Consider the following 52,104-nt stretch of genomic DNA (forward strand, 5'->3'; position numbering starts at 1 on the left):
GTGGCGTCCCCCTCCCGGCGGGTGTAAGCGCCCGCGGAACGGAGCGGCCGCCATCGTGCACCGGTCATAACCTCTCCTCGATCATGAGAATGAGCCGCTGTGCCGCGCTCACCGTGCGCCGCGCCCACGCGGCCGGATCGCGCGCGCAGTCCGCCATGAGCAGGACCTCGCGGGCCTCCCCCGCCCCGACCTCGGCGGGGGAGGCCGACAGCAGCCTGCGCAGGAGCCACTTGTGCGAGGACGAGAAGTCCGCGTGGAGGGCCAGGACCATCTCCAGGCCCGCGACATAGCCCTCGCGGGCGGCCAGCGCGGCCGCGTCGGGGTCGCCGGAGATGAGCAGCCCGCTCGCGTCCTCGAGCGCGCCCTCGGCGTGGACCTTCCTGTTCCGCGCGAGCCACTGCCCGTAGCCGGAGGCCAGCACCGCCTGCCGCCGCGCGTCCCACCAGGCGTGCCCGGTGACGGCCACCCCGGTGGTCAGACGGTAGAGCAGGTCGCGCTCCCCGCGCCGCACGGTCACCCTGCCCGGCGGCGGCCGCGGGGTGAACCGCCGGATGAGCTCGTCCACCTGCCCCTCGCCCCACAGCTCGATGTCCGCGCGGAACTGCCCGATCTCGCCGAGCGCGACAGGCGCCACGGCGTCCTCGGCGAACGCCCGGTCCTCCAGGAGGCCCGCGGGCCCGGACGCGGCCGCGCCCCCGTCCGCCGAGACGACGTACAGATCCAGGTCGCTGTGCGCGTGACCCCACCCCAGGGTGAGCGATCCGCTCACGAACACGCAGGTGGAGCCCGCGAACTGCGGGTACGCCGCGAAGATCTCCTCCGCGGACGGCACGTTCCCCGGCAGCATCCGCAGCGCCCGCAGGCGGTCCCGCGAATCGCCGGTCGCCTCCCGCCCGCTGCCGTGGCGCAGGGTCAGGGACGGCGGCTCGTAGGCGCGCCCGCCCGGCGTCGTGTCCTCGGTCATCGGCACCCTGTCACTCCCGGTTCGGCACGGCGGGGTCAGCGCGGCGCATCGTCCGCCGCCCCCGCGGTGAGCGAGGCGTGGTCGACCTTGCCGTTCGGCGTGAGCGGCAGGGCCGATACCGCGCGCCAGCGCTGCGGTACGGCCGCGGGCGGCAGCACCGCGCGCAGATGGGCCTCCAGCTCTCCGGCCGCGACCGGGGCCCGCGCGACGTACCAGGCCACGAGGCCGGGGCGGCCCCCCTCGCCGGGCGCCGTGACCGCGCAGTGGCCGATCGCCGGATGGGTGCTCAGCACCGCCTCGACCTCGTCGAGTTCGAGGCGCACCCCGGAGACCTTGACCTGACGGTCGGCGCGGCCGAGGTAGTGCAGCACGCCCCCTTCCAGACGGCCCAGGTCCCCGGTCCGGTAGAGGCGGCCGTCCGGCGCGGCGGTGCCGAGCGTGTCGCCGAAGAAGGACTCCCGGGTCGTCGTCCCGTCGCCGACGTAGCCCAGCCCGACCGGGACGCCGCCGACGAAGACCTCACCGTCCTCGCCGTCCTCCGCGCAGCGCCAGCGGTCCGACCCGGGGTCGCGGCGCAGGCAGTGGATCTCGGCGTTCGCGATCGGCCGCCCCACCGGGAGCCGGGTCGCGGCCAGGTCGCCGCGGGTCACCACGTGGTGCGTCACGTCGTCCGAGCACTCGGTGGGCCCGTAGGCGTTGAGCAGGGCGGTGCCCGGCAGCGTGTCCAGCGCCCGCCGGGCCAGGCCCGGTCTGAGCTCCTCGCCCGTGGAGACCAGCCAGCGCAGCCGCGGGAGCGCCCCGGCCGGACCGCGCCGCTCCGCCTCGTCCAGCAGACCGGCGATCGCGGTGGGCACCAGCTCCACCACGGTCGCCCCGTGGCGGGTCAGCAGGCGGTGCAGCCGTGGCGGGAAGGTGACGTCGTTGTCGTCGGCGACGACCACCGTGCCCCCCGCCACGAGGGGGGCGAGCATCTGCCAGACCGAGATGTCGAAGGCGAGCGGGGCGGTGAAGGCGACCCTGTCCCGCGCGGTGAGCCCCAGGTCCAGGATCTTCGCGTGCAGGTGGTTGAGCATGCCCGGCTGGGAGACGACCGCACCCTTCGGGCGCCCGGTGGTGCCCGACGTGAAGATGACGTACCGCGGCGGCGGTTCGCCCGGCAGTCCCGGCCCGGCCGCGGCGCCGCCGCCGTCCGGACGCAGCACCGTCAGCGCGACGCCGCCGCCGGTGCAGTCGGCCAGCAGGGCACTGCCGCTGCGCAGCAGGACGTCGTCCCGGCGGGCCCGCGGCCACGACGGGTCGACCGGCAGGTAGACCGCCCCGAGCTGTTCGACCGCCAGGAACAGCACGGGGGTGAGCGCGCTGCGGCGGCCCAGGCAGGCCACCGTCCACCCGGGCCCGCACCCGGCGTCGCGCAGCCGCGCGGCCAGCCGGTCGGCGTCGCGGACCAGCCGGGCGTAGTCCACCACGTCCGTCCCCGACACGATCGCCTCGTGGTCCGGCGCCGCCGCCGCGCGGGCCCGTACGCGTCCGGCCACCGTCCCGCCGAGGTCCACCGCCCGGGGGTTGGTGGCGGCCAGCGCCGCGGCCCGCGCCGCCGTGCCCGGTGCGACCGGGAGCCCGGCCCGCGGCGTTGCGCTCACGCGGCCGTCTCCCCGGCGGGGGAGGGGCGTCCGGCGGGGTCGCGGTGCCGGTCCATGTCGTGGAAGAAGTCCGGGATCGTCGTGATCCTCCCCGACGCGACGGCCTCGCGGTGGACGAAGTCGCCCAGGACCAGGTCGAGGACGCCCAGCCCGAAGGGCGAGAAGTAGACCGGGCGGCCCGGTACGGGCGGCCGGTCGCCGGCGATCACGCCGTCGAGCGTGGCGTGGACGAAGTCCCGCCCGCCGCTCAGCTTCTCCGCGAGATGGACGGAGGTGTCGGCCTTCAGGACGTGGTCGACGTCGTCGACCACGTTCGTCCCGGCCAGGACGAGTTCGGGGGCGAGGTCGCGCAGCGAGAGGTGCAGGACGAGCGGCGCGTGGGCGAACCAGCGCGCGTCGTGGACGTGCGGGACGGCGGCCGTCGTGGCGAAGACGACGACGTCGCTGTCGCGCACCAGCGACTCCGCGGTCGGGTGGACCCGCACCGTGGTCCCCGGCGCCGCCTCCGCCAGGTGCGAGGCGAAGCCGCGCGCGTAGCCCTCGTCGAGGTCGTACAGCCCGGCACCGGCGAGCGGAAGTCCCAGCGCGACGAGGTAGCGGTGGACGTACCGGGCGATGAGCCCGGTCCCCACGAAGCCGACCCGGACGGCGGACGTGCGCCGGGGCAGCAGGTGGCGCACGGCGACGGCGGCCGAGGCGGCCGTCCGCGTCGCGCTGATGATGGAGCTCTCGACGCAGGCGTAGACGTAGCCGTTGTCGGGGTCGTTCAGCAGCAGCGCGGCCGAGGCGCGCGGGATGCCCGTCCGCAGGTTGCCCGGGTAGCTGGAGATCCACTTGATGCCGTCGACACGGCGGTCGCCGCGCACGGACGCCGGCAGCGCGATGATCCGGGCCGTGGGCTTGTCGGGGAAACGCAGGAAGTACGAGGGGGGATTGGTGGTCCGGCCGGACCCGTGCAGCAGGTAGGCCCGCTCGATCAGATCGATGACCTCCGGCTCGCGGCCCGCGAGGATCTCGTCGACCGCGGCGCCTGACACGACGCCGAACGAGGGTGCGGACGCTTCTCCCATGGCTCTCCTACTCGACCGGTTGCTCGGCGGGGACGTGTGACGGGGACGTGCGGGACGTGCGACGGGGACGGTTCGGGGTGCGCGCGGGCGGGGACGTGCGGGGGCCTGCGGGGGCGGTCAGCATCGGTCGGCCGCGGCGCGCCCGGCGGACTCACGCGGCAGTACCCCGGGGAAGGCGTCCCGCACCCAGGCGTCGTCGTAGAGGGTGTCGAGATAGCGCTCGCCCAGGTCGGGGGCGATCGCCACCGCCGTCCACCGCTGCCCCGGGTCGTGCGAGCCGAGCCAGCGCCGCGCGGCGCTGACGACCGTCCCCGACGACCCGCCGAGCAGCAGCCCGGCGGCGGCCAGCCGGCGGCACATACGGACCGTGTCCGCCTCCTCGACCAGCACCACGTCGTCGTAGTTGCCCCGGTCGACCAGGGGCATCGGCACCGCGGCGCCGAGCCCCGGGATGCGGCGGGGGCCCGCGTCCGGCGAGAAGTTGACCGAGCCGACCGCGTCGACCGCCACCACGCGCACGTGCGGGGCGTTCTCGGCGAAGTACCGCGCGCACCCCGACGCGGTGCCGCCGGTGCCGACGCCGACGAACAGGACGTCCAGCCCGGGGAAGGCCTTCGCGATGTAGGCGGCCGTCGTCTCGTAGTGGGCGCGGCTGGAGGCGGTGTTGGTGTACTGGTCGAGCCACACGTACCGGGGATCGGCGGCGCACAGCGCCTGCACGCGCGCCTTGCGGGCCGCCAGCAGCCCGCCCGGTGCCCCGGTGTCCCCGACCGTCTCCACCCGCGCGCCCAGGGCGCGCATCATCTTGAGGTTCGCGGGGGTGCAGCGGGAGTCGGTCACGCAGACGAAGCCGAGGCCGTAGCCCGCGGCCACGGTGGCCAGCGCGACGCCCATGTTCCCCGAGGACGACTCGACCAGGACGGAGCCCCTTGTGAGCCGCCCGCCCGCCCGCGCCTCGTCGACCAGCCAGCGGGCGGCCCGCAGCTTGATCGACCCCGCGAAGTTGAAGCCCTCGCACCGCAGGTGCAGGTTCAGCCCGAGGATCTCCCGCAGGTCGAGATGGACGCCGAGGTCGAGCAGGTCGTGCGGGTGCGTCACGGAAAGCACGGTGCGGTCCGCCCCCTAACGGTCGCCGCGGCGCTCGACCAGCATCATCCGCGCCGTGTTCTCGAGGATCCGGTCGTTGCCGATCATGACGACCGACGAGCTGAGGTCGCGGATGATCCGCGCCACCGAGTACGGGCCCTGCTCGGAGTAGCCGGCCATCCCGCAGGCCCGCAGCGCCAGGTGGGCGATCTCCAGGCAGCTCTCGGACGCGCCGACCTTCAGCGAGTTCGCCCGCACGGCCGTGCCGACCGAGGCCTGCGCCTCACCGTCGAGCAGGCGCTGGGCGTGGCCGGCCATGTCGTCGACCATCGCGTCGACGCCCGCCAGCCGCCACCGGGCCTCCGCGAGCGCCGAGGGCGCGTGCGCGGCGGTGGCCCCTACTGCTCCCGCGCCCCCGGCCGCTCCCGCGCCCCCGGCCGCTCCCGCGCCCCCGGCCGCTCCCGCGCCCCCGGCCGCTCCCGAGGAACGGGCCGCGCGGCGCCGGGCCATCCGCACCGCCCGGTCCAGTGCCTCGGCGGCCAGACCCGCCCACGTGGCCGCCCACAGCACCTGCGTCACGGGCACCATGGCGCCCGCCGCGATGTCGGCGAAGGGGACCGGGAAGACGTTCTGCCCGCCGACCTGCGCGGCGATCCGGAAACCCGGGCTGCTCGTCCCGCGCATGCCCAGCGGCTGCCAGCCGCCGGTCTTCTCCAGCGTCGCCTGCCGGGCCGGCACGGCGACCAGCACCTGGTCCGAGGCGGGGGCGTCCGGCGCGCGCCGGGCCGTGACGAACAGCGCCTCGGCGTGCGCTCCGTAGGAGACGGTGGTGGCCTCCTTCGACAGCCGGAAGAGCCCGATGGGTGAGTCCGTGACCGGTTCGAGGGCGGCCCCGCTCCTGCGCAGGTCGCCGCCGATGCCCGCCTCGCTGGTGGCCGAGGCGATGAGCCACTGCTCCTTCGTGGCCTGCCGCGCCAGGTCGTGCAGGAATCCGCCGGGGCCCGCGTACCGCCACAGCGAGGCGAGCTGGCCCTGGTGCATCGACCAGATCATCGCGGTGGCCGCGCAGGCCCGCGCGAGCCCGCGGGCGATCACCGCAAGGCCCCTGACGTCCAGTCCGGCGCCGCCCGCGGCCCGCGGGGCGCACGCCGACACCAGACCGCAGTCGCGCAGCCGGTCGACCGCCTCCTGGGGGAAGCGGGCCTTCTCGTCGACGGTCGCGGCGTGCCGCGCCGCGACCTCCGCCACGGCGGCCACCTCGGCGGACAGTGTGCCGGGCAACGCACTTGGCTGGGTCACGGCAGGGGTCACGGCCGGGGTCACGGCCGGGGTGCCGGTCACTCGGCCACGGCCTTGCCGAGGGCCGCGTACCCCCACGTCGGCGTGCCCAGGCCGCGTTCCTTGCGCCACTTGATGATCGACGCGGACAGCCGCATCGACTGCGCGGGCCCCGAGGGACTGCGCAGGTGCGGCACCTCGACGGGCAGGGCGGCGCGGAAGTCGGCGTCGTGCCGCCGGACGAGGGCGAGCACGCGCGCCGCGTCCTCGGCGGTCGCCCCGACCGCGGGCGGCAGCGACCGCAGGGCCCGCGCGGCGGGTGAATCCGAGGTCGCCATGCGGATCTCCGATTCCGTCCCGGTCGCCCGCGCCGTGATCCCGGCCCCGCGCGCCTCGCACTCGACGAGGGTCTGGAGGGCGAAGGTGCCCGCGGCGGTGCACAGCGGCCAGTCGCCCGCGGCGTGCGCGGCCTCCATGTCCGTCAGGAAGGACTGGGTGTCGAACGCGTAGTGCCAGACCATGTCGGCGCCGCGGGTGAGGACCCAGTCGAAGTCGAGACCGTCGTCGTCGGGCCGCTCGCCCGTCTCCTGCGGTGAGCCGTTCATCGCGTCAGAGCCTCCTTCGTCAGGTCCTGGTCCGCCCGGACGTCGAGTTCGGCACGCCGCAGGGCCCGCAGGACGCGCGCCGCGCCGTGCTCGGCGACGAGGGCGGCGGTGGTGCCCCCGGCGCTCCACGCGTCGACGAGCCGCCCGTGCCGGTTGAGCGCCCGGCGGCGGCCCGCGAAACGGATCGGCTCCAGGCCGTCGGCCGGTTCCAGCCGGGTGAGCAGCCACTCGTCGGCGGCCGGCAGACCGGCCCGCTCCGCCGACCGGCGCAGCCCCGCCTCGTCGCGCGCCTCCCCGGCGTCGGGCAGCTGGAAACGGCGGACGCGCGAGGCGAGCCACTTGCGGTTCACCGTCACGTCCCCGGCCGCCCGGCAGCGCAGCTCCTGCAACTGGCGCGACGCCCGGCGCCAGAGGAACTCCCGCGCCTGCGGTGCGGCGGCGGCCCGGTCCGCGAGACGGGCGACCGCGACCGCCGTGAGCAGCTCGTCGTAGGCCGTCCGCGCGAGGACGGGCAGGATGTCGCGGCCTTCCTCGGGCGTGAACACCTCCCGCCCGCCGTCGTCCACGGGCACCGCGTGCAGCCAGCGCGCGACCGTCGACCAGCCCGCGGCGATCCGCGGAGGCGGGCCGAGCGCCACCGCTCCCATCGGGAGCCGCGCGTGGGGGAGGTCGCGGACGGCCCCGGCGACCTGGCCCACCCATTCCTCGGGGAAGCACTCCACGTCGACGACCACGCCGCCGAGGAAGTGCATGTACGGGCCGACCTGCGCGGACAGGCCCGTCCGCAGGACGTGCACGTCGACGTCGCTCCCGGCGTTGCCCAGACCGGAGGACAGCGACCCGACGAGGTAGGCCCGCCCGCCCCCCAGGTCGGGGCCGACCGCCCCGGCGACCTCCGCCGGGGTGAGCGAGACCACGCCGAGCGCGCTCGCGGCGGTGACCCCGTACCGCGCCACGGAGCCCTGACCGGCGGCGGCGCCCATCAGCCCTCCTGCCCGGCGAGGATCGCGCGCACCGCGGCCGCGATGTGCTCGGCGTCGGAGAACACCTCGCGCGTCAGGTACTCGTCGGGGAACTCGAGGTCGTACTCGTCCTCCACGACGAGCATCACGGACACGCTCGTGAGCGAGTCCATGCCCGAACTCCACAGGTCCGACGACGAGGTCAGGCCCGGGCGGTCGTCCGCGGGCATGTGCGGGGAGATGAGGGCGAGGATGTCGTCGCCGGTGACGGAGCGCGTTCCTGGCACCACGATGGCTGCCTCTCGTGAGGGTCGTGTCCATGTCGGTGAGGCGAAGGCCGGGGCGGCCGGGGGCGTGCGTCCCCGGCCGCCCCGGACGCGCGGGCATCCGGGCGTCCGGGCACCCGGTTGGCACGGCGGTCGCGTCCGCCCGGCCGGGACGGCACGGCGGAGGGGGTGCTGCGGCGGGGAGGGGCTGGTGGGGAGGGGCGCGGTCCGCGCGCCGTGCCCGTGACGGCGGCCGTGCCCGTGACGCCGGACGGGGCGAACGCGGGGGCGGGACCCTGCGTGCGGGCCCGGCGGGGGAGGACGGCACCGATGGCGGGCGGCGCGCCGCGTACCGCGCGGTCAACCGGTCCGACGTGGGACGGCGCCTCCCGGGCCTGCCCGCTCCGGGGTCGTGACACCCGGTACCGCATGACCTGGCTGAGGGCATGGCTTCGCCGTGCCGTTAGTGTGACACCCGATCGCATCGGTGTCAACGCCCTTGGTGCAGAGCCGTGTTCGGCCGGAACCGGGCCGCCGCGGGCATGCGGAAGCCCTCGCCCCGCACCGGGTTCTGCCGGTGCGGGGCGAGGGCTTCCGCATGCGGGGCGCGCCCTACGAGGGGAGGGGCGGGTCGGCGCGGGCGTGCTCGACGAGGCGGCGCAGCTCGTCGATGTCGTACTCGGCCCGCTGCGCGCTCCCGTACCGGGTGAGCTTGCCCCGGCTGGCCCACTTGCGGATCGTGGCCTCGCTGACCCCGGCCGCCAGGGCCGCCAGCGCGGTCGGCACCCGGCGCCGCCCGGGCGGGAACCGCACGCTCACCGCGACGTCTCCGGGGCGCCGGCGGCGAACTGAGAGGCGAGCGCGAGCCACTGGGGCACCGCCCAGGAATGCCCGGCGTCGCAGCGGATGCCGGGAGGCGAGTCACCGGCCCCGCTGAGATGGGCGAAGACCCGGGCGCCGCACCCGGGCTGCAGGCACCCCCCGAGCTCGCGCCGCGAGTCGTCCTTGACCTGCAGGTAGGCGCGCGCCGCCGCCGCGAGATGGCCGATCTCCTCCAGGAAGTCGGACGCGGCCGGATGCCCGGAGAGCCAGTCCACCTGCTCGCCGAGGTAGCTCGCCAGGGACCTCACGTCCCGGCCCCGGGGGCTCGCCCACCGGCGTTCGGCGACGACCAGTTCCGACCAGAGCGTCAGGACCCGCACGATGTCGGAACGCAGCGCCATCGCGTCCTCGTCCAGCGGGATGTCGGCGGTCCGCGACCCTGACACCCGCTCGCGCAGCAGCCGGCTCGGGTCGGCCGGCATGACCTCGCATTTGCTGTAAAGACCGGGGATCTCCGAGAGGTCGCGCCGGATCCGGACGGCGGCGATCTGATCGATTCCGTAGGTGTCCGGAGCCGCTTCGGTTAACAGGACATCGGACGGGTAATCCCGAGAAGAATTCGTGCGTAAGCTCATTGCCGCCGCCCTCCCCTTTTCCTGCCGTAACGCTCCCGGTGAGCAGAACATCGGCATCGCTCATGTACCAACGCCAATTTTTCGATTCCCATCCTGACTCTCTGCTTCTTCAGATCAGAGTAGTGCGCGATCAAAATCGAGCTTCCGCCGAAGCGATCAGCAAGCTCTCCATGAAGCCGGACAGGTGCAGGTGGGTGACGGTATCCTGCTGGTCGCCGCCCCCCGGCCACGTCCTCGGTCTTCATATTGATCCAAGCCGCGCAATGGCGCGCGAATTGATGGGCCAGCCCCCCGGTGCCCACTCAGCGGTGATCGCCAATTAGGCTAGACGAATCATCGCCCGAGTGCAAGCAACTGATGACGGCATTGTGACAAACAGGTGTCCGGATAAAGGTGCCGGGCGGGGGCGGTGTCGGCCTGAGCTGCGTCAATGCGGCGGCATCGTCCGCATTGACGACCTTCGCCGGACGTTCGTGGAAATTAATTTCCCTTACAAATTGAGCGAACCAGGATGTCTGGGTTGCGTACTACTTCCGAAATGCCTCACGTGATGCGGCCGCCGGTACGGGCGGGTGCTCCGGCGTGCGGCCCGCAGGTGCCCCCGCCCGTACCGGGCCCGGAGGAGGCCCGCGCCGAGGGGGCTTCCGGAGGTGCCCGGGCGGGTCCGGCGGCCGGCCGGCGGAATCCGGCGGCGGCCCCGGGAAAAGCGGCGGGCCGGACCGAGAAGTACCCCGGATCCGGCCCGTCACCCGCGTTCACCGCGTCGGCAACTGTGCCCCAGGCAGGATTCGAACCTGCGACACCGGCTTTAGGAGAGCCGGGTTACCTACGGGGCCACCTGTTGCATGGGCTGCGGCTACGCCGCCTGGCGATCCTGCGCCGTCCCCGTTTCGGGGATTTTCCGGAGATCAACTCTGTTCCAGAGGGTCCGGAGTCCGAGGTTGCGCATCGCCCGCTGGAAGATCTCCTCCAGCCCTTCGAGTCTATCCCTCCGCATCTCCGGCGTGGGGTGCTGGTACACGCGCTTGATGCCGGCGCGCCGGTGCCCCATCGCCTCGTATGCGAGCGGCTCCTTCACGCCGAGCTGGGCCTGCCAGGTGTCGTGCGTGTGCCGCAGGGACCGCATGTCCATCCCGGGCGCGATCGGTTCCCACGCGGGCCGGTGGCCGACCCCCTGCCGCTTCTCTCGCTCCGGCCGGCCGTCCGCCGCGGGCCGCAGTGTCCGCCCCCAGTTGCCGCGCCGCCACCAGCCGCCGGACGCCGTGCTGAAGACGAAGTCGTGCTTCACGTCGGCGAGGTGGTAGCGCAGCAGCTCGGCGAGGAACGGCGGCACGTCCACGTCCCGGGTGCTCCCGTCGTTCTTCGTCGGCTCGATGCCGATGAACGTGCCGAGCTTCTCGCCAGCCGGGCCGCGCTGCTCGTACTCGGCGACCTCCTGGTGCACGCGCAGGATCGGGCACTCGAACACGGCGCCGTCCCACGGCTGGCGCCGGACGCGCAAGACGTCGTCGCGGTGCAGCCCGATGCCCTCGCCCCAGCGCAGCCCGGCCCAGGCCGTCGTGATGACGTGCAGCCCTCGCGCCGGCCCGAGACGTTGCGCGACCAGGAGGACGTCCTCCGGCCGGACGTAGCCCTCTACGACCTTTCGCGGCGCTGGCACAGTGCCGGTGGTCGCAGTCGGCTTCGTGCGGCGCCTGCCGAACAAGGGGTTCGCCTCACGGTGCCCGGCGTCGACCGCCGCGGTGATGATGGTGCTCATCAGGGAGACGACGTGCCCGCGGGTCACGTCCTCGCAGCTGAGCTGCTGCTGCCACGCGTCCACGTCGTACCAGGTGATGTCCCGGATCGGCGTGTGCTCCCACCGCGGAAAGATGTACGTCTCCAGGTAAGTCCACCGCTTCGAGGTGGTGTTGCCGCGCTTCTGCCGGTCGGCCATGAACCGCCGGGCGAAGGTGCCGAAGGTGGCCTTCGCCTTCGTCGGGTCGATCCACCGGCCGGTGTCGACAGCGGCTTCCTGCTGCTCCGCCCAGCGCAGGGCGGTCGCCTGGGTGGGGAATCCGGACTTGCCGGGCCAGGCCGGTTTCGAGCCGGGCGGCCCCTTGTACCGGCCGCGCCACGTGTACTGCTTGGTCTTGACGCCGTTGCGGTACTTGTAGACCTTCTCCGCGTAGGCCATCGGCTCACCTCTGGGGTGCGTGTGTGTGGTTGGGGACGGCGGCCAGTAGTCCCCCCTGGCCGCCGATCTCCCCTCGGCAGGGCTCTGCCTCAGCAGCCCTTGGTGAACTACGAGTCTGCCTTCCACGGCGACACTGCGCCGTCGTCGAGCAGCTGCGCGCTCACGTACATCACGTAGCCGGACTTCACCGGCCGACACCACAGCAGCACCCCGTTTGGAATGCTGGACACGCGTAGAACCCGGACCATATCGGCCCCTTTGCCCCGAGCTGGGCGGCCCCCTCGTCGGTCCGATCATGCTGGCACAGATGTGAGCGGCGCGTGAACCACTTCTGGTCATCTGATGACCAGAAAGGTAATTCACTGATTATCTGATGTTTCGTCTGCTACCTCCCCGAGGCGGTCGAGGTGCCCTTCCAGGCGCTCCCATTCGCGCAGGATGGCGCCCAGCTCCTCAGGACTTGCTCCCTCGCGACCCTTCAGCAGCATCACGATCTCGCCGTGGGGGCCGATCGACCTGAAGCGGGTATCCAGCGCGGTGCCATCTGCGAGGGCCTGGGCCATCCGGTACGGCAGGCCCTTGATGCCGGCCTCGCTCGTCTGAGGTGCCTCCAGGAGTTTGGGCTTCCCGCCATCGAGGACGGCTTCGATGGAACCCGGTGCCCAGCTGAGCACGACGGCGTAGAGCCGCATCGAGGCGGTGATGCCCTTGAAGGGGCCGCCCTGGTCGATCGCCTGGATCGTCGATACGGCGACTCCGGTGCGCGCGGCGACGTCGTCTTGGGTCAGATTCTGCGACCTGCGACTCGCCGCGAAGGCGGCACCTAGCTGTGTCCACCGGTTGTCCATGGTCCCCCATGATGCACCACGCCATGCAACACGCACAGCGCAGATCCGGCCTCTTGACCTGGAGGGTAGGCGGATTTTGGGGGCGCACGTGTTGCATGGCGCGCCCCGGCGCACGCCCTGAGTCCTGGAATCTACGACTAGAGGTCGGAGAATCTACGAGTCAAGGGGTTGCCGATTCCATGGTCTGAGTCGTAGATTCCAGGAGTGACACCGAACGGAACCCTCATCAGGGCCATCCGCAGGTCGCAGAATCTGAGCGTCCGCGGACTCGCCCGCGCCACTGAGCGTCAGCCGAGCCACATCAGCCGCCTCGAACGAGGCCTGTGCGGCGGGAGCGACGAGACGGTGGAGCGGATCGCGGGGGCCCTGCGGGTGCCGGTCGAGGCCATCACCGTCAGCCCCCCGACTGAGGAGACGCTGTGACCGCCAAGGCCACGCGCAGCAAGGCCACCCCCCAGGCCGTCCCCACCATCGAGAGCCTGCGGCGCTACACGCCCGAGCAGGTGGTCGAGATGGGCCTCACCACCTACACCGTCGCGACGCTGAAGAAGCTCGCGCAGCGGCACCAGATCCGCCACCACCGCGAGGGCGCGGTGGCCACCGGCCGGATCTACTTCACGCTCGCCGACCTCCAGGCGAACACCGCGGCGGAGGAGTTCACGCCGCTCGCCAGCGCCTGACGCAACGCGGGGCCGCCCGGACTGCCATCCGGAACGACCCCCACGGCTCCACCTCACCACCTACGCAGATCAGAGAGGTATCGCCATGTCCAACCAGAGTATCCCGGAGAGCTTGCTCTCCAGGGTCCGCGCCTTGCTCGCGAAGGCCGAGGACCCCGCCGCCACGGAAGCGGAGGCCGAGTCGTACACCGCCAAGGCCACCGAGCTGATGGCGAAGTACGGCATCGAGCAGGCCCTCCTCGCCGACGCCCAGCCCGGTACCGACAAGCCCGCCGACCGCATCATCACCGTCGCGGCTCCGTGGGCCCGTGAGAAGCAGTCGTTCGTCGCGGGGATCGTCGAGGCGCTTCGCGGCCGCGCGGTCATGAAGACCGGCCCCGCCGGCTACCGAGTCCACATGTTCGGCTTCGAGTCGGACCTGGAGCGCGCCGAGCTGCTGTACACGTCGCTGCTGCTCCAGATGACCAACCAGCTGGTGCACGTGCAGGTGCCGTACTACGACGAGCCGCGCGCCTACCGCCGCTCCTGGGTCCTGGGCTTCCGCGTCGAGGTCGTTGCTCGGCTGCGGGCGGCCGAGCAGCGCGCCTCGGAGCGCGCCACGACCGAGGGCGTCCACCCCGGTCCGGCGGGGCGCAGCACGGAGATCGTCCTCGCCGACCGCGCCGCGATCATCGAGCGCCGGGTGAACGACGAGTACGGGAAGTTGAAGGGGCGCCGCACGACGTACCGCGGTACCGGATTCGCGGCCGGGCAGGCGGCGGGGAGCCGGGCGAACATCGGGCAGCCGGGCCTCGCGGGCTCGCGGCGCGCGATCGGCGGTGCGCGATGACGTCCATCGACGCGCAGCGCACCGCGATCGCCCTGCTCGCGGAGATCGCCGACACCTGGCCGGACCTGCCCGCGCCCGCCGTCGTCCTGCACCAGGAGCCCGAGCTGGGCGTCACGCTGCGGCTGGCGCGCAGCTGCGACCTGGAGGCCTGGCGCGAGGTCCTCGACATCAGCCCCGAGCTGCTGGTGTGGCACGTCTACGACCACGCCGTGTGGATGGAGTGCGCCTCGTACTTCAGCCGTGTTCGGGTGGTGCTGCACAGCGACGTACCGGTGGCGCCGCATCTGGCGAAGGTGTCGCCGCAGCGGGACGCGGAGCGCCGCCGTGCCGCTGCGCTGCTGGTGCAGCGGCACGAGATCGCCGACCCGGCGGTGCCGCCGCTCGCCGTCGCCCCGCTGGCCATGCCGGTCGCCGTCCGTCCGCTGGCCGACGCGCTTGCGCCCGACGCCGACTACCAGGCGTCCGTGGCGGCCGGGTACGTGCAGCAGCCGGACTGGGGCCCCGCCCCGACGTCCACCACGGCCACCGTGGAGACCGGGGGTGCGCTGTGACCCGCATCAGCTGCACGTACTTCCTGGAGCCCCACGCGGGCGCCCGCGGGAACGGTGCCCCGAACCCGACGCTGCGCGTCTACCCGGCGGGTGTCCGGTACGGGAGCGTCACCTTCCAGATCAGCGACGACATGCCGATGGACGACCGGGTCCGGGTCGCGGAGGAGTTGCTGCGCGGTGCTCAGCAGTTCCGTAACGCGGTGGTGGCGGACGCCGAGCGGCACCGCACCGCGCAGGACGAACTGGCGGAGGCCCGCGAGGAGATCACCCGCCTGCGTGCCGAGGCAGGTGAGGACGCGTGAGCGCCCCCGACACCGTCGGCGCCGCGCTCGTGCAGGCACTCGCGCCCGACCAGTACGCGGCCTACGAGCAGCGGATCGCCGACCGGGAAGCCGCGGCGCTGGACGACGACTGCCGGTACCCCGTGCTCGTCTCGACCACCAGCCACTACGTGGTGTGGGTCGAGGGCAACGACCTCAAGGACGCGGCCGCGCGCCTCGCGGGCGACGGTGAGTGGTACGAGGCGCTGACCGGCGAGCACCCGCGCGACTACGACTACGACATCGCTGCGCCCGACGAGGCGTGGGACTGGCACCGCGTCTACGAGCAGCGCCAGGGCCCGGCGGACTACTGCCCCCTGTGCGACCGCTACTCGTACGACGCGCGGCCCCTCCTGCACAAGGACGACTGCCCGAAGGCGCGGCGCGCGACCGAGACGGGCGGTGCCGCTCATGCCTGAGATCACCCCCGACCTGTCCGACCCGAACCGGTGCGTCGTCGTCCACTGGGTGCTGCCGGTGCAGTGCGTCCTGCCGTCCTCGCACCGCGAGGACCACGAGGCGTGGCACCCGCAGAGCAGCAACCGCATCAAGTTCTGCGGCGAGAGCGTCGCGCCGAGCACGCACGAGCTGCACGACGGCGCCTGGCACCTCCTGGACCTGCCGCGGCCCGGCGCCGTGGTGTGCGGGGAGCCGTACTCGCGCAAGCCGGACGTGACGTGCCAGGAGGAGCACGGCGCGGACGGTAGCCGCTGGCAGCACCGGGCGCTGGTCGACGGCTGCCTCTACAGCTGGAGCACGCCGCACGCCCGCCCGGTCACGCCGCAGCAGCTCGACCACGAGGTGCGCGCGCTGCGGGCCCGGGTGGCAGATCTGGAGCAGCAGCGAGCGGCCGTGGCCGAGGCGCGCGCCGCCGCGCTGGCGGTGCTGGGGCGCCCGAACATGCTCATGCCCGAGGTGACGCTCACGTCCCCGGTCCGGTGGCGCGTGATCGTCGGCGACAGCGAGTCGATGGACAGCATCGCGCCTGTCTGCCCGGCCACCGCTGACGTCACCGGACTGCACGTCATCGCCGACTACCCCGGCGGCCCGATCCAGGACGAGACCGGCGTCTACGACTGCTGCCCCACCCCGTGGATCGAGGTCGGTAGCGGCGAGATCGCCGCCTACTTGGTCGCACTGCTCAACGCGGACACCGAGGCCGGTGAGCGCTCGTGATCTGGCTGCTGCTCACCCTCGCGACCGCGGTCGCCGGGTACGTCGCGCTCGGCGCGCAGGACGAGCACACCCGCCGCATCGAGGCGCGCGCCGAGCTGGCCCGCACCCTCGCCGCTGGCCGCATCCCCTGCGCCGCGCTGCTGCGTGACGCCCACCTCCCCAACCACCCCTCGAAGGACCCGCGATGATCCCCTGGTTCCAGCGCCGTCGGGTGACCCCGGCCGACCTCGCGCCGGTGGCCGTGCCGCCGTCCACTGAGCCCACCCCGAAGTCGGTGCTCGCCGCGCGCGCGTTCACCCTGCCGCCCGAGCCCGCCCCCGCCGTACCCGCCCCGCGGTTCGCGCCCGGCAGGTACGTGGTCCGCTACGACGCGTTCCGCCCCCACGGGGTCCCCGAGCCCGGCGTGTTCACCCTCGTCGCCGACAGCGCCGCCGACCTCGCCGAGCAGGTCCGTACGGACATCAGCCCATTCCTCGGCTCGCACCGCGTCGAGGTCACCGTCGACATGGTCGTCTCCGGCGGCATGATCCGCTGCGGGTCCGTGTCCGGCGCCTTCACCTTCACCCGCGGGGGTGCACGGTGACCGCGCAGCAGCTCCAGCTCTCCGCGGTGGTCGAGGGCGTCACCGCCCCGGCCGCCGGGGAGCTCGCGAAGGCGCGCGGCATGCGCCAGGCTGAGCGGGCGACTCCGCCGGGCTGGGCGACTGCCTGCGACGCCGCGATCCGCGTACTGGCCGCCCGCGGCACCGAGTTCCAGGCGGCCGACCTGATCGCCGAGGGCCTCGTCGACGAGCCGGTCAGCCCGTCGCAGTGGGGACCGCGGTTCCAGGCCGCCGCCCGCGAGGGGGTCATCCGGCCTGCTGGCGTGGCCCGCTCGAAGCGCGCCACCGTTCGCGCCTCCCTGTGCCTGACATGGCGGGGTGTGGCGTGACGAGCCTCCGTCCGACCCCCCAGGCGCCCGGCCTGCACGTCGTGTGCCCGCCGCGGCGCGGCGATGGCGTGGCCTCGGCCGATGCCCTGTGCCATTGCGGCTGGCAGCGCTCCGGTATCGGCGCAGCGGACGCAGAGGCCGTCGTCGCCGCCTACACCGAGCACCGCCAGGCGTGCGCAGCCCCCACGACCACACAGGAGGCGGCATGACGATCACCGAGACCGCAGCCACCCACTACGACCGACTCGACGTCGAATTCGCGGCGCTGCGGCACGTCGACCCGAAGGATCGGACTGCCGAGCAGGAGGAACGCCTGCGCGTCCTGCATGGCGAGCTGGTCGAGATCCTGTCCCGCCCTCCGGCCGGCTACGAGCTGCCGCGCATCGCCACCGACCTGATGGCCCACGCCAAGGCGCACGGCTGGCAGGCGAGCTTGCGGTGGACCCCGCCGGGCTACTCCGGCGAGCCGTTCATGACCGTGGAAGTCGGGCGCAAGCTCGCCGGCCTGGAGCGCAACCAGCACCGCGGCGACCGGTGGCACTACCAGCTGACCTGGCACTCGCGCGACTGCGTGCCCGGCAAGGTCAAACTGTTCCGCGCCGGACTGGCCAGTACGCCGGACAATCCCGCCGACCACGACGCGCCGTCGATCAAGGCGATCCGGGCGATCATCGAGGCCAACCCCGGACCGGATGTACACCCGGCCGACGCGCCGATCGTGGCTGGCGACCTGTACCGGCAGGTACTCGCCGCCGCGAAGGGCCAGTGTCAGTGCCAGGGCGCCTGCGGCAAGAAGCACGCCGACGCCGCCCGAAAGCCGGGGCGCTGCGAGAACGGCGACGGCACCTACACCAAGGGCGTCGGCAGCACCCACATCCTGGCGATCCCGCGTGACCCGACGCTGCCCTTCCACGAGGCCGCCGCGCTGCCCGCGCGCCGCCTGATCGCGTTCTGCCGCCCCTGCGCGGACGGCGTGCGGCGGGTGGTGAATCGCGCGGTGAAGGCCCTGCCGCCGCAGGACGCTGGCCTGTTCGACGTCGAGCCGTACCGGGCCTCCGAGGGAGGTGACGTCACGTGATGACCCTTGAAGAGCGCGCCGAGGCGGTCTGGCGGATGCTCGGCCAGGCGCTCGACGGCGACGCCGACGGCGCAGCCCACAGCCTGATGACGATCGGCCAGCAGAGCACCACGGCGGACATGTACGGGGTGTGCTGCGCCATCGCCGAGGGTGGTGCCGCGGTCCTCCGGCGGATCTTCCCGGCGATGATCTGGGAGCCGTCGGAGGCCATGGTCACCCTGCACGAGATGCAGCCCGGCGCCCTGGGCGCGGACCCGATGGAGACCTGGGCCGCCCGCTTCCTGGTCGCCTACGCCAACCGCGACAGCGACCAGACGCGCGCCTTGTTCGACGCCGCGCTCGCCAACGGGAGCGACTTCTACAGCCAGTCGGTGTGCGCCCTGCTCGGCACGTTCGCCGGCCTCGGCCGGGCGCGCCTGCGCGAGCAGGGCATCCCCCTCTGATCCGCACCCGGGGCGGTGGCCAGCAGACCCGCCGCCCCGGGTGCACCGCCACCCCGCACGACCGCACCGACCCGAGAGAGACCTCCGTGACGCTCGACGCCATGCACTGGGTGTGGACCCACTCCCAGGCCAAGGGGAACACCCGGCTCGCGCTGCTGTACGTGGCCGACCAGGTGCGCACCCCGGCGTGCGAAGTGCGGCTCAGCTACCCCGACTTCCTGGGGGCGCTGAACACCGAGTCGCGAGGCACGGTGAAGGGCGTCATCGAGGCGGCGGTCAAATCCGGCGAGCTGGAGATCGTCGAGGCCGGAGCCGGTCGGCGGAAGCCCCTGTACCGGCTGCCAATGGCCGTCGACTACGTCCGCCCGGTCCGTCGTAACGGTCCAGAATCCGGACCACAAGAGGACACGGAGCCCGCTCCTTGCGGTCCAGAATTCGGACCGCAAGGAATTCGTAGCAGTCCAGTTTCTGGACCGCAAAGCGACGGCGACGAATCGGCTAGCGGTCCGGATTCTGGACCGCAAGACGGCCGTTGCGGTCCAGAAATTGACCCCCCTTACCCATCTCTCCCAAGCAAGCACGAGGAGAGCCGACCGGAGGGCTCGACGGGCAGCGACTACGGCATCCCGGACGCCGTCCGCCCGCTCGTCGACAGCATGACCGCCAGCGGTGTCGCCGTCCGCTGGCCCTTCTCCGGCGATCAGTGGTTTCCCGTGCTCGCGCTGATCAAGAAGTGCGGCATCCCCGCCCTCGTCGAGTACGCCCGGCGCACCGCCGACCGGACCCACGTCGACAGCGCCCGGTACTTCATGCGCGGCTGGGCCGAACTGCCGCCGCGCCCCGCCGAGGGCACCCCCGTCTACGCCCCGCGCCCGCACCTGCGCGCCGTGGGCACACCCGAAGAACGAGGCATCTTCTGATGGACTACGAGGAAGACCGCGCCCCCGAGCGCACGCCGCCCCACGACCTCGACGCCGAGCAGTCCCTTCTCGGCGCCTGCATGTACAGCGCCCACGCCCTGGGTGAGGTCATGGAGATCGTCCAGCCCGACGACTTCTACCGACCCTCGCACGGCGTGATCCTCGCCGCCATGGCCGCCATGCACACCGCCGGCCAGCCCGTCGACCCGATCACCCTCGGCAAGTACCTCGCCGACCAGGGGCTCAGCAGCACCACCGGCGGCAGCGCCTACCTGTTCCAGCTCGTCAACGTGGGCCAGATGGTCGCCAACGCCGGGTACCACGCCGAGATCGTCGTCGACCGCGCCCTGCGCCGCGCCCTCGTCGAGCACGGCATCCGGACCGCCCAGGACGGCTATGGCACGAGCGGCGTCACGTTCGACCTCGTCGAGCAGGCCGTCGCCCGCGCCCGGGAGATCCGCGACCGCGGCCAGGCCAACAGCGACCTGCCCACCATGGACATCATCGACTTCGTCCAGGTCGAGGACAGCTACGACTGGCTCGTGCCGGGCCTGCTGGAGCGCGGCGACCGGCTGATCCTCACCGCGTCCGAGGGCGGCGGCAAGTCGACGCTGCTCCGGCAGCTCGCGGTGACCGTTGCCGCCGGTCTGCACCCGTTCGAGACCTGGAAGCACACCGACCCGCATCGCGTGACGATCCTCGACTGCGAGAACGGCGCGCCGGCCAGCCGCCGGAAGTTCCGGCCGCTGCTGAACTCGGCGCTCAGGGTCGACCGGCCCGTGGCCCGCGGGCAGCTGCACATCGAGTGCCGGCCGGAGGGGCTGGACCTGACCCGGCCCGCCGACCGCGCGTGGATGATGCGCCGCGTCGAGCGACTCAAGCCCGAGTTGCTGATCGTCGGCCCGATCTACCGCCTGCACGCCGGCGATCCGAACTCGGAGGAGCTGGCGCGCAAGGTCTCGACGGTCATCGACGAGGCCCGTGCGACCGCCGGGTGCACGGTGATCATGGAGGCGCACGCCCCGCACCACAACGGCCAGTCCGCGCACCGCAACCTGCGCCCGCTCGGGTCGAGCCTGTGGATGCGCTGGCCCGAGTTCGGCTTCGGCCTGCGCCCGGTCGAGGACGAGAAGTCCGCGGCCAACACCGACGGCTGCCGGGCCCGGCGCGTCATCCCCTGGCGCGGCATGCGCGACGAGCGCGCCTGGCCGGCCTTCATCCGCCAGGGCGAGCACTGGCCGTGGATCTCCTACACACCGATCGACGCCGACCCGTACACCGGCTACTCCGCGACGGGGGCGATCGTATGATCCTCGACCTGTTCGCCGGGGCCGGCGGCCTCGACGTCGCCGCGCGCGCCGAGGGCCACGACAGCATCGGCATCGAGCACGACCGCGACGCCTGCGCCACCCGCCGCGCGGCCGGACTGCGCACAGTCGAGGGCGACGTCCGCGCCTACGGGCCCGCGGACTTCCCCGACGCCATCGCCCTCGCGGGTGGCCCGCCGTGCCAGACCTTCACCGTCGCCGGGAGCGGCGCCGGGCGCCGGGCGCTCGACACCGTGCTCGCCCTCGCCAAGCGGCTGGGCGCCCGCGAGGACATCAGCGCCGACCTGGCCGCTCTCGACGACGGGCGCACCGGGCTCGTCCTGGAGCCCCTGCGCTGGGCCCTGGAGGCGCTCGACGCGCGCCGCCCGTACCGGGCGATCGTGCTGGAGCAGGTGCCCGCGGTGCTGCCGATGTGGGAGCTGTACGCCGAGCTGCTGCGCGCCGAGGGCTACCGGGCCGCGTGCGGCATCGTCCGGGCCGAGGAGTACGGCGCCCCGCAGACCCGGCGCCGCGCGGTCCTGCTGGCCCGCCGGGACGGCCTGATCGGGCTCCCCGCGCGGACGCACCGGCCGTGGGGGCGGCGCCTGTCCGAAGCGGAGTACGGCCTCCGGCCGACGGTCGTCATGGGCGACGTCCTGCCGCAGCGCGGCGGCTTCGTCGTCGTGTCGAACTACGGCACCGGCGGCGACCCGCGGCGGCGTGGGCGGCGGCACTCCAGTGAGCCGGCCGCCACCGTCACCGGCCGCATCAACCGCAACCGGCTGGTGGCCGACGACGGCACCGAGCTGCCGCGCCTCACGCCCGGGGAGGCGGGCGCCCTCCAGGGCTTCGCTCTCGACTTCCCGTGGCACGGCGCTGCCCCGTGGCAGCAGATCGGCAACGCCGTCCCCGTCCCGCTCGGCCGCGCGCTCATCCGCGCCGCACTCACCCCCGCCACCCACGGAGGCCCCGCATGACCGCCGCCCCGCCCCCCGGCCACCTGACCCCACAGGAGGCCCGGATCCTCACCGAGACCGCGCGCGGCGGCAGCCATGCCGAGATCGCCGCCCGCCTGTGCCTGTCCACCGACCGCGTCCGCAACGGCCTGTGCAACGCCCGCCGCCGCCTCGGCGCGACGACCACGGTGCACCTGCTCGCGCTCGCAATCACCGCCGGGGACGTGGACCCCGACTGCGCGGACGGAACGGCGGTCGAGCGGTGACCGGCCCGCTGTGCCGCGGCTGGTTCCCGCCCGGCGACCCCGAACCCGACGACGACAAGGACTGACCATGCCCGACACCCTGCGGGACCGCATCGCCGCCGCCCTCCGCAGCGCCGCGCACCGGTGCGGCGAGGACTGCCCCGCCCCAACCGAGACCGCGTGCCACGCCGCGCACCCGGTGCAGGAGGCCGTGGAGCACCACGGCGTCATCACGGACGTGTACGCGCCGATCAGCGCCCTGGCGGACGTGGTGCTGCCGCTGGTGGCCGCCGAGCGGGAGGCCGGGCGCTGCGACGGGCTGCGGGAGGGCGCCAACGACCTCGCTGCGGTCGCCAACCCCCACACCGAGCGCGGCGCGGGAGTCCGCTGGGCCGCCGACCGCCTCCGGGCCCGCGTGGACGCCGAGGAGCCCCGACCGTGACCGAGAAGTCGCCCACTGGACAGCTCAACGAGCTGCTACACGCGCACTTCATCGCGCCGCAGGACCGCCTGGCTCCCGCCGGGGCGGGCGCGATCTACCTGACCGAGGTCACCGCGCCGGGCGGGACCCGGCGGGCCGACGCCGTCCACATCGGCCTGTGGCAGTCCCGCGGCGCCGGCCGGATCGACGTGTGCGAGCTGAAGACCAGCCGCTCGGACTTCCTACGGGAACTCAACGACCCGGCGAAGGCGGAGGCGTGGTGGCCGTACTGCACCGCGTTCTGGCTCGTCGTCCCGCACGTGTCGATCGCCGGGCCAAACGACCTGCCCCCGGGCTGGGGCCTGATGGTCCCCACAGGGCGGGGGCGCCGCTTCAAGACCGTCGTGAAGCCGGCCGAGCGGACCCCGCTCATCGACGTGCCCCTCCTCGTGACCCTGCTGAAGAACACCGAGACCGTCCGCACCAACGCGCTCCAGCGGCTCCGCGGGGAGATGACCCACCAGGCATACCAGCGAGAGCAGGAACTCCTCCGTGACCGCGACGCCCGCGCGATGGGCCCATCCGTGAAGAAGCGCCTGGACCTCCTCGCCCACCTGGAGGCGGTCCTCGGGTCCCGCCTCGACACCGAGACCTGGATGGACCGCCTCAGCGCCCCCGACGCCGCCCACGCCCTCCGGGACTTCGTCGCCGGCCAGAAAGCCCTGACGGAGTCCCGCAAGGAGATGGAGCGCCGCATACGCGAACTCGAACGGATCAAGGAGTCCGTCACGCGCGCCGCCGATGACCTGCGTGCCGCGCTCACCCCCGAGAGGACCACCCTGTCGTGACCACCACCCCACCCGAGCTGTGCGGCAACCGCTACCGCGACGCCGTGGGCGCCGTCCTCGACTGCGACCTCCCCGCCGGGCATCTCGGCGTGCACCACGCCCGCACAGCCCCGAACGAGTACCACACCTGGCCTGACGCACTGTCCGCCCCCGCACCCGGCTCGGACATCAGCCGGATGACCGCCGACTTCGCCGAGGCTGGCAAGAAAATGCCAGCCCCCTACGCCCGTCTCACCAAGGCGCTCGGCTTGCTCCCGTCCGTGTCGTGGGACGACATCGTGCAGGCGGTCGCCGCCGAGCGGGCCGCGCACGAGGAGCACCGGCGCCAACTCGCCGCCGCCCTCGACGCCGAGCCCATCGACACGTGCCGCGTCGTCGAGATCGACGGCGAGCCGATCCGCGTCCACGGCGCCGGCGAGATGACCGACCGGGGCCGCGCCGCGCTCGCCGAGGTGATCGCCGCCGCCCGGCGCCGATACGCCGCCGAGCACCCCGACGAGGCCGGGCAGGGTGACGAGTCCGCGCCGAGCACCCGCCGTTGCTCGTGCGCCTTCGACCCGGCCGCGGAGAAGAACCACCGGCCGTGGTGCGCGATCTGGCCCGCGGCCCAGCGCGCCCGCTGCAAGTGCGCCGGCGTCGGCTTCGGCGGGAAGGGCGACTGCCCGGTGCACGACGGCCCCGACCGGCCGTGAAGCGCGCCCGGTACAACCGCCGCCGCGGGTGCGAGGGCAAGAAGGCGCACCCCGACCGCGACGCCGCCCGCGCTCACATGCTCGACCTCGTCGCCCGCGGCGCCACCGGGCTCAACGTCTACCGCTGCCGCCGATGCTCGCGCTTCCACGTGGGCCACCGCCGCCACAACGCCTGACCAGCACCACCCGGAGGAGAACCACCGTGCACTGCCTGCTCTGCGACCGCCCCGCTGGCACCGCCTACCTCGACGCCCGGTGCGCGGCCGACCTGGCCGACCGGCTGCGCGCGCTGCCGACGCTGTACGCGGAGCTTGGCCAGATGCTCGCGCCGGTGCGGTCGGCGGACGCGGGCGGTCGTACGGCGGCCGCCGTCGAGGCGCCGCTGCCGATCCGGCCGGACGTCGCGGACGCCCGCGGAGACTTCGTGCTCCTGGAGACCTGGGCGCGGGCCCTGGCGGACGATCAGGGCGCCCCGCGCGCCGTCCCCGAGGCCGACACCCTCGGGGCGCGCGTGCGGGCCGCCTGCGCCGCGCTGGGGGCCGCCGTGCCGTGGATCGCGGCGGAGTGGCCGGCCGCCGGGGACTGCGCGCGGGAGGTGCGCGACCTGTACGACGGCGCGCGCAGTGTCGTGGGCTCCGCCGACCTCCCCGCGCGCATGGGCCGCTGCCCGCAGCTCGTGCACGGTGAGCCGTGCGGCGCGGAGCTGCTGCTGCCCGCGGGGCAGCAGGTGCTGCGGTGCGCGTGGTGTGGGAGCCGGTTCCCGCCCGGCACGTGGGCCGCCCTTCGGGTCGCGCAGCGGGCGCTCAGCCCTGCGGGGGCTCCGGCGTGACCGGCGGGCGCTCCGGCAGCCGCGCGCCCGGGCGGCGGAGGTACCAGGCCACCAGCGCCTTGATGACCGCCGCGCGGTCGCCGAGCGGAGCACGCAGCGCGAGATCCGCCCAGTCCTCGTCTGCGACGCGGACCGTACGGCGCGGCGTTCCCTCTACGTTCGGCATGGCCCGAGGATAGCCCTTGCGGTGTCATGACACCAGGGTCTAGGGTGTCATGACACCGGGCCACGCCCGACAACCCAAAACGGCCCACGGCCGGTGCTACCAACACCAACCGCGGGCCTGACCGACCACCTGCTACCAACAGGAGACCGGCTGACATGGATCTTCCCACGCCCTCGCGCGCCCAGGCGCGCCCGCCCCGGCGTCTCGTCGCCGCGGGCATCATCCGCCGCACCGGCGCCCGCACCACCCGCATCACCGCCACCCCCGCCGGGATCACCGGCAGCATCCGCACGGCGGTGACCCGATGACCGCCCATACCTTCGCCGAGCAGCTCCCCGCCGCCGACGCCCTCGCGCAGATCACCGCCACCCTCGGGCACCTCCCGGCCGCCGACATCAACCTCAGCCCGGTCTTCCCCGACCACCTCACCGTGGCGATCCACGACGACCTCGGCGCGTTCGAGCAGTGGCGGCAGGCCCTCGGCGTCCCGGCTACAGCGATCGACTACGCCGCCCACCGCCACCACATGACCCTCCGGGCAGCCACCCCGTTCGCCGGGGCCACCATCGACCTCGTCGCTTACGCCCCGGCCCTGCCCACCCCGGGCGGCGCCCAGTGACCACCACGACCGACCCCCGCACCGCGGCCGCCACCCTCGCTGCGCTGCTCGCCCTCGCTGCGTTGGTGCTGCGCCGGGTACGACGTACCCACGGGCGTACCCCGGCGGCCGTCGTCGTCGCAGCCCTGGGCGCCCTGCTGTGCACGGCGTACTCCGGCGACACGTCCTGGAACTTCGCCCGCGACCACCTCGCCATGCGCGGCGTGACCGAGCGGGCGGTGATGTTCGCCGCCGCCGAGCTGGCCCTGTTCGCCATGGCGCTCATGGCCCGGCAGAACCTCCGCACGATCGGCGCCCCCGGCACACCCGGCACCCTCGTATGGGTCGTCACCGCAGTGCAGGTGATCCCCGCCTACTCCGAGACCGGTGCCGTCGCAGGCACCGTCCGCGCATTCGTCGGCCCCGTCCTCGCCGCCCTGCTCTGGCACCTGGCCATGGGCATCGAACTGCGGCACCGCACCGGCGCCGCAAGCACCGGCCTCCTGGCCGTCCTCGGCCGGGAGGCCCGCGAGCGCCTGCTGTCCTGGCTCGGCCTGTCCCAGCGCGGCCGCGACGCCGCGCAGATCACCCGCGACCGGTGGACCCGCACCGCGACCCGCCGCGCCGCCCACCTCGCCGACCTCACCGCCGCCGGGGCCCGCCCGCGCCGCCTGGCCCGCGCCCGTCGCCGCCTCGCGGCCGCGGTCGACCGCACCGACGCCGGCGTGCTCCCCGAACAGCGCGCACTGCTCCTAGACCGGCTCGCCGCGTACCGCGGGGCCGACGCCCTGGCGTCCATGGACCTGCCCGCGCCGTGGACCGTCACACCCGTCACGCCCACCCGTGACGCCGTGACGGCCACCGTGCCGCCCGCCCTCCCCGCCGGGCCCGAGCCGGACGACGAGGCCGAGACCGGCACGCCCGTGACGGACGACGGCACGCAGGCCACCGCCCACGAGCCCGCCCCCGAGACGCTCACCGACCTCGCCGCCGTCACGGGCGTCACGGTTCCCGTGCCGGGTGAGCCCCTGAGCGCCGATCAGCTCGCCGTCGTCCTGCGGTGGCTGCGCTACCAGGCCGACCCGCCGCTGTCCTACCGCGCGGCGAGAGACCTGTTCCGGACGCTCGGCTTCGTCGGCGCCGAGGACCGCATCCGCCCCGCCTGGGCCGCCCTCGTCGCCGCCGAGACCGGCACCACCCCCTGACGGACCGCCCCGGTCGCCGCCGCCCCCACCGGCGCGGCGTCGGCCGAGGCTGCCCGAGCAGCCCGCAGACCGCGAGCAGACCCGGCGAGCGCACCGCGCAGACCCGGCGAGCAGACCGCGAGCGTCACCGCCACACCATCCCCGGAGACCCGCTATGGGCACCGCACTGTGCCTGGCCTTCTTCCTCACCGCCATGACCGGCTCCGGCCTCTGGCTGCTGCGCACCGAGCGCACCGCCGTCCGGCCGGTCCTCACCACCGCGGCCCTGCTCGTCGCCCTGGGCGGCTACGTGGCGTTCCTCTTCGCGCTCTGAAGGACAACCCATGCCTGACCCGATCGAACCCACCGCGGTGATCCCCGCCGGATGGCCGCTGCCCACCCGCGGCGGTGGGGGAGCGGCCCTACCGCCGCCCCCGCCGCCCGTCCCCCCGGCCCCCTACACCCCGCCGCCCGCTCCCGCGCCCCTACCGCCACGGGACGTGGTCGTCACCGTCGACCCGATCCGCATCGACGTCACCATCACCACCGGGCCGCCGCCCGAGCCCGACCCGCCGACCTGGGCCGACCGCCTCCAGGCACGCCGTAACGGCATCTGCTGCTTCCTGGCGTTCCTGCCCGCCACCGCCTGGGCCGGAGTCCTCCACACCGCATGGCAGCAGGCCGGGCTGTCCGCCGCCTGGGTCATGGCCGCCACCGCGGCCGCCACCGCCGCCGTCTACGACCAGCGCCGCCGGGGCCGCGAACCGTCCACCCCGACCGACCGCGGCCGCGGCAACCTCCTGACCCGCACCGCCCTGTGCGCCGCGCTCCTCGCCCCCGCCCTCGGCCTCCCCGTCGTCGGGTCCGCCGCCTACCTCATGACGGGAGTCACCCCGTGACGAACATGACCAGCAGCGTCCTCACCTCCGCCGGCCTCGCCGTCGGCGTCGGCGTTCTCGTCGTCGAGCACATCCGCTGGTGGCGCAGCGGTGGCGCCGCGGCGCCAGCCGGAGGAGGGAAGAAAGGCGCGCCCGTCGCCCCTGCCGGGAAGTCCCGCGACCCGATGATCCTCGGGCAGATCTGGGCGGGCATCGCCTTCGGCACACTGATGGTCGCCTGCCCGGCCGGGATGCTCGGCACCGCCGCCGGGTTCATCCGCTGGGGCGGCAACGGCATCGGCGGCACCCTCATGCACACCATGACCGGCGCCCAGCCCTCCTCGGTCGCCGACGCCGCCGCACCGCAGCTCGATGACAAGGGCGCGATCGTCGTCACGGCGCTCGTCGTCGTGCTGTTCCTCCTCCGCAAGACCTACGCCAAACAGATCCGCGGCCGGTTCCTGCGCGGGGTGTTCATCGGCACGATCGTCGCGATCGGCACCGGCGTGTTCGCGGTGATCGGGCAGACCGTCGTGCCCGGCGTCAACCAGCTCGGCGCACAGCTCCTCGGCAGTATCGTGCACCACGGGATCACCACGTGAGCGCCCCCACGACCGCGGAGTGGCTGCGGGACGCCGCCCGCCGCATCAGCTGCGGCGTCCCCATCCTCACCGGTCGGATCATCAGGCGCAGCACGAAGGCCACCGCCCGCCGCGCCGCCGGAATCCGAACGGGCGTCAGGGCCTGGCTGGGGGAGTCCAGCGGCCTGCTGGACACCGCCATGCGGTGGGCGATGCTGGCGGCCGCCGGATGGCTCGTCTGGACCGTCGCCAGCATCGCACTCGGAGCGGGCGGCCACGCGGTTGCCGGCGCCCGCTGGCTGATGTGGCCGGGCACCGCGATTCTGGTCGTCGCTACGTACCGCGCTGGCGGGAAGGCCGACGCCGCCGACGCACAAGAGGACCCGGACACGGCGCCCGACGAGTCAGTGCCGCCGGCCGAGCTTGAGCCGGAGGACGACGAGCAGCCGCTCGACGCCGACCTGCTCGCCGACGTCATCCACGCCGTCGCCCGCGGCGGCAACGTCCACCTCACCGCCATCACCCGGCGGCTCCGCGCCGAGACCGGGCAGCACTGGGACGTCCTCGCCGCCTGCCGCGCCCACGGCATCCGCACCCGCCCCGTACGGGTCGCCGGGGCCGACCCCGCCGTCACCACCGGCATCCACCGCGCGGACCTGCCCCCGCTCCCCCAACCCCTCTCGGCACCCCCTGTTGGCGTTGTTTCCGCAGGTCAGCACGGCAACAACAACAGCAACAACGCGACCGTCGAGGAGTTCGGAGAGGGGGGCCTGCTCGTCAAGCACGGTCCCACCGACCGGCAGGAGGCCCGCCGATGATCCGCCGTATTGCACATGCCCTCGGGTACGTCTACTGCGCCACGTGCGGGTGGTGGACCCGGCCACACTGCGGACACACCGACTGATGAATCGGGAGAATCACCTCATGGACGATGTTCTGCAACAGATCATGAACCGCGACGTTCACTCCGAAGTGGCGTGGAAGCCGACCGGCGCGGCTCACCCCGCGGCGCACTGCCTCGTCTTCCAAACCGCGCCCGCCACCGGGCAGTTTCTCGTGCAGTTCGACGCCGCATCTCCCATGCCCATCCCGGCCGTAGGAGACGACGTGGTGCTGCACGACAGGCACGTGCGGGTCCTGGCGGTGATGACCGCCTACACGCGGTCCGAGGAAGACGGCCGCGTCCAGCTGTACACCGACGTGGTCGTTGATGCGACCGGCGTCAACCAGACGCCACTCGTGGAGCGGTAGTCGTACGGCCCGCCGGGCACACCCCGGCGGGCCCCACCCCCAAGGAGCAACCCCGGCATGGACGCCGTCCTCACCAGCCTCATAGCCGTCCTCGGCACCCTAGGCGGCAGCCTCGGCGCCCTCATCCTCCAGCAGCGCGCCACCACCCGCGCCGAACGCCGCCGCGAACTCCACACCGTCGGCGCCACATTCCTCACCGCACTCACCAGCTACCGGCGCGCGGTGTACGTCCTCTCGACCCTCACCCCCGACGCCGACCGCACCGCAGCCATAGCCGACGTCCGGCAAACCCGCGCCGCCCTCACCGCAGCACGAGACGCCCTGCTACTGATCGCCACCGAACCGGACGTCCACCGCGCCGTGCACGCGGCGATCGGAGCCGCCTTCGACCTGGGCGACGACGCTGAACAGCAACGGGTCACCACCGGACGCCAGGCCGCGCTTGACGCGCACAACGAAGTGCTCAACGCACTCGGCATCGCGATCCGCAGCACATAGCCGCCAGGCATCATGGGGGCATGGAGCCCCTGTACGTCCCCGCCGGCCACATGACCGCCCGGCAGGTCGCCACCACCCTCGGCATCGGTCCGTCCGGCGTCCGCCAGCTCGTCGCCCGCGGGCGCCTCGCCCGCGCCGGCGGGTCGCCCCGGCAGCCGTACTACGACGCCGAGCAGGTGCTCGCGATCCTCGCCGACCGGCGAGCCGCTTGACACCAGGTCAGCCACAGTGTGACGATCTCTCCGCAGACGTATGCCCGCAGGCCCCGAGACCACCATGGTCCGGGGCCTGCGGCATGTCCGCCCACAGACCACCGCACCCGCGCGAGGTGCGGCCCTGCGGTGGTTCCAGAAGGCCGAACCGCCGCCGCGCGCCCCGCTGAAGAGCAGGTCGCGCGGCCACTCCCCGCACAGAGCCGGAGGCCACCATGCCCAGGCCCAGCGCGGCACGCCGCATCTCGTTCGCGGCCTGCCCCGAAGTCCGGCACATCGCCCACCCTGGCTACACCTGCGCCGAAGAAGACGCCGTCCGCGCCCGCATCGTCACCTACCGCGGGCGGGTCAACCTCACCAGCATCCCGGCGGCCGCGCTCGCCGGCACCACCTTCGGGTGCGCGGGGTGACCGGCTGGGAAGCGCGGCGCACCGAGCTGTGCGACTGGCTGCGTGCCAACGGCGTCGACCCGAACCAGACGCGCCGCGACGGCGAGCTGTACATCGACACCACCGCGGACGGCCAACGCATCCTCCACGCCGAGCTGTACGAACTCGACGAGAACGGCCGCCGCTTCCTCAACGAGCGGGGTGACGGCGCGGCCATCCGGCAGGTGGCCGTGCCGCTGCTCGCCGAGCCACCGCAGTGGTGGCAGCAGTACCGCCTGCCCACCCGCGAGCAGCTGCTCGACGCCGTCTACGCCGTGCACCGGCTCCACCGTGCAGCCGAGCACCAGGAGCGGACCATCTGCGTGGAATGCTCCGCCTACGACGGCTGGACCACCACCGGCAACGCCCCCGTGACGTGGCCCTGCGCCACCGTCGCCGCCCTTCAGGGCTACGAGAAGACCCGCGAGCGGGAGACCGCCCGCCAGGTCGGCATGCTCACAGATCAGGCCGACGTGGCATAGGCCCGCCCGGCCCCACGGCTCCAACGGTGAGGTGACCGCCGATGGCCAGCACCAGCGATCGCGGGTACGGCGCCGACCACCAGGCGCTGCGGAAGGCCACCATCGACCAGGCCTACGGCCAGGCCTGCCACCACTGCGGTCACCCGATGCTCAAGGGTCAAGCCCTCGACCTCGACCACACCGCCGACCGTGGCGCCTACCGCGGCTTCGCGCACGCTCACTGCAACCGCAGCGAGGGAGCTCGGCGCGGCAACCGGCAACGTCGCAGGTCAACGGCCCTGAAGACGTCCGAATCCTGGTGAGCGGAGCGAATTGGACATAGGGTGTGAATGGGGAGGAGGGGGGCGGGTCGGGCACGGGATGTTGATCATGCCCTGACCCCGCCCCCAGTCAAAAAATCTCTCCCTGCGATTTTTCGTAGCGGCACATGCCAGAAAGCCCCCCGATCGGATATCCGATCGGAGGGCTTTCGATTTGGAATTCGGCGGCTCGTTCGCCTTCGGGCTTCTCTCGCCTGCCTGTATGTTCTCGCAGGTCAGGCCGGACGTCAAGGGCTCCGGAGGTCGATATGAAAAAGAATTGCTCGACCTGCGGGAATTCCTTCGACGCGAAGCGCAGTACGGCGAAATACTGCTCCGACCGGTGCCGCGTGGCGGCACAGCGCCGTGCCGGTAGCGGCAGGGACGAGGGCAAGGTCATCGCCTTCGGTCTCGCGGCCGTACCGCCGCCCTCGGAGCGAGCCCCGGAGCGAGGGCCGCTGGAGGCGGCGGCGCTGTCCGAGCTGGAGGCGGTTGGTCGTGCGGAGACGCTGGCGGGCGGTGTGGTGCTCGCGCTGGCGCGCCGGATCGACCAGGCCGGGCCGGACGACACCGGCAGCGGGTTCGCGGCGCTGACGAAGGAGCTGCGCGCGTCGCTGGCCGCCGCGGTGGCGGGCGCCGAGCAGTCCGACGATATCGACCGGCTGAGGCGGCAGCGGGAGGAGAAGCGGCGTGGCCGGGCTGGTTGAGCCCACGCATCTCTGGGTGCCGGAGCACGTGGACACCTACGGGCCGCAGGTCGCCGACTTGTGCCGCCTGGTGAAGTTCGCGCCGGACCCTGAGCAGCAGCTGATCCTCGATGCGCTCTTCGCGGTCGATGAGGCCGACAAGGCGGTGGCGCTGGAGTCGGCGGTCATCGTGGGTCGGCAGAACATGAAGACCGGCCTGCTGAAGATGGCCGTGCTCGGCTGGTTGTTCCTGACGGATCAGCGCTTGGTCGTGTGGTCAGCTCATGAGTTCCGGACCAGTCAGGAAGCTTTCCGGGACATGGAAGAGCTGATCATGGGGACGCCGCAGTTCGCGAAGCGGGTGAAGGACATCCACCGCGGGAACGGCGACGAGGCGATCGAACTTCATGGGGACCGGCGGCTGATGTTCAAGGCCCGGACGAAATCCGGCGGCCGGGGGCTCACCGGCGACAAGATCATCTTGGATGAAGGGTTCGCGCTCCAGCCCAGCCACATGGGCAGCCTCTTTCCGACGCTGGCGGCCCGCCCGGATCCGCAGGTGGTGTACGCCAGCTCGGCGGGCAAGGTCGAGTCCGGCGTGCTGCGCGGGGTGCGGGACCGTGGCCGTCCCGGCGGAGAGCGGCGGTTGGCGTACTTCGAGTGGTGTGCGCCGCCGCCGAAGGAGGCCTGTGCGGACGGCGAGAGCTGCACGCACGCCCTGGACGTTGAGGGCTGCGGGTGCGACAACCTGCAGCTAGTGAAGGCGGCGAACCCCGCCGTGGGGCGCCGGATCAGCCTGGACTACGTGATGGGCGAGCGGCGGGCCCTGCCGCCGGCGGAGTACGCACGCGAGCGCATGGGCTGGTGGGACGACCCGATCGGCGGCGAGGTACCGATCAAGCCCGGCGACTGGACAGCGTGCCTCGACGAGGAGTCCCGGCGGACCGGCTCGGTCGCCCTGGCCGTCGACATCACCCCGGACCGGGCGGTATCCAGCATCGCGGTCGCCGGGCGGCGGACGGACGGCCTGGTGCACGCCGAGGTGATCGAGCACCGGGCCGGGACCGGCTGGGTGGTCGAGCGCCTGGTCGAGCTGTTCCGGACGATCCAGCCGACGCCCGTGGCGCTGGTGATCGACCCCGCAGGGCCCGCAGGCAGCCTGGAGAAGAAGCTGCTGGAGCGGGGCTTCTCGACGGAGAAGGAGTTGCTGCCGGGTTCGTGGCGGCTGCACTTCGTCGGCTCGAGGGAGTACGCGCAGGCCTGCGGCGCGCTGGCGGACGACGTCGCCAACGGGGAGTTTCGGCACATCAGCCAGGCCCCGCTGGACACGGCCGTGGAGGGCGTAGCCACCCGGCCGCTGGCGGAGGCCTGGGCCTGGTCACGTGGCAAGAGCGGGGCGACGATCGCGCCCCTCGTGGCGGTCACGCTGGCCCGTCACGGTCACGCAACTTTCGGTGTCACTGAGCCTGTGGCGCCCTTCGCATTGTGGGGAAAGGGCAGGTGACGACATGGCTGTCAGCTGGGTTCAGCGCGTGCCGGTGGACCAGATCACCGAGCAGGCGAAGCGGGTGCGGTTCTGGCGCACCGTGGCAACGGTGCTCGCTGGCCTGCTCTGGGGACTGGGCTGGCTCGCGGCGAAGTGCTGCGCGGCGGCCTGGCTGGCGGTCACGTGGGCGGTAGTCGCCGTGAAGGTCGGCTGGAGGGACGCCCGGCGGCCGGCGGCCCGTGAGGGCGGGTCCGGCTGATGGGACTGTTGGAGCGGATCAACGCCCAGCTGGCGCCGCGACCGACGAATCTCGGTCTGGACGAGTATGCGTCGTGGTTCTCCTACGGCGGGAACCAGTACCCGCTCCTGCAGACCACGTACTCGCAGATCGACCAGGAGCGCATCGCGTGGACTGCGGACTGGGCGGCGAAGTCCAGCGGGCCCGTGTTCTCACTGGTGCTGGCCCGCATGCAGGTGTTCTCCCAAGTCCGGTTCCAGTGGACCCGGTTCACCGGTGCGCTGCCGGGCGACCTGTTCGGGACGTCGGAACTCGCGGTGCTCGAAAAGCCCTCTCCGGGCTGGACGACCGCGGATCTGCTGGCGCGCATGGAGTGGGACGTCTCGGCGGCTGGTAACGCCTACATCCGGCGCAAGGCATCGTCGCTGCACCGGCTGAATCCGGCGTGGGTGATCATCGTTCTGGGATCGCAGGAAAACGCGGAGGATCCGTGGGCCGCCGCCGATACGACGGTCGCCGGTTACCTGTACGTACCGCCGGGCGGGAAGCCGCAGTTCTTCCTTCCGTCGCAGGTCGCCCACTACGCGCCGCTGCCCGATCCGGACCGCCACTTCCTCGGTATGTCGTGGATCACGCCGGTCCTGCGCGACTTGCAGGGCGACCAGGCGGCGACTGAGCACAAGTACGCGTTCTTCAACAATGGCGCGACTCCGAACATCGCGATCCGGTTCGACCCTCAGGTGTCGTTGGAGAACGTGAGGGCCTTCAAGGAGCTACTTGAGGAGGAGCACCAGGGCGCCGCGAACGCCTTCAAGACCCTGTACCTGGGTGGTGGCGGCGACCCGGTGCCGATCGGGTCCAGCTTCAAGGACATGGACTACGCGGTGATCCAGGGCCGGGCGGAGTCCCGTCTGGCGAGCGCGGCCGGCGTGCCGCCGTCCTGGGTGTCGTTCTTCGAGGGCATGCAGGGCTCGACGCTGAATGCCGGGAACTACATCAGCGCCCGGCGGCGGTTCTCCGACGGCACGATGGCGCACCTGTGGGGGAACGCCGCGGCGTCCCTGGAGCCGATCCTCACCGCGCCTGCGGGCGCGAGTCTCTGGTACGACGCGCGGATTCCGTTCATGCGCGAGGACGCGAAGGACCTGGCTGCCGTCCAGTCGCAGGAAGCGGCCACGATCGCGGCGCTGATCCGCGACGGGTTCATCCCCGAGTCGGTAGTCGCCGCGGTCCGAAACAACGACTGGAGCCTGCTGCGGCACTCCGGTCTGACCTCGGTCCAGCTGGTCCCGCCGTCCAGCGGCCAGGAGCCGGTACCCGGGTTCTCGCCCGGCACTGACCCAGGGCCAGCACCGGCCCCCGCCAACGGGAAGGAAGTGGCGCGCAGATGACGCGCAAGCAGCGCAAGCGCAAGCAGGGTGACGGCGCGGGCTGGTATCGGATCGCCAACGTGGCCGGCAGCCCGGCACAGATCCTCATCTACGACGAGATCGGCATGTGGGGCATCACCGCCTCCGACTTCATCCGTGACCTCGCGGCGGCAGGAGACGGCCCGATCGAGGTCCACATCAACTCCGGCGGCGGAGATGTCTTCGAGGCGTATGCGATCTACAACGCCCTCATCTCCCGCCCCGGGGTGACGACGGTCGTCGACTCGCTGGCAGCTTCCGCCGCCTCGGTCATCGCCATGGCCGGCGAGCAGCGGCTGATGGCCCGCACCTCGCAGCTCATGATCCATGACGCGTCGGCGGGGCTCTACGGGAATGCCTCCGAGCTACAGCAGATGCTGGAACGGCTGCAGACCGTCTCCGCCCAGATCGCCGGCATCTACGCCGACACCGCGGGCGGCGAACCGGACCACTGGCGCGACCTGATGCGCGCGGAGACCTGGTTCACCCCGCAGGAAGCCCAGGACGCCGGCCTGATCACCGGAGTCCTCGACAACACCCGCGAGCCGACACCGGCCGCCGCGGTATCCCCCGGAATCGGAATCCGCGCGGCCGCCACGGCTGCTCCGGACGACGCCAGCACAGCGGGTGCGCCCGCGACCGACGGAGAGGAACAGACCATGCCTGAGGCTCAGGGCGCGCTGACCATCGAGGCCCGCCGCAGTCGGCTCGGCGACATCGCCGGCCGACTCCAGGAGATCGCCAACCAGTACCCTGCGGCGGTCCTGCCGACCGACACGCAGGCTGAGTGGGACCAGTTGGTCGCCGAGCGGCGCGACCACCAGGCCGCGCTGGACGCGGTCGACGCCCGCAACGCGGTGCTCGCGGACATGCACGCCGGGCGCCCGGCCACCCACGACGCGGCCCCGGGCAGCGGTGCGGGCAACGCCCCGGGCGGCGTCCGGCAGCCGCAGCGCCCCGGCGCGCCCGCGGTGCACATCGGCCGCGACATCTACGACATCGCCGCGATCCGGCAGCAGGCCCGCAGCGCCGAGGAGCTGCCCGCGCTGTACCGGGACAACGCCATGCGGGCGATCGAGACGGCCCGCTTCCCGGGCTCGAACCGGGAGGACGCGCAGACGAACGTCGAGCGGCTGCTGAACACCATCCCCGACGACGTCCACGGCGACCTGGCCCGCCGCATCCTCGCCACCGGCTCCCCGGGCTACAAGCGGGTGTTCGGCCAGGCCCTGGCCGCGGGCAACCCCGGCTCGCTCGGCGCCCACGACGGACAGATCCTCGCGCTGGGGGCGACCGGCGCCGGCGGCGAGTACGCCGTGCCCTTCGAGCTGGACCCGACGGTGCTGCTCACCTCGAACGGGACGGTGAACCCGCTGCGGCAGATCGCCCGCGTACAGCCGATCGTGGGCAAGGAGTACGACCTGGTCACCACCGCGGGCGTGACCGTCTCCCGCGTCGCGGCGAACACCCCGGCCACGGACAACTCGCCGACCCTGGGCCAGCCCACCATCAAGGCCGAACGGGTACAGGGCTTCATCCCCTTCAACATCGAGATCGAGGGCGACTGGACCGGCATGCAGGCCTCCATGATGGAGCTGCTCAGGGACGCCAAGGACGTCGAGGAGGCCAGCGCCTTCACCCTGGGCACCGGTACCTCCCCCGACGCCGGGGGCGTCGTCACCACGCTGAACGTGTCCAGCAAGGTCGACGGGCAGACTGGTGCCGTCCTGGCAGTCGTCGACCCGACGAACCTGGAGAACGCGCTGCCCCCGCGGTTCCGTAACAACGCGTCCTACATGGCGTCGAAGACCACGTATAACGCCTACCGGCAGCTGCTGATCTCGCAGGCCGGTGCGGCCGGCGACCCGTGGAACCGCCCGTCGCAGGGGACGCCGGCGCAGTTCTTCGGCTACGACGCCTACGAGGCCTCGGACATGGCGTCCACCCACGCGGCGGGCGACAAGGTGCTGCTGATGGGTGACTTCAAGCGGGGCTTCATCATCGTCGACAAGGTCGGCATGAACATGGAACTCGTGCCGCACCTGGTCCAGCAGGCCACCGCCGGCAGCGGAGTGGGCATGCCGACCGGCCAGCGCGGCTACTACGCCTGGTGGCGGAACAACTCGCGGGTCCTCATCGACAACGCGTTCCGGCTGCTGGTCATCCACGCCTGACCGGCGCCCCGTACCGGACCCAACGAGAGGTGCAGGGCTGTGACTGACAGGACCATCTACGTGGCCACCGGCAGCGTCCTCGGCGAGTACGACGGCCGACCGCTGTACATCCACCAGGGCGTGACCACCGTGCGGGCCGGCCACCGGCTGCTCGACACCTTCGGCGCCCTCTTCGAGCCGCTGCGGCCGATGTTCGAGGTGGACGACGAGCCGGACGGCGAGGCCCAGGCCGACGCCGAGACGGAGCAGGCGCCCGAGACGACTCCGTCCGCGCCGGCCGCCGCGGACGTGCGCGCGTGGGCGGCCGAGCAGGGCATCGAGGTGTCCGCGAAGGGCAAGATCCCCCAGGACGTCACGGACGCATATGTGGCGGCCCACCAGGGGGCGTGACGTGGGCATCCTGACGCTGGACGAGGCCAAGCGGCAGCTGCGGATCCCCGCCGACGACACCTCGGCTGACGTGGAGATCCAGGCGTACTGCGACGGCATCACCGCCGTCATCGAGGACTACAAGCACGAAGTCATCGTGCAGCGCACAATCAGCGAGGACATCGAGCGGGCGTCGCAGGGCGGACGCCGGTTCCGGCTGTGGTCCGTGCCGGTCATCTCGGTCACCTCGGTGACCGCGGTAGTCGGCGGGCAGACGTGGGACCCGGCCGGGCTGCGGGTGACCCGCGACACGGGCCTGGTGCGGGTCCTGTCCGGGCCGCCGCTGACCTGTCTGGCCGAAGCGGTGTACGAGGCCGGGTACGAGGTGATCCCGGACCACTACAAGAGGGGGGCGGCGGTCGTGTTGCAGCACAACTGGGAGACGCAGCGCGGCGTCGGCGGCCGCCGGGCCGGGGTGGTCGGGCCGGAGGAGACCTACGACCCGCGCTGGTCCTACGCCATCCCCCGCAAGGCCCTGGAATGGCTCGGGGCGCCGCGGCCGGTGGTGGGCTGATGGCCTGGGCATCGACGGTCCCGGACGCCCTGGACGCCCTCGTCGCGGTCTTCCGCAGCGCCCCGGGCCTCGCGGGCGTGACGGTCTTCGACGGGCCGGTGGTGACCGGGTCCGGGCAGATGGAGGCGGTCACGGTCGGTGTGGGCGACGAGGAGGACCCGACTGCGGTCGAGGCGCAGAACGCCCGCGAGGGCCTGGCGCCCTCGCCGGACCGGGAGCAGTACACGATCCGGTGCGCGGTCCTCGTGCTCAACGCGACGGGCGACATGGGCGCCGCCCGCCGCCGCGCCTACCAGATGCTCGGTGAGATCGGCGGTGTCCTCGCCGCCGACCAGCGGCTCGGCGGCGCCGTGATGACGGCCCGGCTCGGCAGCAGCACCCTGGTGCAGGCCCAGGACGAGACCGGGGCCGCAGCCACCGTCACCTTCTCCGTCGAGGTCGACGCCTTCACCCGCCGCTGAGGCCCTTGCGGACCCCGGCCACGAACGTGCGGAGCGCCTTACCCGCGCCGACGATCGCCCATCCGCAGATGAACAGGGTGAGCAAGGCGTAGGCGGCGAACAGCATCGCCTGCCCCACCCAGATCGCGGCGAGCACGAGGTAGCCGATCCAGCTCCCGCCGATCGACCCCAGGCCGATGTGGGTGGCGTGGTACCAGAACCATGCCGGGACCGACGCGAACCACCAGTGCAGAACATCCATGGCCGGATCGTGCCCGCCGAGGGGGCGAGCCGTACCGAGAACGGAGCTTTCATGGCCGCCCTGACCACCCATGTAGTCCCCTTGCAGGGGCTCCAACTGGACGCGCAGATGGTCGCGGCTACGTCCGGCGGCGACACCTGCCAGACCGGCGTCGGCGTGTTCCTCGCCGTGAAGAACGGGGACGCGTCGAGCCACTCGGTGACGCTGGCGACACCGCAGACCATCGACGGGGACCTCGCGGTCTCTGACCGGACCGTGTCCGTGGCCGCAGGCAAGACCGAGCTGATCCCGATCACCGACCGGTACCGGGACCCGGCGACGGGCCGGGCGGCGATCACCTACGACGGTGTGACCTCGGTCAGCGTGGCCGTGGTGCGGGTGGCGGCGTCATGAGGGCCCGCGTGTGGATGAGCCACCCGGACCTGCCGGACAGCCCGCCGATCGAGCTGGACCGGCTCCAGGTCCCGCACTACGCCGCCGCGGGCTGGGACGAGACCACCGCCCCGACCCCGCCGCCGCGCCCCGCTCCCGCGAAGCCTGCCGCTGTGCCGGAACCGGCCGGCGAGGAGGCGCTGGCACCCGAGCCCACCCCCGAGCCCGACTCGCCCAAGAGGCGGCGCTCCACTCCGTCCGAGCCCGAGAAGGAGACGCCGTAATGGCCGCCACCCCCATCAGCCAGTCCACCCGCTACTACCGCCAGGGCATCTCGAAGGTGCTGTGGGTCCCGTCGATCGCGACCCTGTCAGCGCCGACCCGGTCCGAGCTGAATGCGGGCATCGACCTGTCGCCGGAGATCAGCGCGGTCTCCGGCTGGGAGGTCACCGGCAACACCGAGGACACCAACGCCCTCGGCTCCCGCTTCACCGGCAAGGTCCCCAGCAACACCGAGGCCGGCGACAGCTCGCTCACCTTCTACGCGGATGCCACCAGCGTGGACGTGCGCGCCGTGCTGCTGCGCGGGGACTTCGGCAACATCGTCTGGATGGACGAGGGTGACGTCGCCAACTACTTGATGGACATCTTCCCCGTGCAGGTCACCGGCGTGCCGAAGCAGCGCGACATCACCGCGGTCGCCGAGATCATGGTGAACTTCGCGACGCTCCGCGAGCCCGCCGAGAACGTCGCCATCCCGGGCTGACGTGGAACTGCGGCACGGCCGGGACCTGACGCGCATCACCCGCGAGCTGCGGCGCATGGATGACCGCGAACTCCTCAAGCGGTTCCGCCGGGAGCTGCGCGGCGCGGCACGCCCGCTGGTACCGGCGGTGCGGGCGTCGATCCGCTCGATCCCTTCCGGCCGCCGCTACACGGCGGCCGGACTGCGGGGCCAGCTGTCGCGCGCCACCGGCCTGGAGGTCAAGACCACGGGCCGCCAGGCCGCGGTCATCATCCGGGTCGACGGCCGCAAGATGCCGACGAAGGCCAAGTCCCTCCAGGCGTACATGGAGGGACTGAAGCGGTGGCGGCACCCGGTTTACGGCAACCGGAACGTCTACGTGACGCAGTCCCCGCACCCCTACTTCTTCACCGTCATGCGCACTGGCGGCACCCGGGCACGCGTCGCCGTGAACCGGGTCATCGACCAGGTCAGCAAGGACATCACCTGAAAGCGAGAGCACCACATGACCCTGTCCCGTGACGCCATCATCGCCGCGGTCGACGCCGTCACCGAGACGGTGCCGTGCCCCGAGTGGGGCGGCGACGTCAACATCCGCTCGATGACCGGCGCCGAGCGCGACGAGTACGAGGTCAGCCTGCGCAAGAAGGGCCAGCTCGACCTCCGCAACGCCCGCGCCCGGCTGCTCGTGCGGGTCCTCGTCACCGAGAACGGCACCCGGATCTTCGCCGACCAGGACGCCATGGCCCTCGGCAAGAAGAACGCCGCCGTCCTCGAGCGCCTCTACGACGTCGCCGCGCGCCTGTCCGGCATGAGCGACCAGGCCGCCGAGGACGCGGAGGGAAACTCCGAGGAGACGACGGAGCCTTCCGGCGATTCACCTTCACCCTCGCCCGAGACCTCGGAGGCATGACCCGCGCCGAGATGCTCGCCCGGATCAGCTCCCAGGAGCTGACCGACTGGATGGCGCTCTACCGCATCGAGGCCGAAGAGCGCCGGGCCGCAGAAGCCGACGAGTAACACCCCCTCTCCCGGGCCCCGCCCGGCCAGCACGGGCAGGGGGTGGGTGCTATGGCGCTCAGGACCACCGGGGTCCGCTACGACCTCGTCGCCCGCGACTCCGCGAGCAAGACCTTCAGCCGGGTCGGCGGGAGCGCGTCCAAGCTGGAGCGCGGCCTGGGCAAGCTCGCGAAGGCCGGGCTCGCCGCAGGCGCCGCCCTGGCGGCCGGCGTCGCGGTCGGCCTGGCCGACGGCACGAAGAAGGCGGTCGCTTTCGAGGCCGAGATGAAGAAGGTCCAGACGCAGGCCGGGGCCAGCGCGGGTGACGTCGCGGTGCTGTCCAAGCAGGTGCTGGAGCTGGGCAAGTCCACCCAGCAGGGCCCCGAGAAGCTCGCCGAAAGCCTGTACCACCTCAAGTCGGTGGGCATGACCAACGTCGAGGCGATGACGGCCCTCAAGACCGCCTCGGATCTGGCGGCAGTCGGCGGCAGCGACCTGGAAGCCACCACCAACGCGCTCGCCGGCGCGTGGCGGACCGGCATCAAGGGCGCCGACAACTTCGGCAAGACCGCGGCCACCGTCAACGCGATCATCGGCGCGGGCAACATGCGCATGGAGGACATGGTCGCCGCACTCGGCACCGGGATCTTGCCGACGGCCAAGACCTTCGGCTTGACCTTCGCGCAGGTGGGCGGCGCTTTGGCCCTGTTCACCGACGAGGGCATCGACAGCGCGTCCGCGGCGACCCGCCTGCGCATGTCGATCTCCCTGCTGGCTGCCCCGAGCCGGGCGGCGGATAAGCAGCTGAAGACGATCGGTCTGACCGGCAACATGCTGGGTCAGGCGATGCGGTCCAAGGACGGCATCATCGGCGCGATCGAGCTGCTGTCCGAGCACCTGGACCAGTCCGGGCTGGACGCGACCCACCAGGCCGCCCTCCTGTCCAGGGCGTTCGGCGGCGGCAAGTCCTCCAGCGCCATCCTGTCCATGGTCAACAACCTGGACGTGCTGGAGAAGAAGCAGCTCCAGATCAACAACTCGATGGGCAAGTACGGGCCCGCAGTGGAGGCCCAGCGGAAAACCGCGCAAGCCCAGTTCAACCTGATCAAGTCCAACTTCGAGGTCTTCTCGATCAAGGCCGGCAACATGCTGCTGCCGCCAGTCACCCAGTTCACGACCTACGTCAACAAGACCGCCCTGCCGACCGTGCACCGGTACTCGCAGGAGCTGCTCGGCATGGTCCCCGTCGGCAAGATCAAGGCGGGGTTCGGTGCCGCCAGCACGATGGTGTCGGACTTCATCGACGGCCTGATGCCGAAGGCGAAGAAGAAGCCGACGCTCACGGTACCGACCCCGCAGATCAAGGGGCCGACGATCCCGCCGATGCTGCGGAGGCCGTACACCTTCACGGTACCGTCGCCGCAGCTCAAGGGTGCGAAGTCGACGATCCCGGACATGATCGCGGCGCCGAAGCCGAAGGCCTCGGACGCGAAGAAGCTCGGCGCACAGATCCGCTCGCTGATCTCCGGCGGCATCGGCGACGCCGTCAAGGGCATCGACTGGAGCAAGGTCGGGCGGACCATCGGCTCGGGTCTGGCCACCGCCGTCGGGTGGGTCGGCGGGCACCTCGCCGACATCACCAAGAAGATCACGAAGGCGCTCAGCAAGCTCGACTACGTCGGCATCGGCAAGTCCATCGGGCGCATGGCGATCCCGTTGGCGGTCGGGATCGCCGTCACCCTGTTCGAGCCGCTGGCCAGCCCAAGTTTCTGGCGGAAGCACTGGAGCGACGTCATTCTCGCCGCGGTCAGCTTCATCCCCCTGGGGAAGCTGGCTGGGCCGCTGGCGAAGGTCTTCGAGAAGCTCCCGATCCTGAAGTGGGCTGTGCCGCTGCTGAAGGGCGTGGAGAAGGTCGGCGACCTGGTCGGCAAGGGTGCGGGCGGTGTCGCGAAGTTCTTCGGCAAGAGCTTGTGGAAGGGCCTCTCGGAGGTCTTCCCCGAGGCTGCGGCCGTCGTGGAGCGCGAGAGCGGCCTCCTCACCACCCGACTGGGCTCGTGGGCCATCGACCTCCAGCGGGCCGGTCAGCGGGCCATCCGCGGACTCGGTGACGGCATCAAGAGCGGCACCGGCTGGGTCATCGCGAAGATCGGCGAGGGTATCGGCTACATCCTGAAGCCGTTCACCCGGTCCGCGACGTGGCTGCTCGCCGCGGGCGGCGCGCTGGTCAACGGGCTGCTGCAGGGCGTCGGAACCAGCGTGCTCGGTGTCGGCCAGTGGCTCAAGGCCCACCTCGTCGACCCGATCGTCGGCGCCGTCAAGTCCTTGTTCGGGATTCACAGCCCGAGCACCATCTTTGCTGGGATCGGCGGGGACTTGGTGCGCGGCCTGCTGTCCGGCATCACCTCGACGGCTGCTGGTATCGGGAAGTGGCTGTACTCGCACCTTGTCTCCCCGATCCTGCAAGCGGCAAGCGATGCCGGGGGCTGGCTGTACCAGCGCGGCAAGGACGTAGTTTCCGGCTTGCTGGGCGGCGTGTCGTCGGCTGCGAGCGGCCTGGGGGACTGGGTCGGTGACCACCTGATCAGCCCGATCACGGGCGCGTTCAGGGGCGCCTCCGGCTGGCTGTACCAGCGTGGCAAGGACGTCATGTCCGGGCTTCTTTCGGGCATGCAGGCCGGGTTCAAGGGTGTGGCGTCCTTCCTGGGCACCGTGAAGCGGGCGGTCGCCGGCAGCAGTGGCAGCGGCGGCGCCCTCGGCGGAAAGGTCAAGGGGTTCGCCAGCGGCGGCCTGGCGCCGATCGGCCAGACCGCGTGGGTCGGCGAGCGCGGCCCGGAGCTGATGCAGGTCACCCGGCAGGGGACCCGCATCTACAGCCACGCCGACTCGATGGCGCTGGCCCGCGCGAGCGCCACACCGCTGCCCGGGTACGCCAAGGGCACCTCGGCATCCAGCCGGGTGGCTGCGGCCGAGCGGGATCTGGCGTACTGGAGGAAGAGGGCGGCGCAGGCCCACACCAAGGCGCAGCAGCGCGCCGATGCTCTGGAAGTGCAGGCCGCACAGAAGAAGCTGGCCGCGGCGAAGAAGCTGCTCACCGGCACCACGTCGGTGTCCAACAGCCTCGCGAACGGTTTCCTCAAGAGCCTGGAGACCGGTACAGCTGCGGGCATCGCGTCGGCCATCAAGAGCATGAACACCAAGCTCCAGGCGGCCGGGGCCGGTTCGCTGGTCGCGGGCAATCTGAAGACGTCCTCTCAGCTCCAGGCGCTGGCGACGAAGAAGGCGTCGATCGCCGCGTTGATCACCAAAGCGAACCAGTTCGCCACGGACCAGGCGAACGGATTGGGGGACTACCTCAGCATCTCGGGGACGTCCGCCTCATCGGTGGCCGACCTGGTCGCGCAGATGCAGCGGGGGCAGAGCACGGCGGGAGCTTTCGCGTCCGAGGTGTCGGACTTGTCCAAGCGCGGGCTGAGCAAGACGCTGTTGTCGCAACTCGCGGACGCCGGACCGGGTAGCCAGCTCGCGCAGATCCTCGCGGGCGCCTCCCGGGACGACATCGACACCCTCAACCGGCTCGCGACGTCGCAGGACAAGCTCACGGCGAGCTTCGGCAAGTCGATGGCCGATGCCATGTACGACTCCGGGGCGCAGGCCGGGAAGGGGTTCCTTGCCGGGCTCCAGGCCCAGGAGAAAGCGCTCCAGGCGGAGATGGACCGTCTGGCTGCCGGGATGGTCAACACCATCAAGAAGAAACTCGGCATCCACTCCCCGAGCACGGTCGCACGTGACCAGATCGGCAAGCAGTTCGCGCTCGGCGCCGCGGTCGGCGTGCGCCTGCACGCTCCGAAGGCTGCGGCGGAAGCACAGCGGATGGCCGACACCATGACGGCTGTCCGCGCTCGCTCGGCGGCCAGCGGACGGTCGGCTGGCGGGGACGGCGGCCACCTGGCGGCGCTGAAGGCGTTGGCGGCCGCACTGGCGGAGGCGGGAGCTCCCGAGGTGCATGTCCACGTTGCCGACGAGCGGCTTCAGGACCTGATCCGCGTGGAGGTCAAGAAGGCAGACAGCAAAGCCGCGTTCCGGGCGAAGGTGGGGTCCTCGTGAGCATCAGCTACTTCGGCGCGGGGGTGCTGGTGCAGGACGCGGCGAGCATCTCGCCGACGTACCCGGCGTCTACGGTCGCCGGGCAGTTGGCGGTGCTGGTCGTGGTGTCCGGCACCAGCGCGGAGTCCACCCCGAGCACGCCCTCGGGGTGGACCCTCGCAGCCACGCTCTCCGGAGGCGGGGGCACGTGGGGGAGCGGTACGGGCCCGCGGCGCCTGACGATCTTCGTGCGGGTGCTGGCTGGCGGGGATGCGGCGCCGACGACGGCGGTCCCGTCCGGGACCGGGTCGCTGATCGCCGGGCAGATCCATGTCCTGGCGCGGTCGGCGGGCACGGGGTGGCGGTGGACGGCCACTGCTGGCGTCGACGCCAGCTCCGGCACGGGTTTCTCGGCGCCCTGCCCGGACACCCCTACGTGGGCGGTCGGCGACATGACCCTGGTGGGCTACGCGCTGCCCGTGAGCACAGCGTCCCTGACCGTCGAGGCGGTCGCCGCGACGGGCATCACCTTCGGGACGATGACGGAGCGGGCCGATGCTGCCTTGACACCAGGCAACGTGGGCCGGGTCGGGGTCACCACGCAGGCGGTGACCGCCGGGTCCGGCACGCAGGCGCCGACGGTGGCCGCGACCCTCGCCGCGGCCTCCACGGGGGTGGCCGGGGTGCTGCGGGTGAGGGAGGCGGCCGCCGCACTCACCGCGGCCCCGCAGACTGCCTTCCCCCCGCGCACCCTGGTCACCCTGACCGGCATGTCCGCGGGCGACACCGTGACGGCCAGCATCTACCGCACCGTCGGCGACGACCAGGCCCCGGTGCGGGCCGCAACGAGCGTCGACGTCACCGGGCTGTCTGCCCTCCTGCGGGTGGACGCCGAGCAGCCTCTCGGCGTGCCGGTGGGGTACGCCGCAGACCTGACAGACGTCAACGGGGACGTGTGGACCGTGACCGCAGCGGGCACGATCACGTCCACCGCCGACGGCGACGTCATCTCCGACGCCGTCCAGGGCGTCGGAACGATGGTCACCATCGAGTCCGGCTGGGAGAAGAGCAGGTCCCGGGACGCGACGACGATGAACGTGGGCGGCCGCCTCGTGACCGTCAGCCGCCGCCGGGCGACCGCCACAGCGACTGTGACGGTGCGGACGGAGACCGATGCGGCCTCGGACGCGATGCAGCAGGTGCTCACCGGAGCGACCGAGGGCGTCGTGCAGATCCGCAAGCAGGTCACGATGGCGCGCGTCGACGGGCACTACGCCGTCACCGACGACGTGGAGCGGCCGCACTGGTACGACGAGCTGACCTGGTGGGACCTGACGACCGCTGAGGCAGATCCGTGGCCGGACGCCCTGGAGGCCGCCGGGTTCACCCTCGCCGACCTCGCCGCGGTCTACCCCGGCACGCTGGCGGACATCGCGGCCGCGTACACGACGCTGCTGGCCATCGCGCAGGCCGACCTCGGAGCGTAGGGGGGCGCTGTGCTGGACATGTCCGATGCTGCCCTCGCGATCGTCGGTGGCAGCTACACCATGGAGATGCGGGTCTCGTCCTGGCTCGGCGACGAGCTGCTCGCCGACGACATCCCGATCGCGGACGGCTCGGAGACGCGGGACCGGTCCCTGGCGGTGCCGGAGCAGGTCAGTCTCAGCGTGCCCCGCCGCGACCGCGGGGTCTCGTGGGAGCCGCTCCGCCCCACGGACCCGCTCGCCGCGTATGGGCAGACGCTGCACGTGGACTACGGGATCGACGTGGGCGGGGGCTTCGAGTGGATCCGCCGCGGGATCTACCTGATCTCCGAGTCGACCGCCGGTGACGACCAGGTACAGGTCACCTGCGAGGGCCTGTTGAGCTGGATCGTTGAGGCGCAGCTCGTGGCCCCGTTCCAGCCCGCGGGGACCTTGGCATCGACCGTCCGGAGCTTGGTCGAGCCCGCTCTGACCGTCCAGGTCGACACGTCCCTCACCGATCGGGCTGTGCCGCTCGGCCTGGAGTGGGATTCGGACCGGATGGGTGCGCTCCAGGAGGTGCTGACGGCGTGGCCAGCCGCGTGCCGGGTCACCGAGGACGGGCTGCTGCTGGTCGAGCCGGTCCGCGACGACTCACCGGGGCCGCCGGTGCTCGCTCTCACGGACGGAGTGGGCGGCACGGTGATGCGCTGGTCGGGCAGCACCACCCGGGACGGCGCCTACAACTGCGTGGTCGCGTCCGGCGAGGACTCCGCTGGGAACCAGCTCACGGGCACCGCCTACGACAACGACAGCGCGAGCCCGTACTGGATCGGCGGCGCGTTCAGCCCGCTGCCGGTGCCGCTGCTCTACTCCTCCAGCCTGCTGAGCACGGTGGACCAGTGCCGGGCGGCTGCCGCGACGAGGCTGACGACGCTGCGCCGCACCGCGTCACGCCGCCTGTCCGTGACCTGCCTGCCGCACCCGGGCCTGATCACCGGCGACATCGTCAGCATCACCAGCGCGGAATTCGGGCTGACCAACGCGATCGCCAGCATCGAGACCCTCGACCTGCCCTACTCCCCGGGCCAGATGACCCTGGACGTGCGGATCCTGAGCGGAGGCTGACATGGCCGACTGGCGGGACCGCAGGATCAGCCTCGCCGGTCGCGGGGCGCTCATGGGCATGGCGGGTGCACCGGTTACGTCGGGCGCGGTGCCGGTGTACGTCTCCGGCGTGCTGATCACCGCACGGGCCGTGGCCGGGCTCACCGGCGTGGACGTGGGCGTGCCGGTACTCATCCAGCGGGTCGGCTCATCCTGGTGGGCGCTCGCAGTCGCGGGCGCCGCACCGGTCGCGCCCCCGCCAGCGACCACGCCGCCGTCCGGCGGCGGCGACACGGCGCCCGCCCCGAAACCCGTGACGACCACGGGGTCGTTGGTGGTGGCGCCTGTGGCGACCAGCACCTGGCGGGATGGGCACTGGCGCACGGACATCGGCCCGTCCACCAGCGCGGACACCTACCAGGGCCGATACAGCAGCAGCGGGTACGGCTCGTCGTCGGGCTTCGCGTTCTACGGCTCGAAGCCCCACAGCCTGACGGGTGCGACCTGCACGAAGGCCACGGTGAGGCTCCGCCGCCTATCGTCGGGAGACTACGGCAAGCGGGCCCCCACGTTGCGGCTGGTGACCGAGACCGCCAGGCCCAGCGGATTTCCTACGGTCAACGAATCGGTCACGGGGCCCTCGCTCGGCGTCGCTGGTCAGGTGTCCCCGTCCGAGACCGCGTTCGTCCTGCCGACCTCCTGGGGGCAGGCGCTGATGGACGGCGCCCGCGGCGGCCTCGGCATCGTCATCAGCGGCGACTCCCCGTACATCCGTCTGGCCGGACGGGGCTCCTGGTCTGCCGCGTGGGTCCTGACCTTGTACTGGCGCCGCACCAGCTGAGCGCCCCGATCGGAAGGAGCTGCTGTGACCCAGTCGACGACGAAGGGAATCATCTTCCCGGAGTCCACGGACCACACGCGGCTCTGGGAGCACATCCAGACCGCCGCGACGACCGCGGACGCCATCATTCCCGGCACCCCGCAGGTGGACGTCTTCACCGCGAGCGGCACCTGGACCAAACCGGCGGGGGCCCTGTGGGTCGTGGTCGAGGTGGTCGGCGGTGGCGGTGGCTCGGGCGGGTGCGCGGCGACCGGCGCGAGCCAGGCCGCGTGCTCCGGTGCGGGCGGAGGCGGCGAGTACGCCAAGGGCACCTACCCCGCCAGCGGTATCGGCTCCACCGCGGCGATCACGGTCGGCGCAGGCGGTACCGCGGGAGCTTCCACCCCGGGTGCGGGCGGCGACGGTGGCACCACGTCCTTCGGCGCGACGATCACGGCGGCGGGCGGCCGTGGCGGCGCCGCCTGTTCCGCGGTCACCGCGGTCACCGCGTCCTCCGGTGACGGCGGCACGGGCGGCACCGGCGGCGACGTCCGCGTCCAGGGCAGCGCGGGCGGCCACGGCCTGGTCATCAGCGGCCTGCCCGTGAAGACGTGTAGTGGCGGCGGCACGGTCCTCGGCGGTGCCACCCGGCCGTCGCCGTCCGCGTCCGCGGCTGGCAGCAACGGCTATACCTACGGCGCCGGGGCGAGCGGCGCGTCCAACGGCGCCAGCGTGGCGGCCAGGGCGGGCGCCAGCGGCGCCAACGGCGTCGTCATCGTCACCACCTACAAGGCCTGACCCGGCCCTCGACACCTGAACCGCTGTTCCCCTGTGCTGTCTGGCCAGGGGATTTCTCATGCCAGGAGGCACTGTGACCGACCCCGTACCGGCCCCGACCGGGCGGCCCCTGTTCTTCTACGACCCTCACCAGGATGACGAATCCCTCTGGGCGGGCCAGCTCATCGCGCACCACTCCCTGGTCGGGAGGGAGGTGCACATAGTCTCCTGCACGGACGGGTCAATGTCCGGCGTGCTCCAGGAGCTGGCGGGGCTGACGCCGAACTCCTGGTGGGGCGGCTACCACTACCCCGCGCGCGAGGGCATCCCGCCGATGACGACGGCCGATTTCGTGGCGGCCAGGGATCGGGAACTGGTGCAGGCCGCGCGGCAGCTCGGCATCAGCCCGGACCGGGTGCACCTGCGGACGGACGTGCGCGGCGCGGACATCACCGTCGACGAGGCCAAGGCGCTGATCCTCGCCAACGAGGCGCTGAGCCCCGGCGCGGGCCACTACGGCATGCACTGGGCGGACATGGACACCACCCACGCCGCCATCGGCCAGGCACTGCGGCAACTCCTCCTCGCCGGGCAGATCACGGACGTGCGGTGGATGGTCAGGCGCGAGCAGACCACCACGATCGCGGGCGCGGCACCGTATCCGGTCCCGGCCCAGTACGCGGCCACCGCGCGGATGATGGCGCTGAACGCGCTGCGCTGCTACCAGGCCTGGGCACCCCCGCAGGCCTACGCCATCGGCGCACAGTCCGTCGCAGAGGACTTCGTCTGGGCAGCAGCAGCTGGCTCGGCGAACTACATCGTGAAGGCCCCCTGATGGGAGGGACCGTGACGACCGCGATCCCTGGGGTGGACTACGCCTGGTCCCACCCCGGCGGCGCCGCGCTGAAGGAGGCGGGGAAGCGGTTCGCCGCCCGGTACCTCAGCAACGGGGCGACCAAGAACATCTCGCGCGCTGAGGCGGACGACCTGGCCGCGCACGGCCTGTCCGTCGTGGTGGTCTGGGAGAGCACCGAGCGGCGGCCGCTCGACGGCCGGGCGGCGGGTATCGCGGACGCCAAGCTCGCGGCGGTGCAGGCGACCGCCGCCGGGATGCCGGTCGGCCGCCGGCCGATCTACTTCGCCGTCGACTTCGACGCCACCGCCGCCCAGCTGCCCACGGTGATGGCGTACCTGGACGGCGCCGCGTCCGTCCTCGGCCGCGACCGGGTCGGCGTGTACGGCGGGTACGACACCGTGCGCGCCGCCCTAGACGGTGGGCACGCGGCGTGGGCGTGGCAGACCCGGGCCTGGTCCGCGGGCCGGTGGGACCCGCGCGCGCACATCCGGCAGGGCGCGACCGCCACGATCGGCGGCGTCTCCTGCGACCTCAATACCGCGCTGGTCGAGGACTTCGGCCAGTGGACCCCGGGCCACGTGCCCAGCTTGGAGGACGACATGCCGACCGAGGCGCAGATCTGGGCCTACAAGAACACGAAGTCCGGCGACGACCGGGACGCGCACCAGTACGTGAAGGACGCCGCTTCGCAGGCCGCCGCGGCGCTCGCGCAGGCCCGCCAGAACGGGTCCGGCCTCTCCGCGCTGGCCGCGAAGGTCGACAAGCTCGCAGCCACGGCCGCGCCGGAGATCGACTACGCCAAGCTCGCGGCGGCGCTGCTCGCCGCGCTGAAGGAGGGCTGACTCATGGGATCCACCACCGCGAAGCGCTGGCTCATCGAGGCGAAGGTCGCCGCTGCGACTGCGGCGGCCACCGGCTGCGGCATCGCCGTCGCCGTCCTCAACGACATCGAGGCGGACCACAGCATGCTCGGCAGCACGCCGCCCTGGCTCCAGGCGCTGATCCTCGTCCTCGCCCCGCCGCTCGTCACCGGCCTCGCCGGGTGGCAGACCCGGCACACGCCGCGCCCCGACCTGGCCGAGAGTGCCAGCACCACGCCCGTGACCGGGGCCTGATCCCAGGAGCACCACGTGCCGGATGAACCGACCCTCGGTGAGGTCGTGCGCCGCTTCGAGGACCGGTTCACCGACCTGCGCGACGACATCCAGCAGCTCGGCCGCCGCATCGACGGCAAGGTCTCCCAAGACCTCTACGAGCTGCGCCACGAGACGCTAACGGCCAGAGTGAAGGCGCTGGAGGACATCCGCGTGAAGGACGCCGAGCGGCTGGCGGCCACGCGCCGGTGGCTTATCGGCGCCGTCATCGTGCCCCTCGTCGCCGTGCTGCTGCCGATCCTGATGAGCATGGGAGGCAAGGGATGACCCGCGCCGAACAGCGCACGTTGGATCGTCAGCTGCGCCGCGGGGACGCGGCCACGGTCGTGCTCGCGCTCGCCGTGGGCGCCCTGCTGGCGTGGATCATCTACAGCGTCCGCGGGCTCGCCGACGACCTGCACCAGGCCAACGCCGCGCGGGACCAGCTGGCGCACCAGGTGCAGCAGCTCGGCGCGACGCCGGTGGCGGGGCCGCCGGGGAGCCGCGGTGCGCCGGGCACGCCGGGGGGCTCCGGCGCGCAGGGCTCGACCGGTCCGTCCGGCCCACCGGGGCCCGAGGGCCCGTCCGGGCCATCTGGCCCACCGGGGAGCCCCGGGCCGACCGGTCCTGCGGGCGTGTCCGCGACGGGGGCACCGGGCGCTGCCGGTGCCGCGGGTACGGACGGCGCGTCCGGCCCCGCCGGGCCTGCTGGTCCCGCCGGGCCACAGGGCCCGGCGGGACCGGCCGGACCCGCCGGGCCGCAGGGCCCCGCCGGACCTGCGTGCCCGGACGGGTACAGCCTCCAGCCGCCCGCGACCGACCCGGACGCGCTGGTGTGCCGCCGCGACGGCACCCCCGCCCCGACCACACCGACCACGAGCCCGCCGCCAGCGCTGCTCGACCGCCGCCGCACCTGAACCACCGCGCCCCCGCTCTCCGGAGCGGGGGCGCTTTCGC

The 52,104-nt window shown here is 72.7% G+C and carries 74 protein-coding genes (1 of these 74 cut by a window edge); 58 read left to right on the forward strand and 16 right to left on the reverse strand.

The annotated features are described in order from the left end of the window. From ACH4PY_RS07400 to ACH4PY_RS07465, 14 genes are all read right to left on the reverse strand, one after another. Window positions 1-68, reverse strand: partial view of a PqqD family protein gene (locus ACH4PY_RS07400; RefSeq protein ID WP_398176939.1) — the 5' end (the start) only. It extends 196 nt beyond the left edge of the window; only the first 68 of its 264 coding nucleotides appear in the window; it begins with the start codon at window positions 66-68; its stop codon lies off the left edge, out of view. Then, window positions 65-964 carry a hypothetical protein gene (locus tag ACH4PY_RS07405; protein WP_398176941.1) on the reverse strand — a complete coding sequence of 300 codons (900 nt, stop codon included), beginning with the start codon at window positions 962-964 and terminating at the stop codon, window positions 65-67. The genes ACH4PY_RS07400 and ACH4PY_RS07405 overlap by 4 nt, the downstream gene beginning before the upstream one ends. Window positions 965-999: 35 nt before the next feature. Beyond that, complete coding sequence (locus tag ACH4PY_RS07410; protein ID WP_398176943.1) at window positions 1,000-2,604, reverse strand: amino acid adenylation domain-containing protein; 1,605 nt, start codon at window positions 2,602-2,604, stop codon at window positions 1,000-1,002. Next, window positions 2,601-3,674 carry a 2,3-diaminopropionate biosynthesis protein SbnB gene (sbnB, locus tag ACH4PY_RS07415; RefSeq protein ID WP_398176945.1) on the reverse strand — a complete coding sequence of 358 codons (1,074 nt, stop codon included), beginning with the start codon at window positions 3,672-3,674 and terminating at the stop codon, window positions 2,601-2,603. The genes ACH4PY_RS07410 and sbnB overlap by 4 nt, the downstream gene beginning before the upstream one ends. Before the next feature lie 117 nt (window positions 3,675-3,791). Then, entirely contained in the window at window positions 3,792-4,772 is a 981-nt protein-coding gene (locus ACH4PY_RS07420) for a pyridoxal-phosphate dependent enzyme (protein WP_398176947.1), read from the reverse strand. Window positions 4,773-4,796: 24 nt separating this feature from the next. Continuing rightward, the gene (locus ACH4PY_RS07425; protein ID WP_398176950.1) at window positions 4,797-6,041 is read right to left on the reverse strand and encodes an acyl-CoA dehydrogenase family protein; all 1,245 of its coding nucleotides are present in this window, start codon (window positions 6,039-6,041) and stop codon (window positions 4,797-4,799) included. Between the two features lie 56 nt (window positions 6,042-6,097). After that, window positions 6,098-6,643, reverse strand: coding sequence for a hypothetical protein (locus tag ACH4PY_RS07430; RefSeq protein ID WP_398176952.1), 546 nt, complete (start codon window positions 6,641-6,643; stop codon window positions 6,098-6,100). Next, a complete protein-coding gene (locus ACH4PY_RS07435) occupies window positions 6,640-7,626 on the reverse strand; it encodes a hypothetical protein (RefSeq protein WP_398176954.1) in 987 nt (328 codons plus the stop codon). The genes ACH4PY_RS07430 and ACH4PY_RS07435 overlap by 4 nt, the downstream gene beginning before the upstream one ends. Beyond that, the gene (locus ACH4PY_RS07440; protein ID WP_398176956.1) at window positions 7,626-7,895 is read right to left on the reverse strand and encodes an acyl carrier protein; all 270 of its coding nucleotides are present in this window, start codon (window positions 7,893-7,895) and stop codon (window positions 7,626-7,628) included. The genes ACH4PY_RS07435 and ACH4PY_RS07440 overlap by 1 nt, the downstream gene beginning before the upstream one ends. A 588-nt stretch (window positions 7,896-8,483) precedes the next feature. Next, complete coding sequence (locus ACH4PY_RS07445) at window positions 8,484-8,690, reverse strand: hypothetical protein (RefSeq protein WP_398176958.1); 207 nt, start codon at window positions 8,688-8,690, stop codon at window positions 8,484-8,486. Next, window positions 8,687-9,175, reverse strand: coding sequence for a hypothetical protein (locus tag ACH4PY_RS07450; RefSeq protein WP_398176960.1), 489 nt, complete (start codon window positions 9,173-9,175; stop codon window positions 8,687-8,689). The genes ACH4PY_RS07445 and ACH4PY_RS07450 overlap by 4 nt, the downstream gene beginning before the upstream one ends. Before the next feature lie 1,009 nt (window positions 9,176-10,184). Next, window positions 10,185-11,504: a tyrosine-type recombinase/integrase gene (locus ACH4PY_RS07455; RefSeq protein ID WP_398176962.1), complete on the reverse strand. Its 1,320-nt coding sequence runs from the start codon at window positions 11,502-11,504 to the stop codon at window positions 10,185-10,187. A 107-nt stretch (window positions 11,505-11,611) separates the two neighbouring features. Beyond that, window positions 11,612-11,734, reverse strand: coding sequence for a hypothetical protein (locus ACH4PY_RS07460; protein WP_398176964.1), 123 nt, complete (start codon window positions 11,732-11,734; stop codon window positions 11,612-11,614). Window positions 11,735-11,863: 129 nt separating this feature from the next. Continuing rightward, entirely contained in the window at window positions 11,864-12,352 is a 489-nt protein-coding gene (locus tag ACH4PY_RS07465; RefSeq protein WP_398176966.1) for a helix-turn-helix domain-containing protein, read from the reverse strand. 204 nt (window positions 12,353-12,556) lie between these two features. Between ACH4PY_RS07465 and ACH4PY_RS07470 the strand changes: the two genes are divergently transcribed. The 22 genes from ACH4PY_RS07470 (at window position 12,557) to ACH4PY_RS07575 (ending at window position 24,577) form a co-directional block, all read left to right on the forward strand. Beyond that, complete coding sequence (locus ACH4PY_RS07470; RefSeq protein WP_398176968.1) at window positions 12,557-12,775, forward strand: helix-turn-helix domain-containing protein; 219 nt, start codon at window positions 12,557-12,559, stop codon at window positions 12,773-12,775. Then, window positions 12,772-13,032 carry a hypothetical protein gene (locus ACH4PY_RS07475; protein ID WP_398176970.1) on the forward strand — a complete coding sequence of 87 codons (261 nt, stop codon included), beginning with the start codon at window positions 12,772-12,774 and terminating at the stop codon, window positions 13,030-13,032. The genes ACH4PY_RS07470 and ACH4PY_RS07475 overlap by 4 nt, the downstream gene beginning before the upstream one ends. An 85-nt stretch (window positions 13,033-13,117) precedes the next feature. Next, window positions 13,118-13,861 carry a DUF2786 domain-containing protein gene (locus tag ACH4PY_RS07480; protein ID WP_398176972.1) on the forward strand — a complete coding sequence of 248 codons (744 nt, stop codon included), beginning with the start codon at window positions 13,118-13,120 and terminating at the stop codon, window positions 13,859-13,861. Further along, entirely contained in the window at window positions 13,858-14,412 is a 555-nt protein-coding gene (locus ACH4PY_RS07485) for a hypothetical protein (protein ID WP_398176974.1), read from the forward strand. Before ACH4PY_RS07480 ends, ACH4PY_RS07485 begins: the two co-directional genes overlap by 4 nt. Next, window positions 14,409-14,714 carry a hypothetical protein gene (locus tag ACH4PY_RS07490; RefSeq protein ID WP_398176976.1) on the forward strand — a complete coding sequence of 102 codons (306 nt, stop codon included), beginning with the start codon at window positions 14,409-14,411 and terminating at the stop codon, window positions 14,712-14,714. The genes ACH4PY_RS07485 and ACH4PY_RS07490 overlap by 4 nt, the downstream gene beginning before the upstream one ends. Continuing rightward, a complete protein-coding gene (locus ACH4PY_RS07495; RefSeq protein ID WP_398176978.1) occupies window positions 14,711-15,151 on the forward strand; it encodes a hypothetical protein in 441 nt (146 codons plus the stop codon). The genes ACH4PY_RS07490 and ACH4PY_RS07495 overlap by 4 nt, the downstream gene beginning before the upstream one ends. Continuing rightward, window positions 15,144-15,908 carry a hypothetical protein gene (locus ACH4PY_RS07500; protein WP_398176980.1) on the forward strand — a complete coding sequence of 255 codons (765 nt, stop codon included), beginning with the start codon at window positions 15,144-15,146 and terminating at the stop codon, window positions 15,906-15,908. Before ACH4PY_RS07495 ends, ACH4PY_RS07500 begins: the two co-directional genes overlap by 8 nt. Further along, window positions 15,905-16,096 (forward strand): hypothetical protein, encoded by a 192-nt coding sequence (locus ACH4PY_RS07505; RefSeq protein WP_398176982.1) that lies wholly within the window; start codon window positions 15,905-15,907, stop codon window positions 16,094-16,096. The genes ACH4PY_RS07500 and ACH4PY_RS07505 overlap by 4 nt, the downstream gene beginning before the upstream one ends. Further along, complete coding sequence (locus tag ACH4PY_RS07510; protein ID WP_398176984.1) at window positions 16,093-16,491, forward strand: hypothetical protein; 399 nt, start codon at window positions 16,093-16,095, stop codon at window positions 16,489-16,491. Before ACH4PY_RS07505 ends, ACH4PY_RS07510 begins: the two co-directional genes overlap by 4 nt. Next, the gene (locus tag ACH4PY_RS07515; protein ID WP_398176986.1) at window positions 16,488-16,838 is read left to right on the forward strand and encodes a hypothetical protein; all 351 of its coding nucleotides are present in this window, start codon (window positions 16,488-16,490) and stop codon (window positions 16,836-16,838) included. Before ACH4PY_RS07510 ends, ACH4PY_RS07515 begins: the two co-directional genes overlap by 4 nt. Further along, window positions 16,835-17,047: a hypothetical protein gene (locus ACH4PY_RS07520; protein WP_398176988.1), complete on the forward strand. Its 213-nt coding sequence runs from the start codon at window positions 16,835-16,837 to the stop codon at window positions 17,045-17,047. The genes ACH4PY_RS07515 and ACH4PY_RS07520 overlap by 4 nt, the downstream gene beginning before the upstream one ends. Continuing rightward, window positions 17,044-17,916 (forward strand): hypothetical protein, encoded by an 873-nt coding sequence (locus ACH4PY_RS07525; protein ID WP_398176990.1) that lies wholly within the window; start codon window positions 17,044-17,046, stop codon window positions 17,914-17,916. The genes ACH4PY_RS07520 and ACH4PY_RS07525 overlap by 4 nt, the downstream gene beginning before the upstream one ends. Continuing rightward, on the forward strand, window positions 17,913-18,359 hold the full coding sequence (locus ACH4PY_RS07530; protein WP_398176992.1) for a hypothetical protein: 447 nt from the start codon (window positions 17,913-17,915) through the stop codon (window positions 18,357-18,359). The genes ACH4PY_RS07525 and ACH4PY_RS07530 overlap by 4 nt, the downstream gene beginning before the upstream one ends. 86 nt (window positions 18,360-18,445) lie before the next feature. Beyond that, the gene (locus ACH4PY_RS07535) at window positions 18,446-19,279 is read left to right on the forward strand and encodes a hypothetical protein (RefSeq protein WP_398176994.1); all 834 of its coding nucleotides are present in this window, start codon (window positions 18,446-18,448) and stop codon (window positions 19,277-19,279) included. After that, window positions 19,279-20,589, forward strand: coding sequence for a DnaB-like helicase N-terminal domain-containing protein (locus tag ACH4PY_RS07540; protein WP_398176996.1), 1,311 nt, complete (start codon window positions 19,279-19,281; stop codon window positions 20,587-20,589). The genes ACH4PY_RS07535 and ACH4PY_RS07540 overlap by 1 nt, the downstream gene beginning before the upstream one ends. Beyond that, window positions 20,586-21,563: a DNA cytosine methyltransferase gene (locus ACH4PY_RS07545; RefSeq protein ID WP_398176998.1), complete on the forward strand. Its 978-nt coding sequence runs from the start codon at window positions 20,586-20,588 to the stop codon at window positions 21,561-21,563. Before ACH4PY_RS07540 ends, ACH4PY_RS07545 begins: the two co-directional genes overlap by 4 nt. Then, window positions 21,560-21,808, forward strand: coding sequence for a helix-turn-helix transcriptional regulator (locus tag ACH4PY_RS07550; protein ID WP_398177000.1), 249 nt, complete (start codon window positions 21,560-21,562; stop codon window positions 21,806-21,808). The genes ACH4PY_RS07545 and ACH4PY_RS07550 overlap by 4 nt, the downstream gene beginning before the upstream one ends. Window positions 21,809-21,875: 67 nt before the next feature. Further along, complete coding sequence (locus ACH4PY_RS07555; protein ID WP_398177002.1) at window positions 21,876-22,229, forward strand: hypothetical protein; 354 nt, start codon at window positions 21,876-21,878, stop codon at window positions 22,227-22,229. Then, window positions 22,226-23,056, forward strand: a complete 831-nt coding sequence (locus tag ACH4PY_RS07560) for a hypothetical protein (RefSeq protein ID WP_398177004.1) — start codon at window positions 22,226-22,228, stop codon at window positions 23,054-23,056. Before ACH4PY_RS07555 ends, ACH4PY_RS07560 begins: the two co-directional genes overlap by 4 nt. Beyond that, window positions 23,053-23,748: a hypothetical protein gene (locus ACH4PY_RS07565; RefSeq protein WP_398177006.1), complete on the forward strand. Its 696-nt coding sequence runs from the start codon at window positions 23,053-23,055 to the stop codon at window positions 23,746-23,748. Before ACH4PY_RS07560 ends, ACH4PY_RS07565 begins: the two co-directional genes overlap by 4 nt. Further along, window positions 23,745-23,924: a hypothetical protein gene (locus ACH4PY_RS07570; RefSeq protein ID WP_398177008.1), complete on the forward strand. Its 180-nt coding sequence runs from the start codon at window positions 23,745-23,747 to the stop codon at window positions 23,922-23,924. Before ACH4PY_RS07565 ends, ACH4PY_RS07570 begins: the two co-directional genes overlap by 4 nt. A 26-nt stretch (window positions 23,925-23,950) precedes the next feature. Continuing rightward, entirely contained in the window at window positions 23,951-24,577 is a 627-nt protein-coding gene (locus ACH4PY_RS07575) for a hypothetical protein (RefSeq protein ID WP_398177010.1), read from the forward strand. On the opposite strand, the gene ACH4PY_RS07580 is transcribed toward ACH4PY_RS07575, so the two are convergent. Beyond that, window positions 24,552-24,743, reverse strand: coding sequence for a hypothetical protein (locus ACH4PY_RS07580; protein WP_398177012.1), 192 nt, complete (start codon window positions 24,741-24,743; stop codon window positions 24,552-24,554). The genes ACH4PY_RS07575 and ACH4PY_RS07580 overlap by 26 nt on opposite strands. A gap of 155 nt (window positions 24,744-24,898) precedes the next feature. Here ACH4PY_RS07580 and ACH4PY_RS07585 point away from each other — a divergent pair, with 155 nt between their 5' ends. The 21 genes from ACH4PY_RS07585 (at window position 24,899) to ACH4PY_RS07685 (ending at window position 38,551) form a co-directional block, all read left to right on the forward strand. Next, window positions 24,899-25,051 carry a hypothetical protein gene (locus ACH4PY_RS07585; protein ID WP_398177014.1) on the forward strand — a complete coding sequence of 51 codons (153 nt, stop codon included), beginning with the start codon at window positions 24,899-24,901 and terminating at the stop codon, window positions 25,049-25,051. Further along, entirely contained in the window at window positions 25,048-25,362 is a 315-nt protein-coding gene (locus ACH4PY_RS07590; protein WP_398177016.1) for a hypothetical protein, read from the forward strand. The genes ACH4PY_RS07585 and ACH4PY_RS07590 overlap by 4 nt, the downstream gene beginning before the upstream one ends. Continuing rightward, window positions 25,359-26,546 carry a hypothetical protein gene (locus ACH4PY_RS07595; protein ID WP_398177018.1) on the forward strand — a complete coding sequence of 396 codons (1,188 nt, stop codon included), beginning with the start codon at window positions 25,359-25,361 and terminating at the stop codon, window positions 26,544-26,546. Before ACH4PY_RS07590 ends, ACH4PY_RS07595 begins: the two co-directional genes overlap by 4 nt. A gap of 154 nt (window positions 26,547-26,700) precedes the next feature. Then, entirely contained in the window at window positions 26,701-26,859 is a 159-nt protein-coding gene (locus tag ACH4PY_RS07600; protein WP_398177020.1) for a hypothetical protein, read from the forward strand. A gap of 10 nt (window positions 26,860-26,869) precedes the next feature. Further along, the gene (locus ACH4PY_RS07605) at window positions 26,870-27,424 is read left to right on the forward strand and encodes a hypothetical protein (RefSeq protein WP_398177022.1); all 555 of its coding nucleotides are present in this window, start codon (window positions 26,870-26,872) and stop codon (window positions 27,422-27,424) included. Beyond that, window positions 27,421-28,005, forward strand: a complete 585-nt coding sequence (locus ACH4PY_RS07610; RefSeq protein WP_398177024.1) for a hypothetical protein — start codon at window positions 27,421-27,423, stop codon at window positions 28,003-28,005. Before ACH4PY_RS07605 ends, ACH4PY_RS07610 begins: the two co-directional genes overlap by 4 nt. Further along, window positions 28,002-28,802, forward strand: coding sequence for a hypothetical protein (locus ACH4PY_RS07615; protein ID WP_398177026.1), 801 nt, complete (start codon window positions 28,002-28,004; stop codon window positions 28,800-28,802). The genes ACH4PY_RS07610 and ACH4PY_RS07615 overlap by 4 nt, the downstream gene beginning before the upstream one ends. 106 nt (window positions 28,803-28,908) lie before the next feature. Further along, window positions 28,909-29,235: a hypothetical protein gene (locus tag ACH4PY_RS07620; RefSeq protein WP_398177028.1), complete on the forward strand. Its 327-nt coding sequence runs from the start codon at window positions 28,909-28,911 to the stop codon at window positions 29,233-29,235. 57 nt (window positions 29,236-29,292) lie between these two features. Next, window positions 29,293-29,733 carry a hypothetical protein gene (locus ACH4PY_RS07625; RefSeq protein WP_398177030.1) on the forward strand — a complete coding sequence of 147 codons (441 nt, stop codon included), beginning with the start codon at window positions 29,293-29,295 and terminating at the stop codon, window positions 29,731-29,733. Window positions 29,734-29,753: 20 nt separating this feature from the next. After that, window positions 29,754-29,945: a hypothetical protein gene (locus ACH4PY_RS07630; RefSeq protein WP_398177032.1), complete on the forward strand. Its 192-nt coding sequence runs from the start codon at window positions 29,754-29,756 to the stop codon at window positions 29,943-29,945. 215 nt (window positions 29,946-30,160) lie between these two features. Further along, window positions 30,161-30,355 carry a hypothetical protein gene (locus ACH4PY_RS07635; RefSeq protein WP_398177034.1) on the forward strand — a complete coding sequence of 65 codons (195 nt, stop codon included), beginning with the start codon at window positions 30,161-30,163 and terminating at the stop codon, window positions 30,353-30,355. Beyond that, complete coding sequence (locus ACH4PY_RS07640) at window positions 30,352-30,855, forward strand: hypothetical protein (protein ID WP_398177036.1); 504 nt, start codon at window positions 30,352-30,354, stop codon at window positions 30,853-30,855. The genes ACH4PY_RS07635 and ACH4PY_RS07640 overlap by 4 nt, the downstream gene beginning before the upstream one ends. A 41-nt stretch (window positions 30,856-30,896) precedes the next feature. Continuing rightward, complete coding sequence (locus ACH4PY_RS07645; RefSeq protein WP_398177038.1) at window positions 30,897-31,157, forward strand: endonuclease domain-containing protein; 261 nt, start codon at window positions 30,897-30,899, stop codon at window positions 31,155-31,157. A 347-nt stretch (window positions 31,158-31,504) separates the two neighbouring features. Beyond that, window positions 31,505-31,861, forward strand: coding sequence for a hypothetical protein (locus ACH4PY_RS07650; RefSeq protein ID WP_398177040.1), 357 nt, complete (start codon window positions 31,505-31,507; stop codon window positions 31,859-31,861). Then, the gene (locus tag ACH4PY_RS07655; protein ID WP_398177042.1) at window positions 31,845-33,344 is read left to right on the forward strand and encodes a terminase; all 1,500 of its coding nucleotides are present in this window, start codon (window positions 31,845-31,847) and stop codon (window positions 33,342-33,344) included. The genes ACH4PY_RS07650 and ACH4PY_RS07655 overlap by 17 nt, the downstream gene beginning before the upstream one ends. 4 nt (window positions 33,345-33,348) lie before the next feature. Beyond that, window positions 33,349-33,585 carry a hypothetical protein gene (locus tag ACH4PY_RS07660; protein WP_398177044.1) on the forward strand — a complete coding sequence of 79 codons (237 nt, stop codon included), beginning with the start codon at window positions 33,349-33,351 and terminating at the stop codon, window positions 33,583-33,585. Further along, entirely contained in the window at window positions 33,585-34,955 is a 1,371-nt protein-coding gene (locus tag ACH4PY_RS07665; protein WP_398177046.1) for a phage portal protein, read from the forward strand. The genes ACH4PY_RS07660 and ACH4PY_RS07665 overlap by 1 nt, the downstream gene beginning before the upstream one ends. Continuing rightward, a complete protein-coding gene (locus ACH4PY_RS07670; protein WP_398177048.1) occupies window positions 34,952-37,147 on the forward strand; it encodes a head maturation protease, ClpP-related in 2,196 nt (731 codons plus the stop codon). Before ACH4PY_RS07665 ends, ACH4PY_RS07670 begins: the two co-directional genes overlap by 4 nt. A 39-nt stretch (window positions 37,148-37,186) precedes the next feature. After that, on the forward strand, window positions 37,187-37,537 hold the full coding sequence (locus tag ACH4PY_RS07675; RefSeq protein ID WP_398177050.1) for a histone-like nucleoid-structuring protein Lsr2: 351 nt from the start codon (window positions 37,187-37,189) through the stop codon (window positions 37,535-37,537). 1 nt (window position 37,538) lies between these two features. Then, the gene (locus ACH4PY_RS07680; protein ID WP_398177053.1) at window positions 37,539-38,090 is read left to right on the forward strand and encodes a hypothetical protein; all 552 of its coding nucleotides are present in this window, start codon (window positions 37,539-37,541) and stop codon (window positions 38,088-38,090) included. Continuing rightward, a complete protein-coding gene (locus ACH4PY_RS07685) occupies window positions 38,090-38,551 on the forward strand; it encodes a hypothetical protein (protein WP_398177055.1) in 462 nt (153 codons plus the stop codon). Before ACH4PY_RS07680 ends, ACH4PY_RS07685 begins: the two co-directional genes overlap by 1 nt. Here ACH4PY_RS07685 and ACH4PY_RS07690 read toward each other — a convergent pair. Continuing rightward, the gene (locus tag ACH4PY_RS07690) at window positions 38,538-38,792 is read right to left on the reverse strand and encodes a hypothetical protein (protein ID WP_398177057.1); all 255 of its coding nucleotides are present in this window, start codon (window positions 38,790-38,792) and stop codon (window positions 38,538-38,540) included. The genes ACH4PY_RS07685 and ACH4PY_RS07690 overlap by 14 nt on opposite strands. Window positions 38,793-38,843: 51 nt before the next feature. Between ACH4PY_RS07690 and ACH4PY_RS07695 the strand changes: the two genes are divergently transcribed. From ACH4PY_RS07695 to ACH4PY_RS07765, 15 genes are all read left to right on the forward strand, one after another. Then, window positions 38,844-39,185, forward strand: a complete 342-nt coding sequence (locus ACH4PY_RS07695) for a hypothetical protein (protein ID WP_398177059.1) — start codon at window positions 38,844-38,846, stop codon at window positions 39,183-39,185. After that, on the forward strand, window positions 39,182-39,448 hold the full coding sequence (locus ACH4PY_RS07700) for a hypothetical protein (RefSeq protein ID WP_398177061.1): 267 nt from the start codon (window positions 39,182-39,184) through the stop codon (window positions 39,446-39,448). The genes ACH4PY_RS07695 and ACH4PY_RS07700 overlap by 4 nt, the downstream gene beginning before the upstream one ends. Then, window positions 39,448-39,930: a hypothetical protein gene (locus ACH4PY_RS07705; protein ID WP_398177063.1), complete on the forward strand. Its 483-nt coding sequence runs from the start codon at window positions 39,448-39,450 to the stop codon at window positions 39,928-39,930. Before ACH4PY_RS07700 ends, ACH4PY_RS07705 begins: the two co-directional genes overlap by 1 nt. A 1-nt stretch (window position 39,931) precedes the next feature. Next, the gene (locus tag ACH4PY_RS07710) at window positions 39,932-40,399 is read left to right on the forward strand and encodes a hypothetical protein (protein WP_398177065.1); all 468 of its coding nucleotides are present in this window, start codon (window positions 39,932-39,934) and stop codon (window positions 40,397-40,399) included. Between the two features lie 15 nt (window positions 40,400-40,414). After that, entirely contained in the window at window positions 40,415-40,822 is a 408-nt protein-coding gene (locus ACH4PY_RS07715; RefSeq protein WP_398177067.1) for a hypothetical protein, read from the forward strand. Window positions 40,823-40,980: 158 nt separating this feature from the next. Beyond that, window positions 40,981-45,012: a phage tail tape measure protein gene (locus ACH4PY_RS07720; protein WP_398177069.1), complete on the forward strand. Its 4,032-nt coding sequence runs from the start codon at window positions 40,981-40,983 to the stop codon at window positions 45,010-45,012. After that, window positions 45,009-46,478: a hypothetical protein gene (locus ACH4PY_RS07725; protein WP_398177071.1), complete on the forward strand. Its 1,470-nt coding sequence runs from the start codon at window positions 45,009-45,011 to the stop codon at window positions 46,476-46,478. Before ACH4PY_RS07720 ends, ACH4PY_RS07725 begins: the two co-directional genes overlap by 4 nt. 18 nt (window positions 46,479-46,496) lie before the next feature. Beyond that, on the forward strand, window positions 46,497-47,582 hold the full coding sequence (locus tag ACH4PY_RS07730; protein ID WP_398177073.1) for a DUF5047 domain-containing protein: 1,086 nt from the start codon (window positions 46,497-46,499) through the stop codon (window positions 47,580-47,582). A 1-nt stretch (window position 47,583) separates the two neighbouring features. Further along, entirely contained in the window at window positions 47,584-48,402 is an 819-nt protein-coding gene (locus ACH4PY_RS07735) for a hypothetical protein (RefSeq protein ID WP_398177075.1), read from the forward strand. Between the two features lie 24 nt (window positions 48,403-48,426). Continuing rightward, a complete protein-coding gene (locus ACH4PY_RS07740; RefSeq protein ID WP_398177077.1) occupies window positions 48,427-49,179 on the forward strand; it encodes a hypothetical protein in 753 nt (250 codons plus the stop codon). A gap of 73 nt (window positions 49,180-49,252) precedes the next feature. Then, window positions 49,253-49,993 (forward strand): PIG-L family deacetylase, encoded by a 741-nt coding sequence (locus ACH4PY_RS07745; protein WP_398177079.1) that lies wholly within the window; start codon window positions 49,253-49,255, stop codon window positions 49,991-49,993. An 11-nt stretch (window positions 49,994-50,004) separates the two neighbouring features. Continuing rightward, window positions 50,005-50,856: a DUF1906 domain-containing protein gene (locus ACH4PY_RS07750; RefSeq protein ID WP_398177081.1), complete on the forward strand. Its 852-nt coding sequence runs from the start codon at window positions 50,005-50,007 to the stop codon at window positions 50,854-50,856. A gap of 3 nt (window positions 50,857-50,859) precedes the next feature. Continuing rightward, the gene (locus ACH4PY_RS07755) at window positions 50,860-51,129 is read left to right on the forward strand and encodes a holin (protein ID WP_398177083.1); all 270 of its coding nucleotides are present in this window, start codon (window positions 50,860-50,862) and stop codon (window positions 51,127-51,129) included. A 15-nt stretch (window positions 51,130-51,144) separates the two neighbouring features. Further along, window positions 51,145-51,435 (forward strand): hypothetical protein, encoded by a 291-nt coding sequence (locus tag ACH4PY_RS07760; protein WP_398177085.1) that lies wholly within the window; start codon window positions 51,145-51,147, stop codon window positions 51,433-51,435. After that, window positions 51,432-52,064: a collagen-like protein gene (locus ACH4PY_RS07765; protein WP_398177087.1), complete on the forward strand. Its 633-nt coding sequence runs from the start codon at window positions 51,432-51,434 to the stop codon at window positions 52,062-52,064. The genes ACH4PY_RS07760 and ACH4PY_RS07765 overlap by 4 nt, the downstream gene beginning before the upstream one ends. Window positions 52,065-52,104: the final 40 nt, after the last annotated feature.

It is taken from the genome of Streptomyces sp. NPDC021224 (genome assembly GCF_044332905.1).
Taxonomy (GTDB): domain Bacteria; phylum Actinomycetota; class Actinomycetes; order Streptomycetales; family Streptomycetaceae; genus Actinacidiphila.

Bases quoted from the DNA above. Each gene is read 5' to 3' on its own strand.
- ACH4PY_RS07755 (WP_398177083.1), top strand. From the start codon at position 50,860: ATGGGATCCACCACCGCGAAGCGCTGGCTCATCGAGGCGAAGGTCGCC.
- ACH4PY_RS07730 (WP_398177073.1), top strand. From the start codon at position 46,497: ATGTCCGATGCTGCCCTCGCGATCGTCGGTGGCAGCTACACCATGGAG.
- ACH4PY_RS07545 (WP_398176998.1), top strand. From the start codon at position 20,586: ATGATCCTCGACCTGTTCGCCGGGGCCGGCGGCCTCGACGTCGCCGCG.
- ACH4PY_RS07540 (WP_398176996.1), top strand. From the start codon at position 19,279: ATGGACTACGAGGAAGACCGCGCCCCCGAGCGCACGCCGCCCCACGAC.
- ACH4PY_RS07620 (WP_398177028.1), top strand. From the start codon at position 28,909: ATGGACGATGTTCTGCAACAGATCATGAACCGCGACGTTCACTCCGAA.
- sbnB (WP_398176945.1), bottom strand. From the start codon at position 3,674: ATGGGAGAAGCGTCCGCACCCTCGTTCGGCGTCGTGTCAGGCGCCGCG.
- ACH4PY_RS07590 (WP_398177016.1), top strand. From the start codon at position 25,048: ATGACCGCCCATACCTTCGCCGAGCAGCTCCCCGCCGCCGACGCCCTC.
- ACH4PY_RS07700 (WP_398177061.1), top strand. From the start codon at position 39,182: ATGAGGGCCCGCGTGTGGATGAGCCACCCGGACCTGCCGGACAGCCCG.
- ACH4PY_RS07485 (WP_398176974.1), top strand. From the start codon at position 13,858: ATGACGTCCATCGACGCGCAGCGCACCGCGATCGCCCTGCTCGCGGAG.
- ACH4PY_RS07690 (WP_398177057.1), bottom strand. From the start codon at position 38,792: ATGGATGTTCTGCACTGGTGGTTCGCGTCGGTCCCGGCATGGTTCTGG.
- ACH4PY_RS07435 (WP_398176954.1), bottom strand. From the start codon at position 7,626: ATGGGCGCCGCCGCCGGTCAGGGCTCCGTGGCGCGGTACGGGGTCACC.
- ACH4PY_RS07695 (WP_398177059.1), top strand. From the start codon at position 38,844: ATGGCCGCCCTGACCACCCATGTAGTCCCCTTGCAGGGGCTCCAACTG.
- ACH4PY_RS07765 (WP_398177087.1), top strand. From the start codon at position 51,432: ATGACCCGCGCCGAACAGCGCACGTTGGATCGTCAGCTGCGCCGCGGG.
- ACH4PY_RS07510 (WP_398176984.1), top strand. From the start codon at position 16,093: ATGATCCCCTGGTTCCAGCGCCGTCGGGTGACCCCGGCCGACCTCGCG.
- ACH4PY_RS07630 (WP_398177032.1), top strand. From the start codon at position 29,754: ATGGAGCCCCTGTACGTCCCCGCCGGCCACATGACCGCCCGGCAGGTC.
- ACH4PY_RS07715 (WP_398177067.1), top strand. From the start codon at position 40,415: ATGACCCTGTCCCGTGACGCCATCATCGCCGCGGTCGACGCCGTCACC.
- ACH4PY_RS07525 (WP_398176990.1), top strand. From the start codon at position 17,044: ATGACGATCACCGAGACCGCAGCCACCCACTACGACCGACTCGACGTC.
- ACH4PY_RS07405 (WP_398176941.1), bottom strand. From the start codon at position 964: ATGACCGAGGACACGACGCCGGGCGGGCGCGCCTACGAGCCGCCGTCC.
- ACH4PY_RS07720 (WP_398177069.1), top strand. From the start codon at position 40,981: ATGGCGCTCAGGACCACCGGGGTCCGCTACGACCTCGTCGCCCGCGAC.
- ACH4PY_RS07465 (WP_398176966.1), bottom strand. From the start codon at position 12,352: ATGGACAACCGGTGGACACAGCTAGGTGCCGCCTTCGCGGCGAGTCGC.
- ACH4PY_RS07600 (WP_398177020.1), top strand. From the start codon at position 26,701: ATGGGCACCGCACTGTGCCTGGCCTTCTTCCTCACCGCCATGACCGGC.
- ACH4PY_RS07685 (WP_398177055.1), top strand. From the start codon at position 38,090: ATGGCCTGGGCATCGACGGTCCCGGACGCCCTGGACGCCCTCGTCGCG.
- ACH4PY_RS07735 (WP_398177075.1), top strand. From the start codon at position 47,584: ATGGCCGACTGGCGGGACCGCAGGATCAGCCTCGCCGGTCGCGGGGCG.
- ACH4PY_RS07555 (WP_398177002.1), top strand. From the start codon at position 21,876: ATGCCCGACACCCTGCGGGACCGCATCGCCGCCGCCCTCCGCAGCGCC.
- ACH4PY_RS07665 (WP_398177046.1), top strand. From the start codon at position 33,585: ATGGGACTGTTGGAGCGGATCAACGCCCAGCTGGCGCCGCGACCGACG.
- ACH4PY_RS07580 (WP_398177012.1), bottom strand. From the start codon at position 24,743: ATGCCGAACGTAGAGGGAACGCCGCGCCGTACGGTCCGCGTCGCAGAC.
- ACH4PY_RS07585 (WP_398177014.1), top strand. From the start codon at position 24,899: ATGGATCTTCCCACGCCCTCGCGCGCCCAGGCGCGCCCGCCCCGGCGT.
- ACH4PY_RS07605 (WP_398177022.1), top strand. From the start codon at position 26,870: ATGCCTGACCCGATCGAACCCACCGCGGTGATCCCCGCCGGATGGCCG.
- ACH4PY_RS07645 (WP_398177038.1), top strand. From the start codon at position 30,897: ATGGCCAGCACCAGCGATCGCGGGTACGGCGCCGACCACCAGGCGCTG.
- ACH4PY_RS07480 (WP_398176972.1), top strand. From the start codon at position 13,118: ATGTCCAACCAGAGTATCCCGGAGAGCTTGCTCTCCAGGGTCCGCGCC.
- ACH4PY_RS07500 (WP_398176980.1), top strand. From the start codon at position 15,144: ATGCCTGAGATCACCCCCGACCTGTCCGACCCGAACCGGTGCGTCGTC.
- ACH4PY_RS07635 (WP_398177034.1), top strand. From the start codon at position 30,161: ATGCCCAGGCCCAGCGCGGCACGCCGCATCTCGTTCGCGGCCTGCCCC.
- ACH4PY_RS07625 (WP_398177030.1), top strand. From the start codon at position 29,293: ATGGACGCCGTCCTCACCAGCCTCATAGCCGTCCTCGGCACCCTAGGC.
- ACH4PY_RS07660 (WP_398177044.1), top strand. From the start codon at position 33,349: ATGGCTGTCAGCTGGGTTCAGCGCGTGCCGGTGGACCAGATCACCGAG.
- ACH4PY_RS07455 (WP_398176962.1), bottom strand. From the start codon at position 11,504: ATGGCCTACGCGGAGAAGGTCTACAAGTACCGCAACGGCGTCAAGACC.
- ACH4PY_RS07450 (WP_398176960.1), bottom strand. From the start codon at position 9,175: ATGCCGGCCGACCCGAGCCGGCTGCTGCGCGAGCGGGTGTCAGGGTCG.
- ACH4PY_RS07705 (WP_398177063.1), top strand. From the start codon at position 39,448: ATGGCCGCCACCCCCATCAGCCAGTCCACCCGCTACTACCGCCAGGGC.
- ACH4PY_RS07670 (WP_398177048.1), top strand. From the start codon at position 34,952: ATGACGCGCAAGCAGCGCAAGCGCAAGCAGGGTGACGGCGCGGGCTGG.
- ACH4PY_RS07550 (WP_398177000.1), top strand. From the start codon at position 21,560: ATGACCGCCGCCCCGCCCCCCGGCCACCTGACCCCACAGGAGGCCCGG.
- ACH4PY_RS07430 (WP_398176952.1), bottom strand. From the start codon at position 6,643: ATGAACGGCTCACCGCAGGAGACGGGCGAGCGGCCCGACGACGACGGT.